This window comes from Nocardia alni (assembly GCF_019038435.1).
GTDB lineage: Bacteria > Actinomycetota > Actinomycetes > Mycobacteriales > Mycobacteriaceae > Nocardia > Nocardia alni.
The window spans coordinates 1-57,038 of record NZ_JAGPOX010000018.1 but is presented as its reverse complement, the minus strand read 5'-3'; the positions used below and the strand labels follow the sequence as shown (position 1 = coordinate 57,038).

The following is a 57,038-nucleotide window of genomic DNA, read 5'->3' as shown; positions in this document are numbered from 1 at the left end:
CGCGGCACCACCACCGACCTGCGCGCCGCTGCTGCGCGCGGAGTCCGGATCGCCGCGCACGGCTGGTCCCATATCCGGCTGGCCGCTTACGACCGCACCGGCATCTTGCTGGCCACCCCGCTCGGGGGCCACTATCGCGACCGCCTCGGCGGCGGCGCGCACGAACCGCTGTCCGACAACGAGGTCTTGTTCCAGCTGGTCGAGGCCAAACACCTCGAAACCCTCACCGGCGCGTGCAGGGAGTTCGTGCTCCCGCACGGCTGCTACAACGCCACCACCCTGGCATTGAACCAACGTTTCGGCCTCTACACCCACCTGGCCACCACCGATCCCGGCATCGACACCGGCCAACTGCTGCGGCCCCGGTTTCCCGTCGGCGCCGAGGACACCACCGTCACCCTTGCCCAGCGCATCACCGATGAAGTGAGGACCCCATGGCCGGACAGCGAGTGATCGCGTTCGAAGGACTACCGTTCGCCGGGAAGTCCACCGCCGCAACCGCCGTCGCACACCAGCATTCGGGCGTCATGGTCGTGCCCGACTACCACGAGATGCTCACCCCCGCCGAGCGCCTGCGGGTCGCGCAGCTCTCCGACTCAGCCGACGACCAGCACCACCGCGTCGCGGTCTACCGCGACCTCGATGACCGGCGATGGAAACTCACCGATGAATCCGACAGCCCGACAGCTATTTTCGATCGCTGCTACCTCTCGATCGCCGCCTACCGGCTCGCCCTGCACACCGCATTCGGACTGCCCGGCGACCCGGACACCGCCACCACCGCACCAATGCCGGTGTGCGAGCGCCCGATCCCACCACTGATCGTGTACTTCTCGGTCTCAGCGCCGACCGCGGTCGACCGGCATCACCGCCTGGCCCGCACGATCGACACCCGCCTGCGCACCCAGGATTTCCTGTCCATCCTCATCGATGCCTACCAGCAGGTCTTGGCGGCCAGCGGCAGCCGGGTCATCACCATCGACAGCGACCAGCCCCTCGCCGATGTCGTCACCCGGGCGTGTGAGAGCGTCCGTGAAACGTTCTGACCACGCAAGCTGGATAGTGGCCGCGCTCATGGTGGCCAACGGCCTCTGGAGCACCTGGTGCGTGCACGCCAGCCTCACCGGGCTAAGCGCTCTGGCCGCCACGCGGACCACGCACACCAACCTCGGGCGGGTCGCGGCGGCCCGCGATATCGTGGTCGTCGTGCCGATGCTTCACGAGGCGGACCGCGCGAGCGACTGCGTGGACCACTGGTGCAAACTGCTCGGTGACCAGCCCGACCTGCGACTGTGTATGGTCACCACCGAACGCGAACGCCACGAAAGACCAACCGGCCCACACAGCTGGGACACCGTCACCGCGACCGCCAGCTTCCGCCGCGCCGCCGCTGACCAGCGCGCGCAGATCCTGCACTACCCGCGCGTGAACCGCACCTACGGGGAACAACTCGGCTGGGCCCTCGACCAGCTCACCACCCGTGACCCGGCGCCGGAATATCTGTACGTCGCGAACATCGACTCGAGGCTCTCGCCGCACGGCTGCGCGGAGATCATCGAACTCGCCGGCACCAGTGTCGAGGTCGCCCAGCAGTCCAGTGTGTTCTTCGGCAACCTGTCCGAGCTGTCCCCGGCCGCGACCGCCGAGGCGTTCTACCAATCGCGCTGGACCTTCGAACACGAAGTATTCCGCTACCTCGCTGGCAGCGGCCACGTCCGATGGCTCCCAGACTGGCTGCGGTCGATCTGGTATCAGCACGCCGTCGGCCACGGACTGCTGATCGCCACCACCGCCTACCAGCAACTCGGCGGTCTACCGCACCCGCGCTACGGCCTGGAAGACGCCGCCCTGGGCGTCGCGGTGCGGGCGTGCGGGCTGCGGATCCATCCGTTCGCCACCCTCGAATGCGCAGACGCGCCCCGCTCGGTGCGTGAGTTGCAGCGCCAGCGCTGCACCTGGATCCGGGGACCACTGTGCAGCATCGAGTACGCCCGCACCCGCCGAGGCCGGATCATCGCCGCCCAGGGCACCTACGGCGGCATCAAATGGGCATTCGGGATACCCGCCCAAGCCCTGGCACTGGCTGTCCTCGGACCCCGTCAACGCGCCGTCGCAGCCGCCGGGTGGGCGATCGCGCTCTACGGGCCACTGATCAGGATGCTCACCGGCCTGCCCGCCCTGGAGTTCCCCAGCGACTACCGGCCTCGCCGCCGACAGATCGCCACCGCAGCGGCCCTGTATCCGCTCGCGGCGCTCAGCTGCTGGGCCGGTGGGATCCGAGGACTCGTATCCCTGGTCCGCGACCTGCTCACCGGTCGCGCACCGATCCAACACCGGACCCGGGAGACCGAATGACCCACCGCGCCAACGAACAATGCGTCCTGCCGATTTTCGACGTGTTCATATTCTTCGACTGGTACAACACCTTGTCCACGGCGCAGTTCTGGGACTCGATCCTCGGCAACCAGCGACACCCACTCGCAGGCCCCCTCAACGGTGCCCTCGAAGACCTGTTCCGGGGCCGCAAAGAATACGTCGGAGCCTGGATGCGGGGCCTGGTCACCGACGAACAAGTCATCGACACACTCAACCTGACCCTGCCACCCCGCTACAACGACGGCTACCTCCTGCGAGAGTTGCTGCGCGACTGCCGCAACGCGCAAATCGACCCCGCCATGGCCAACATCGTGCGCGCCCTGCGCCCCCGCGCGTTCCTCGCCGTCGCCAGCGACAACATGGAATGCTTCGTCCACGCCGCCCCACGCGTGCTGACCGGCGAACTACGCATCGACGAACTGATCGTCTCCTCGACGGTGGGATCGTTGAAAAAGGAGAACCCACAACGGTTCTTCGGCCCCACCCTCGAACGCTATGGCCTCGCACCCACCGACGCGATCCTCATCGATGACTGCGCCGACACCTGCGAAATATTCCGCCAATGGGGCGGCTCGGCCATTCACTTCACCGAACCAGCCAAACTTCGCGAAGATATCGGTCACCTGCTTCCCGACCTCGCCGACGTCTAAGACCCGCCAGTCCACTCCATATCGCACCAGCGAAGCTACCTACGCTCGGACAGACCAGAGCCACAAACCCACTGTGCCGGTGCGATTATCGGCTGCAGAGCCACCACAAAGTTGTCAGTGTTACCGCGTGATGCGTGGAATCGGGTCACTGACACCATAGGGACATGAACGATCAGGGAAGCCCTGTCCTCTATGCCATCGTCACCTGGATCGAGCGGACCTACCACCGCCGCCGACGCCAGGCCAGCCTGGGCCGCTTGACCCCGATCGAATACGCGACAATCATGACCGCGTCGGCCAGTCAGGCCGCGTGACCGAAACCCAATCGGTGGGCCAGGTCAAACTGTCACCTGATCCTGCAGCAGTCCCTCAGGACCAAACGATGCGCTGTCATGGCCATATCCAATCGGCCTGCTATGCTCCGGTGGCTGGCGGAGGGCGAGCAGCGGACGGCGCAGATCGACACCGGCAACGCCGAATCCAACCAGCACATGATTGCGATCAACGAGGCACTCGGGTGACCCGGGCTGGGTAGGCTATGTCAAGACCTTTTCCTCCCGACGGATCACCCCGACTGCCCAGCACCCCGCGCCCTCTGCCTTGGGAGCCAGCCGATACCCTCACCGCCTCTGCCCTGTACGAGGTGTTTCGCGCGGCGCACCTGGTGGACGAGCCGATCGAGCCGCCGGACTCCCCTGGCACCCATCGCCTCCTGCTGACCGGCGACTGGGAGGGCGCTCCCGGCGAGGTTTGGTATCTGCCCAATGAGTTCGGTGGTGCGGTGGCGTATTACCGGCTGGATCTGCCGGACCTGGAAAACCTGGACCGCGCGTTCGTCTACCTGTTCACCCATCCGGCTCTGCGGCGTCAGGGAGCTGGCCGGGCCCTGCTGCGGCACGCGGCGGAGCGGGCCGCGGCGCACGGCCGGATGGTCCTGGACGGGGTCACGCCGGCGGACTCCGCAGGGGACGCGTTCGCTCGGAGCACCGGCGCTACGCTGGCGTTCGAGAGGGCCAGGCGCGTCCAGGAACTGCGCGAGATCCCGCCCGAACGGGTCGCGGAGATGCGCGCCGAGGCGGAGCGGAAGGCCACCGGGTACTCGCTGGTGACCTGGACCGGGCCCGTCCCCGACGAGCACGCGGCCGGGTACGCGGGGGCGCTCAACGCGTACTACGCCGACGCACCGCACGCCGAGGGCGTCCAGCCCGAGGTGTGGGACGCGGACCGCGTCAGGCAGCGGACGGGAATGCTGCTGCGCGCGGGCCACCTGCGTGGCTACTCGGTCGCGGCGGTGCGGGAGGCGACCGGGGAGATGGCCGCGATCACCGAGCTCACGATCGACCCGGACGAGCCGGAATGGGCATACCAGCATCTCACAGCGGTGACCAGGCCGCACCGCGGACATCGGCTCGGCATACTGGTCAAGACCGCGATGATGCAGTTGCTCGCGGAAACCGAGCCGCGCCTGAAGCGGATCAGAACTCGCAACGGAGCCGACAACGAGCACATGATCGCGGTCAACGAGACGCTGGGCCACCGGCTCACCCGCTCGGGTCCCCGGTTCTACGAGATCCCCGTGACCGACGTGAAGTGAGCGCTGCCCCGACCCGCACTGTGCGCTTGGCCCCCAGGCCGGTGGCTGGCGAGTCATTCGGTATCCGCGAGGGCCGCATGTACGCCGAACTCCTGCTGGCCGATACCAACTCGGACTTCCATGCCCCCGCGGATCACCCGGCACCGCCGCTACGCCGGTCGACACCGAACGAGTCTCCGCGTTGCTGGAAGAACAGGACCGCAGTAGTGCGTCAACGCTGAGGCCGGTCCGCTCTAGGCGTGCCGGCCGTCGTTGCCGGGATGCTCAGGGCGAGCAGGGCGGTGTCGTCTTCGACTCCGTCACCGAATCCGGTGAGTAGTTCGGTCAGCGTCAGAATCAGTTTCGCGGCATCGGTCGGCCCGTCGGCGGCGAGAATGTCGAAGAGCTGGAACTCGTCGAATCGTTGTGAACCACGGATGCGGGCTTCGGTGAGACCGTCGGTATAGAGCAGGACGGTGTCTCCGGCATTCAAATGTATTTCGGCGCTGGTGAATACGGCCTCGGGGAACGGCCCGACGAGCATTCCGCCGGGCGTCGCCACGAATTGTGTTGTCCCGTCGGCCCTGATCACCACCGCTGACGGGTGACCACCACTGGCCAGGGTGAGCGTGGCGCCGGTGGCATCGGGGATCAGCGAGCCGTAGATGACGGTGCAGAATCGTGAGTCGTTGCTGTGGTATTCGTGGTTGAGCACGGTGTTCAGGTTGCCCAGTACTTCGACCGGATCTGGATCGTAGACCGCGGCCGCGCGCAGGGTGTAGCGGGTCAGGGAGGTCACCGCGGCGGCTTCGGGTCCCTTGCCGGAGACGTCGCCGAGGAAGAATCCCCAGGTGTCGCCGGTGAGTGGGAACACGTCGTAGAAGTCGCCGCCGACCTCGTCGCGGGAGGCGGGGTGGTAGTAGGCGGCGATTTCCATCCCGGGAACGGTGGGCAGTGTGGGAGGCAGCAGGGTGCGCTGCAAGGTGGAGGCGAGTTTTTGCACCTGCTCACGTTCACTCTCCGCGACACGGCGGGCGCGCAGTAGTTCCTGTTCGTAGGCACGGCGGTCGCTGGCGTCGAAGACGGTGGTGCGAATGAGCTGTGCGGTGCCATCGGAGCCGGTCTTCACGATCGAGGTCACCAGGATCGGAAGGCGCGACCGGTCGGCGCGCAGCAGTTCCAGGGCGAGCCCGCCCACGTGACCGTGCATGGCCAGCATGGGCGCGATGTGGGTTTCGTGGTACATCCGCCCGCCGACGGTGAGCAGGTCGGCGAACCGCCGACGGCCGACCACATCCTCGCGACGGTAGCCGAGCCAGCCCAGCAGGGTCGCGTTGATCTTGGCGATCGTGCCGTCCATCAGCGTCGACAGGTATCCGCACGGCGCGTTCTCGTACAGGTCCTCGGCGCTGTCCTCCAGCAGAGCCGAGAAGGCCGGGTTCGCCTCGCTACCGTGCGCGGGCTCGTGGCTGGGGCCTCCGATCTCGTCGCCGATGGGAGCCATCAGCGGCCGGCGAACTCGATGATCGCCGCGGCGGTGAGTTCGGGGGCGCTCAGCTGCGGACAGTGCCCGACCGCGTCCAGTGTGACCAGCTCGCTGGCGGGAATCCGATCATGGACGAAGGCACCGACCTCTGTGGGCGCGATGACGTCGTGGGAGGTCTGGATGATCAGTGTCGGGACGGTGACCTGGGAAAGGTCGTCGCGGTTGTCGGACAGGAATGTCGCCCGGGCGAATACCCGCGCGATCTGCGGATCGGTGCGGCAGAAACTGTCTGTCAGTTCCCCTCCGAGTTCGGGACGCTCGGGGTTGCCCATGATCACCGGGGCCATCGTCGCCGACCAGCCCAGATAGTTGGATTCGAGGGATTCGAGTAGTTCGTCGATGTCGGCGCGGCTGAATCCGCCTCGATAGTCACCGTCGTCGATATAGCAGGGCGACGGGGTGAGCAGAACCAGTTTCGCGAACCACTCGGGTTCACGGTTCGCGGCCAGCACCGCGATCATCGCCGAGACCGAATGACCGACGAGTATCACCTCACGCAGATCCAGCTCGGCGCACAAGTCGAGAATGTCCTGCGCGTACGACCCCAGATCGGAGTATCGCTGCGCCGTCCATGCCGAGGTATCCGAGCCCCCCGCGCCGACGTGATCGAACAGCACCACCCGGAACCGCTGCGCCAGCGTGGGCGCCACCAGACGCCACAGATTCTGGTCACACCCGAAACCATGCGCGAGCAGCATCGGCGGCGCCCCGGGAACCCCGGTGACCACGACGTTGTTCTTCTCACGCACGCCCACGTTTCACATACTGCCAGTCCGGTCGTCAGCAGGCTGCGCTTACCCTCGGGCCGCGAGGGTTGCGGTTGGTTGAGCCGGGCTCGTCCGAGGGCCTCGAAGCGCTGTCCGAGCATGTCGGCCATTGAGCTGGCATGACGAAGTCCCGGCCCTATTCGCCGTGCGGCAGCCCCGAGAAAAGCGGTGGTCGTGTCGTGGTCCCGATGCTTGGAATGCTCAACCAGCAAGAAGAGAACGTCACTCTCCAATATCGTATAGTCTGCTCTTGTACAGTTGAGCAATAAGAAGGACCTGCGATGCCCCTGCACCTTCATCCCATGGATCCGTTCGGCGCCGAGATCACCGGAGTGGCCGGTGGGGAACTGACGGCCCCCGCCGCCGCCGAGCACTGCCGGACAGCATTGGACGAGTACGGCGTTCTGATCTACCGCGATCTGCACATCGCCGATGAGGATCTGGTGACGTTCACCCGGTTGCTCGGTGATCCGGTGATGTCCCGGACCCGCGAGCATCGGCTCGGTGAGATCGAAACGATCACCCTCGATCCGTCGAAGACCGACGCTGTGCTGGCCTCCTACCGGAAGGGCAACTTCCACTGGCACATCGACGGCGCCACTCTCGAAGTCCCGCAGAAGGCAACGCTGTTGAGTGCCCAGGAGGTGGATACGTCCGGCGGCGACACCGCGTTCGCCGACACGTTCCTGGCTTATGCGGCACTGCCGGAGCAGGAGAAGCGCCAGTTGGAGGGCTTGCAGGTGCAGCACACCTTCGCCGCGGCGCAACTGCTGGCGAACCCCGAACCCACCGATGCCGAGCGCGCGGCATGGGCGCGGGTTCCGAGCCGGGTCCATCCGCTGGTGTGGACACGTCGTAACGGCCGCAAGTCGCTGCTGATCGGAGCGACCGCCGACCATATCGTGGGCCGGGCCGTCGAGGAGGGCCGGGCCCTGTTGACCCATCTGCTGGACTGGGCGACACAACCGCAGTTCACCTACCAGCACCGATGGCACCGAGGCGATCTGGTGATCTGGGACAACACCGGCATGCTGCACCGCGCCATCCCGTTCGAGTTGACCTCACGGCGGCTGATGCACCGCACCACGCTCAACGGTGTCGAGGCGGTCGCCTGAAATGAGCACCGGCACCAACGATTCGGCCGACCTGCACCACCGCCTGCGCTATCTGGAGGACCGGGCCGAAATCCTCGACTGCATCGCCCGGCACGCTCGCGGGTGCGATCGCCACGATGCCGAATTGATCAGCAGCGCATACCATCCCGACGCCATCGACCATCACGGCAACGCCACCAACAGTGGCGCCGACTACGCGGACTGGGCCAATACTGCCCATGCGGCCACCTCGCAGGTGCACACGCACAACATCACCACCCATACCTGCGAGATCGACGGCGACAGCGCGCACGCCGAAAGCTACTCGATCGTGGTGCTGCTCGGCAGCGATGGCCGCACCGCGCAGTTCATCAGTGGCCGCTACATCGACCGGCTCGAACGCCGGGACGGCCACTGGCGTATCGCGTTGCGGCGCTCCACCGTCGAGGTCATGTTCACCGCCGACGCCCGGGTTGTGCAGTCTCGGTTCTTCACCGAACAGGGCTATCCCAAGGGCACCCGGGACACCACCGATCTGTCCTATCAACGTCCACTGCAGGCGGACTCGCCCGCCCCGGCACGATGGAGCGCCCCACCCGCGCCATCAGGGGAATCCTCAACCTGACCAACTCGCGCGCGGCCGTAGGCGACAGGGCCGACTGCCCGCACCCGTCCGCCACGGACGGTGCGCGAAAGCACAAGGCCGCCAGGGGCTGTGGCACCCAACCACCGAACGATCAGGCGGATAACCACGATCAGCTCGAACCGCGAACCAGTGAGCAAAGGATGAACCGTGAAAGTCGTCAGTCAGAAGGACCTGGGCGGCCCGGACGTTCTGGAGACCATCGAAGTGCCCCTCACCGCACCGCGGCGGGGACAGGTACTGATCCGGCTGGCAGCCACGTCGGTGAACCCTGTCGACTGCAAACTCCGTGCCGGGCAGGTCGGGTTCCTGGGTGAGCCGCCGTTCACGCTGGGATTCGACGTGTGCGGCACCGTCGCCGAGGTCGGCGATGAAGTGACCGAATTCGGTTCGGGTGACCAGGTTTTCGGCATGGTGCACAGCCGCACCGGAACCTACTGTGAATACGTCATCGCCCGCGCCGACCACCTCACCGCGCGTCCCGCGGATCTGGATATCCTCACAGCCGCCGCGCTGCCCACTGCCGCGCTGACCGCATGGCAGGCACTCGAGCTGGCGGGCCTGGGTTCGGGCGAGCGGATTCTGATCCACGCGGCTGCGGGCGGGGTCGGCCACCTGGCCGTGCAGTTCGCCAAGCTACGCGGCGCACGGGTGATCGGCACCGCCCGCGCGGTCAACCACACGTTCCTGCGTAATCTCGGCATCGACGAAGCGATCGACTACACGACAACGGATTTCGCTACAGCAGTCGATGATGTCGACGTCGTGCTCGACCTCGTCGGCGGCGACTACGGGTCCCGGTCGTTGCGGGTGTTGAACGCGGGCGGGCGCTATATCACAGCACAACAGTCCGACGTCGGCGATGACTGCCGTGCGGCGCAGGTCACCGGCAGACCGTCCCGGTCCGACCTGTCCGAGATCGGAACGCTGGTACGAGCCGGACAGGCCCGTGTGCACATCGATCGGGCGATATCGCTGGCCGACGTCGCCGAAGCCCACCGCCTCAGCGAAACAGGCCGCGTGCGAGGCAAACTCGTGCTCACACCATGGTGAGCAACTCTCGTACAGCGGCCACCGGGCAGGCCCGCGACAGTACCGCGGCGGCAACGCCCCAGACGGAAGGAGCGGCATGCGTATCGGATTGACCGGGATGGGTGCGTCGGTGGACAAGATCGTCGGCCAGGCGGCGCGCGCGGAAGAAGAAGGGTTCACCTCGCTGTGGTACGCGAGCACGGTGGCCGGTGATCCGCTCACCGCGATCGCGATCGCGGGGCGCAGCACGAATCGCATCGAACTCGGCACTGCGGTGCTGCAGACGTACCCGTGTCACCCTGTGCTGCAAGCCAATCGGGTCGCGGCCGTCGTCAGCGCCATGAACCGCCCGGGTTTCACGCTCGACATCGGCCCCTCGCACCGGGCACTGGTGGAAGGCGTCTACGGGCAGTCCTACGACCATCCAGCCCGCAACACCCAGGAGTACATGCACATTCTGACCGCTGCGCTGCACGGCCGGGACGTGGATTTCCAGGGGCGGGATTGGTCCGCACACTGCGCAGGTGTGGTCGCCCCGTTGGCCTATCCCGTGCCCACGCTGCTGGCGGCATTGTCACCACGGCTGTTGCAGATCGCCGGTGAGCTCGCCGACGGCGCCATCTGCTGGATGGCAACAGCGAAGGCCCTGGAGAGCCGGATCGTGCCAGGCGTGTCCGGGGCGGCCGCGGCGGCTGACCGGCCGGCGCCACGGATCGTGGCTGGACTGCCGGTCGCAGTGCACGAGGACCGGGACGCCGCACGCGAAGCCGTCGCCGCCAGCTCCGCTGTCTACTCCGGCATGCCCAACTATCAGCGCATCCTCGACGCCGGGGGCGCTGCGACCGCCGCCGACGCCGCGATCGTCGGCACCGAGCACGCCGTGACCCAGCAGTTGCAAGCGCTGCTCGATGCGGGTGCTACCGATATCTGGGCCAATATCGTGCCCGTCGGCACCGACCGGGCCGCCTCCGCCCGCCGGACCCGTGAGCTGCTGCGCAGCTTGCTCACCGGCCCGTGATGCCGACCGAGAAACAGGCAGCGGCGATGACACAGAGCCACGACAGCGGCCACCGCAGACACGTCTTTCGCGAGCTCGGCTTCGCCACCACCATGGTCGGCGACGAACTACACGGGGCAGCGACGATCACACCGCACATGCACGTCCCCGGCACCACCCGATTGCGAACCTCCATCCTGGCCGCATGGACCGATTCGGTCACCGGTCTGCTGGCATCGCTCGCGCTGCGACCGCGCGTCCCGGTCACCCTCGACCTCGACATTCAGCTCACCTGTCCGGCACCATCCGCCGGACAGGTGCGGGTCCTGGGCCGAACAGTGAAGACCGGCCGCACAGTCTTCGTCGCCGCCGTCGAATTCCAGTGTGACGGAAAGTTCTTCGGATTCGGCACGGCCTCGTTCATGGCATCGCCGAACCGGACACTTCAAGTACCCGAGCGCCTCAGCATCGGCCTGCCGCCATCCCCTGCACGACTGCAAGTCCCGCTGGCACAGCGCGTCGGCTGCCGACATCGTGAGCCGGGAACAGTGCTACTTCCCCGATCCGAGGACGGACTGAACTTCTCCCACACCATCAGCGGCGGACTGATCGCGCTGGCAGCCGAGGAAGCCGCCCTGTCGCTGGCACCGGGCCGCACACTCTGCGCGCTCGCGCTGCGCTACCTGCAGCCCGCCCGCACCGGGCCGATCATCGCCACCGCCACCCTTGCCCACGACCTCGGCCGGATCTCGCTCCATGACGCAGGCAACGCGAATCGGCTGACGACTCGCGCGACCGTCCGCTTGTTCGGCGAATAGCTCACCGAAATCTCGACGCCGATCACTCCGCACGAAATCTCATGTGTCCTGCGGTTCGACCTCGTCGAGGTATTTCTCGACCAGCTCGATCATCTCGGCATGGCCGGTGACAGTGCCGAAAGCCTCCTCGAGACGGATCATACGTGGCACAGCCGACATCAGGAATACCACGGCTGCGGGAGGAATCTCGTTGTCCGCCAACCCATATCGCTCCAGCGTCGGCTCCAGCGCGTCCACCAGGGCCCGGCGCAGGCGCTCCCCGCCGCGGCCGATGACCGGTCCGATCGACTTTCGGTGATTGGCCAATGCCATGAACTCCAACAGCAGCGCGGCACCGGCCTTGTCGTTGGCATAAGCCCACACCGCACGCAGCGGTCGGGCGCTGGCCGCGGCCCGTTCCAGTCGCCGTACCGAACCGTCTGTGCCCGCTTCGAGGATCGCGATATACAGATCGTCCAGAACAGGGAAGTAGTACTGCACCAGCCCCGGCGTCACCCCGGCGCGGGTAGCGACGCTGCGGTAGGTAACGGCCGCGTACCCCTGATCGAGCATCAACTCACCAGCGGCTCGGATGATATCCGCGCGGGTCTGCGAACTCCGCGACCCGACCCCGCGCTGCCCACTCATCGCAGCAGCCACGCAGTCCGCCGACCCACCCCATGGGCCGCATACGCCACCGCCACCGGCACCAGCCCGCTGACACTGGCTATCACTGCGACCTCCTCGACCCGAAAGCAAGACTTCCAGCATCGAATATATCCATCTTGTACCGGGCGCCAACAACTGAACGCAGACCGAATCGTCACCGGCGTCAGCCGATGCGTGCCGCGCCAGGGGACGGAGGCCGGTAGGCGAAGCGGTCGGAACTCACTTCTTCCGCGGTTGACCGCGCCGCGCTGCCGGACTCGCTTCTCCCGCGGAGTTCAGGTAGTGCTCGAACGCATCCACCAGTTCCTGATGGGCGGTTCGCACGCCGATGCCTTCTTCGAGATTGAGGAATTTCGGGATTCCGACGATCAGCAACAGCAGCGCGCCGGGTGTGAGCTTGCCGACGAGGAATTCCGATTCCTGGAAACTCTGTGCCAGAACATCGAGTTGGATCTTGCGGACCCGCTCGGTGACCTCGGCGATCTCGGAACGCACACTCGGACGATGGTTGCCCAAAGCCATGAATTCCATCGTGAGCTCGCTCGTGGCTTCCTCCCAGCTGTACTCCCAAAGCGCCCGCAACACCCGGTCGGCCGGCACCTGCAGCGCCCGCTCCAAATGCTCGACATTGCGGTCCGAATAACGTCGGATCGCAGCAAGGAAGATCCCGTCAAGAGTTCTGAAATAGTACTGAACCAGGCTCGAGGTGACATTGGCGCGCGCCGCCACCGCCCGGAAGGTCACCGCCGCGTATCCCTCCTCGAGCATCAACTGCTCGACGCAATCCAGCAGGACGCCACGTGTCTTCGACGTCTCGGCGCCCATGCGCCGGGGCGATGCCGCCACACTCACCTCCCTCACGATCCGGGTCGACCTGTACCGTTACACCTCCCGTTGCTATACGATCGTATAGTAACGCGTGTAGCATCCCTGCCGGTCCGATCCCGATCTCCGGCATATCACCTACATACAACCAGGAGACCATGTGATCACCGGCATCGGCCCGATCACATCGCAGCGGGACCTACGTGCCGGCTCGCGGCTTCACACCACCTCGGATCGGTTGCGCACCAGCACTGGTCATACACCCGGCACCGGCAAAGGAATGGATCAGATGCGGTTACCCCCGTTACCGGCCGACGAATGGAACGACCGGACCCGCGAGGCGTTCAAGGCTCTGCTACCACGCAGTGCCCGCAATCCCGAAGGCGCCGGGACAGCCATGTCGACTCTCGCCCGCCACCCCGACCTCGCCGAGGCATATGTAACATTCGGCGTCCACCTGAACTTCCGCTCTACTCTCCCCGCGCGCCTCAAAGAACTCGTCATCCTGCGCGTCGCTGTCCGTCGCAAGTCCGCCTACATCTGGACTCACCACCTCGCCGGCGCCGCGGCTGTGGGGCTCTCCGGCGCCGATATCGATTCCCTCCGCGCCGGCTCCCTACCGGATGTCCATGACCAGACCATCATCGAGGCCGTCGACGAACTCGACGAACTGTCCGCCGTCAGCGACCGCACCTGGAGCGCACTGTGCGGCTACCTCACCGAGCAGCAGTGCATGGACCTCGTTTTCACCGCGGGCGGCTACATGCTGTTGGCCATGGCGTACAACACCTTCGGCGTCCAGCCGGAGTGACCGGCAGGTCGCACGGCTCATCTTCTTGTATAAGTCACCAATAACTAGAACTGCCCGCATGACACCCGCAAGACCATCGAGGCTGTTCGGAATCACCGGTTTACCACGAAGGCGGGCGGCCCATCGACCTCCGCTGGACGCCGAGTACGCGCAGCGCGGCGGACGGAGTGCCCCGCGGGGCATCCCGACGCGCGGCTGGAGTGAGTGCGTTGTTCGCCCCGTGCGTCACCGCATCGGCGGATACGACGCAGTGCACCGCGAAGACAGCGAACGGGCCGCTGTGGGTTACCGCGGACTGTGTCCCGCGCGGACAGGGAAAGTGTCGTAGTCCACTGATCTGCGGGCCCGAGTACGTGGGGGCGAAGAAGCCACCCAGCCGCGCGGCAGGCGGCCACACGCCGTTGATGCGACATCGTCTCGACAGTGCCAAGTGGAACCTGGCGGTCCGCATATCACCGGATCTTCGGCCGAGCCCAGAGCGCGTCGGGCCGCATCGGCCCGACCCCGCCCATAGGCCCCTCCGGCCGCGCGTCCGGGTTCGGCGTTCTCCATCGCAATCGCCGGCACCCCTCTATGCTATACAGTCGTACAAAGCGGGTGAAAACCTCTGCACGCCACAGGCCGCCCTACGCGGACTCGGCATATCGCGCAAGCGCACGGGCATTGCGGCGCTCCCGATACGCGCTCGCGTGGTGGCTCGATGGAACTCGCCCGCGCGCGGGAAGAAGGACAGCGAAATGACCAACTATGACTACATCGTCGCGGGCGCAGGCTCGGCCGGGTGCGTTCTTGCGAACCGGTTGTCATCGGACCCGGAGATCAGCGTTCTGCTGATCGAAGCCGGTGGCGGCGACCGCAATCCGCTGTTCCATGTTCCCAAGGGTGCGGGAATGCTGTTCGAGAGCGAAAAACACGTGTGGCACTACGAAACCACGCCGTTCGGGCCGAACCCGCACAGCGAACAGTGGCTGCGCGGAAAGGCATTGGGCGGGTCCAGTTCGATCAACGGCATGATCTACAACCGCGGCCAGCGCGCGGACTACGACGGTCTGGAACGGCTCGGTAACAAGGGCTGGGGCTGGGACGAGATCTTGCCTATTTTCAGAGAACTCGAGGACAACGAGTTCGGGCCGTCACCGACCCGTGGCACCGGCGGACCGCTGCACATTTCCGTGCCGCGCGACCCGGATCCGCTCTGTGACGAGATGATCGACGCCGCAACGCGAGTCGGCCTGAAGCGGGTTATCGATATCAACGAGTGCGACGACGAACGGGTCGGCTATGCCACGTCGACGATCCGCAACGGCCGCCGGGTCAGCGCCGCCACCGCATTCCTCAGGCCCGTACTGCGCAGACCCAATCTCACGGTGCTCACGCGCACGACGGTGCAACGGCTCCTGCTGGAAGGCGGCAAGGCCGTCGGCGTGGTGGCCGCGGGCAAGAGCGGCACTGTGCAGTTCCGCGCCTACCGCGAGGTGATCGTCTCGCTCGGCAGCCTCAACACCCCGAAACTGTTGCAGCTGTCCGGAATCGGCCCCCGGGAGGTACTGTCCGCAGCCGGTGTTCCGGTCTATCTCGAGCGCGACAATGTCGGGCGCCGGTTGCGCGAACACCGCTGCGCCACCTTGAGATTGCGGCTCAACGAGGACCTCGGCTACAACAAGCAGCTGTCCAGTACTGTCGGCCAGGCATTGTCGGGCGCCCGGTATCTCGCGACGCGCAAGGGACCGCTGGCCACCCCCTCGTTCGATATCGTCGGGTTCGTCAAGACCAAGCCCGAACTCGACCGGCCCGATGGGCAGATCATGATGGGGCCGTGGACCATTCCGCCGTACAACACCGGTGAACCGGTCGCAATCGAACGCACCGCCGGAGTGTCGTGCCTGGGGATGGTCCTGCGGCCCACCGCCCAGGGCTGGGTCGAGATCACCTCCGGCGACCCGGACGCCGGCCTCCGGATCAATCCGAATTACCTGGGTACACAGGAGGATCGGGAGGCGACGGCCGATCTGCTGCGCACGATGCGCACCGTATTCGAGCAATCGCCGATGGCCGAGCACATCAGCAACGAGACCTATCCCGGGCCCGATGTGCGGAGCGACGACGAACTGGCCGACGCCGCGCTCGGCGGCGGCTACGCCGGTTACCACGCGATCGGCACCTGCGCGATGGGCCCGAGCGCCGACGACGTCGTCGACCCCCAGCTACGTCTTCGCGGCGTGGAGGGGCTTCGCATCGTCGACTGCTCGGTGTTGCCGACGATGGTGGCCGGCAACCTCAACGGGCCCATGATGGCAATGGCCTGGCGTGCGGCAGATTTCATCCTGCACGACCGGTAGGCCGATACCGCGACGCTACATCACGGCGAAACCGGCATCGACGGGCAGCGTCGTTCCCGTGATGTAGTACCGTCTCGATGCGTCCGCCCGCTTCACGCACGAGCCGGGCCGTCTCGTCGAGATCCGCCTCCGTCGCCAATGGGTAAGGGATAGAGTCGATATCGGCGCACCGGTCGACAGCGACAATGTCGATGCCCGCCTCCGCCAGAGCAACGGCGTGACTTCTCCCCTGGCCGCGGGCCGCGCCGGTGATGACTGCGACGCGGTTGGTCGTCTCACTCATGCGATGACCGCGGGCATGCTGTCCCAACCGCGCACTGTCGAGGTCCGCGACCGCCGGGCCCCGGACATGTCGATCTCCCATTCGGGCCACCGCTTCAACACCTCCTGGAGCGCCACTCGCCCCTCCAAGCGGGCCAACGGCGAACCGACACAGAAGTGTGGTCCCCGGCCGAAAGTGAGGTGACCGCCTGGCTTTCGGTGAATGTCGAACCGATCGGGATCGTCGAATTGACGCTCGTCGCGGTTGGCTGAGGCGAGCATCAGCAACAGGGCGCTGCCCGCAGGCACGACCTGCCCCTGGAACGTCACATCATCCGTCGCGACATAACGCGCGACATGCGGCCCCGGTGGTTCGTAACGCAGCAGTTCTTCGATCGCGTTCGGGATCAACGAGTGGTCCGCGTTCAATTCCGCGCGCTGGTCGGGATGTTCGGCGAGGACCTTGCCCATCCAGCCGAAGAGGCGACCCGTCGTTTCGACTCCCGCGCCGGCGACGACGGCGAGGAAAACAATGAGTTCCTGTTTCGTCAACTTCCGCGTCGTTCCGGTCTCGTCTTCGAACTCCACCTCGAGCAGTTCGGTGATGAGGTCGTCGGATGGGTGCTTTTCCCGCCATTCCACGTACTCGCCGAACATCTCGCCGGTGAAGTAGTGGTCCTTGTCGATTGTCATCGGCTGGCCAGGCTTGTTGCGGAGCACTTGATTCGCGTGCGCACGCACCGCCGGCTGTTCGGCGTCGGGGATGCCCGCGAGCATTCCGATTGTGCGCATGGGCAGTTCGGCGCCGAGGTCTTCGACGAAGTCGAAGCGCTCACCACCGACCAGCGGATCCAGACACGCGACACAGAAGGCCCGAACCTTGTCTTCGACCATCCGCATCTTCCTCGGCGTGAACGCTCTGGCCACGATCGCGCGGTGGATGGTGTGCAGCGGCGGATCCTCGTTGATGAAGATCCCCAGGGGCATCACCGGATCCGTCATGACAACCTCGAGAATGTCGCCTTTGGCAGAACTGAGCCGCGAGGTGTCCTTCAGCGCCGCGTCGACATCGGCGTACCGGCTCATACCCCAGAAATCGTGGCGCTCGTTGTAGTACAGCGGTAGCTCATCACGCAGTCGCCGATACGTGGGATAGGGATCGAGGTCGATATCGAAATCCCAAGGGTCGTAATACAGATCACTCATTGCTCGCTCCTCGACGTGCTACTGCGGAGCGTCCCGCAGTGCACTATACAACCGTACAGTAGTATGCTTTACATTCGTATAGCAAAGCGCCGACGGGCGCCCCCCGTAACACCGAGTCCGTGAACACGAGAGCCATATTCGGTGGCCCAAGGTGTGGAGAGGTGGATATGACGCAGTCGCCACGGCGCATGGGCGCCGAGACGTCGAAGACGCGAGATCTTCTTGTGGGAGTACAGCTGGGACGAATCGGGCGCGCTGACGACCGAGTTCATGGCGCTGCGCAATCATCGCAAATCCGTGCGCGCGGAGATCGCCGAGGTCACCGAGCAGGTCCGCCGACTACAGCTCGATGCGATGGCCTCGCCGGCGGTGGCCGACGGGGAGGAGGGTATCGGCGTGCGCACCGCGCACCAGGAGTTGGTGGACGCCTTCGAGCACTACCTGAACACCATCGATTCCGCCGGTCCGACCGAACCCCGGCGCGGCCGGTCGCGACGATCGAAGTGACCTGCCCATCGTGGCGCACGGACGCGACAGCCAGGAACGTGGTGTCAGACGCCGGCCGGCCCCGGTCCGCCGTGCACCGACAGCGTCTGACCGGAGCAGAAGCTGGACGCGTCGGAGGCGAAGAACAAAACCCCGTAACCGATCTCCTCGGGTTCACCGAGGCGGCCGACAGCGTTGGTGGCGCCGAGAGAGTCCGGATCGATGTCGTAGCGGGCGAGATCGTCGAGCAGAGTGGCCGCACGCACTGCCCCGACGGCGATGGCGTTGACCCGGACACCCTTGCGCGTCCACGCGGCGGCCATCGATCCGGTCAGGTTGTTCACTGCCGCCTTCGCGGCGCCGTAGGGGGCTGCCTGTGGCATCGCCAGCAAGCTGGCCCGCGACGAGATGTTGACAATCGCCCCCTTACCCCGGGCCAGCATAGGCACCGACGCCGCACGTGAAAGATGCCACACCGCACCGAAATTCAGGGCGATGACCTGATCGAATTCGTCATCCGCCCACGCCTTCACCGGCTTCGTCTCGGCACCACCGGCACAGTTGACCAGAATGTCCAGAGTGCCGAACTCCTCGAGCACGCGGTCGACCAGGCCCCGGCACGCCTCGGGATCGGTGACATCCGCCGACACCGCCAACGACCGGCGGCCCAGTGCCGCAACCTCTTTCGCGGTCGAATGCAAAGGATCAGGGCGGCGGCCGACGAGGACGACGTCGGCGCCGTGCTCGGCGAGCACCAGCGCGCTGCCGCGGCCGATGCCGGTACCGCCGCCGGTGATCAGGGCGACCCGCCCGTCGAGTGAGAAACGATCATCCACCGTGCCTGCTCCTTCATTGGATGCTGCTCCCCGGCCGGCCGAGGACTGTTGCTATACGAACGTACAGCCCGTGCTATATATTTGTATATGAGTTCCGCCAGGGGCGTGGCCGGATCATGGAGACCCAGGTCCAATCCGCTGAGGCTCGAGAAGTAGGCGGTCTGCGCGTCCTGATCGCGCCACTGCTCGAGGTCTCGCCATTTACGGTGCGCCTCTTCGTCGGTGGCGCCGACGATGAACATCAACCCCTGCAGGAATCGCACGTCCTCGTCGCGACGACCGCGTTCGCGCGCCAGCTTGCGGACCGAGCCCACCTGCTCGGCGATCGCCTCCGGCGTGTAGGCGGACAAGAACATCAACTCCGCGTGCGAGGCAGCGAAAGCGAGCCCGGCGGGAGATCCGCCCGCCTGAGCGAGCACCGGCGTCCGCTGCGGTGAGGGGTTCCATCAGATTGAACCCCTCCACCCGATAGCGCGGCCCGACGTGGTTGATGTCGTGCACCTTCGACGGGTCCGCGTACAAGCCCTTCACCGGATCGTTCACCACCGCACCGGAATCCCACGACGCCTCCCGCAACCACCCATGCTATACAACTGTATAATTCATACAGTAGTATAGCATTGCGGGCGGTCCGGCGCGGTCCGCTAGCGAGATTCCGATTCCGTTGGGACAGAAGGTATTTGCCGCACCATCCGGTGCGCGGCAGAGGTCCCGGTGGGTTTCACTGAGTATGGGAGTGCACGGACACAATGGATGAATCCAATCGCGTAGCGGTCGTCACCGGCGGCGCATCGGGCCTGGGACGCTCGATTTGTGAGCACCTGGCTCGTGACCATCGCGTCGGCGTACTCGATGTGAACGGTGCGGTCGCCGAGCAGGTGGCCGACGAATTGCGCGCCGGTGGGGCGCAAGCGACGGCCGCGGCGGTGGACGTCTCCGATCAGGACGCGGTCGCCGATGCGTTCGCAAAGGTCCGTGCCGAACTCGGCCCCATCGAGGTCCTCGTAACCAGCGCCGGCATCGGCGGATTCACCCCGTTCGAGCAGATCACCCTCGCCGAATGGAACCGGTATCTCGCGGTGAATCTGACGGGTTCGTTCCTGTGCCTGCAGGCCGCACTGCCCGATATGGTCGAAAAGCGATGGGGACGCATCGTCACCATCTCCTCCGCGGCAGGGCAGGTCGGCGCGCTACGACAGGGCCATTATTCGGCGTCGAAGGGCGGAGTCATCGCGATGACGAAAACCGTCGCGATGGAATACGCTCGCCTCGGCATCACCGCCAACTCCCTTCCACCCTTCACCGCCGACACCCCGATGCTGCGGGCCGCGCAGGAAGCGAAAGCTGTTCCAGGAGTGGAGATGATGTCGCGGATCATTCCCGTCGGGCGGGTCGGCACCGGCGACGAGATCGCCGCAGTGTGCGCGTTCCTGTGCTCGGAAGCCGCGAGCTACATCACCGGTCAAGTCGTCGCCGTCAACGGCGGCGCCGTCGTCTGAACCCGAATTCACCGCTGCCGTCGCCGAGATCGATGCCGTTCCGGACCCCGGCGACGCCCTCTCAATCCCGGACCCCGGAGACGGCCTTGGCGCTGGCAGTGAATTCGGCGAAGGTGGTGCCGCTCTTCTCGCGCCGACTGAGGGCTTGGATGGATACGTCGTGGCCCTCGGCCGCCTCGCGCAGTGCGCCGACGGTGGCCTGGTCGCGCGGAACATGCTGAAACGGGTCGAACGAGTACCAGCGCATGGCGTTTTCGTGGGTGATCTTGTTGATCTCGTCGTCGGTCACGCCGTTGGCGCCGAAGACGCGCTCCAGTTCTTCCGGAGCGTTCGGCCACATCGAATCACTGTGCGGATAGTCCATTTCCCAGCAGATGTTGTCGATTCCGATGTCATGGCGGTTCTTCACTCCGTTCGGGTCGGAGATGAAACAGGTCATGAAGTGTTCCCGGAATACCTCCGAAGGACGCTTTCCACCGAAGTCCTGCCCGGTCCAGGTGGCGTGCATCTCGAAGGTGCGGTCGACACGGTCCAGGAAGTACGGGATCCAGCCCGTACCACCTTCGGACAGCGCGATCTTGAGATCCGGGTAGTCCTTGACCGGTTGGGACCACAGCAGATCGGCCGCCGCCTGCACGATATTCATCGGCTGCAGGGTGATCATCACGTCCATCGGAGAGTCCGGCGCGGGGATGGACAGTCGCCCGGAAGAGCCGATATGGACGTTCATCACGGTGTCGGTATCCACCAGGGCCCGCCACAGGGGCGCCCAGTAGTCGCTGTGGAACGACGGGTAGCCGAGCGCGGCCGGGTTCTCGGTGAAGGTCAGGGAGTGCACGCCTTTCGCCGATACGCGCCGCACCTCCTGCGCGCACAGCTCGGCGTCCCAGATCACCGGCAGTGCCATCGGAATGAACCGGCCCGGGTTCGACGCGCACCACTGGTCGATGTGCCAGTCGTTGTACGCGCGGACCAGCGCCAGCGAGAAATCGGGGTCGTCGGTGGCGAACAACCGCGCCGCGAAGCCGGGGAACGACGGGAAGTTCATGGTGGCCAGCACACCACCGGCGTTCATATCCTTGACGCGCTCGTCGGGATCGAAACAGCCCGGGCGTATCTCGTCGAGCCCCTGCGGTTCCAGGCCGTACTCCTCCTTGGGCCGCCCGGCCACCGCGTTGAGCGCCACGTTGGGGATCACCGTCTCGCGGAACCGCCAGGTATCGGAGCCATCGGGGTTGTGCACCAGGCGTGGTGCGTCCTTCGCGTATTTCTTCGGTAAGTGGTTGTCGAACATGTCGGGCGGCTCGACGATGTGGTCGTCGACGCTGATGAGGATCATGTCGTTCTTGTTCACAGCGGCTCCTTTCAGGTCACTGGCGCGCGCTGTACAGACGTAAAGCTTAGCGTGGAAGTAGAAGGTGGAAGGGCGTTTTCGCTACCGCTCCGATACCCGGGCGACGAGCAGTTCACTCGTGATGCGCCCACGGGGATTCACCCGCATACTCGGCCCCGATCATGCGATTCGTCCAACATCGGGATGTTCGGTAACGGGTCGGGCGAGTTGCTGCTCGTCACACACCCGCTGCAGCTTGTCCAGAGTCTCGTCGAGCCCGGCTCCGAGCCGAGGGCCGGGGGTGAACGTGGCCGGTAGATGACGCATTCCTTGGATGACGCCGATACTGTCGTAATGCACCCGGCCGACCGGATCGCAGCGGAAGTCCGGCACCCGGTCCAGCACCGCGATGAGCATGCGTTTGAACACGGTGCGCGCGAAGTTGGACCCGATGCAGCGGTGGTTACCGAGCCCGAAACTGAAGTGACGGTTGCCTCTTCGGTCCAGCTCGATCCGGTTCGGGTCCTCGAAGATCGCCTGATCGCGATTGGCCATGGCCCACGACAGCCACAGCCGCTCCCCTTCGGCGAACCGGGTACCGACAAGTTCGCAGTCCGCGGAGATCGTGCGACCGTCCCCCGGCGCCGGTGTGAAGTAGCGCAGGAATTCTTCGGTCGCCGAATCGAGCAGGTCGTCACGCTCCCGGCTGAGGCGGTCGCGTTCGTCCGGATTGTCCGACAGCCACTCCAGTGAACGCGCCGTCAGCGCTGTGGTGGTATCGAAACCGCCGCCTACGAGCAGGTTGAGCATGCCGAGCAACTCCATGTCCGGTGCGGGTTGCCCGTCCACCGTGATCCGGGTCAACGCGTCGATGATGCCCGGCCGGGGGTGCTCGCGAATCTCGTTGAGGTTCTGGAGCATGTCCAGACCCATCTGCATATACAACTGAGCCACCCGCGGCGCGTCCGGCGAGCCCGGCGGGGTGTAGACGCCGGCATGGGCGGGCTCATTGTAGAGGGCCCAATTCTGCAACGGCACCCCCATCATCGCCAGGGTCAGCACGGCGGGCACGACGTTTGCCAGGTCGTCGACGAAATCGATGGTGCCGGTCTCGATATGCTCGTCCAGGCAGGCCCGGACCACTTCGTCGATGACCGGCACCCACCGCTTGATCGCGGCCGGCGACAGGTAAGGGTTCAGGGTGCTGCGGTAGATGCGGTGCTCCGGATCGTCCATCTCGAGCATGCCGCCGCGGGCGGGTGAGGACTCGATCATGGTGGGGATGGAGATTCCCTTGTAACCACGGCGCTCGTTGTGGAGGTCGTGATCGTTGGACACGTAGGGGCAGCGCGCCAGTGCGAATACCGACTCGGCGTCCGCGGCGACCCAGTGCCCGCCATAGGTGGGCGTCCAGGCGACCGGGCATTGCTGGTGCATCTGCTCGGTGATCTGGTCGAATCGGCCGCGGTAGTCGTGCGCGTGCCGGTCGAAATCGAAGTGCGCGGCCTTGCGGCCGTCGTCTTTCCCCATGGTCCACACCACTCTCAGATGCTCATTGACAGCGGAACGGGTGCACATCCGAAACCTCGAGTGCGCCGCCACCGCGTGCTTTACAAATGTATAGCGCAGTTACGGGGAGACACAAGGCTTTTCGGATATCAGCGAGGCCGATCGCATGAGCGTGCGACAACACCGGAAGGCTTCGGTGGGCCCGGCAGCGCAGGCACCGAGACCCATCTCGACGCCCATCTCGACGCTATAGAGCCCGAACTACCCCTCCGGTTTCCCATGTTTTGCGTGCCCTGCCGACGACACGAACCTGCGAGAGCAGGTTCGTGTCGTGTGGGCGTGCAGTGGCCGGCCCTCGACGAGGGAGCATCTCGGGAGACCGCCGTGCTATGAGATCGCGGTAGTCGGTACGTCGGCTTCCAGCGGCGCCCGCTCGGGTTCACGGGTGCAGAACAGCATCAGCCCCGCGCCGATCAGCGCCAGCACCACCATGACCACGAATCCGCTGGCGAATGTGCCGGTGCTCTGGACGATGAAGCCCATTACCAGGGGTGCCACCACGCCCGAGAGGGCGAAGCAGGCGTCGGCGAAGCCGGCGGCGCTGCCGGGTTGGCTGGGTTCGGCGTCTATTGCTGCTACCCACCAGATTCCGCCGGTGACGAAGCCGCAGCCTACGCCGATCGAGATGAATACGATGGCGGTGATCAGGGAGGGGGCGGCGATGATCGGGATCAGGGCGGCGCCGGCCAGGAGTAGGGCTATGCCCATGATGGTGAAGCGGCTGCGGATGCGGCCGGTGCGGGCGTAGACGCGGTCGACCAGGATGCCGCCGATGATCGCGCCGACTACGCCTGCGGCCCAAGGGGCTACGGTGAACGCGCCGACCTTCGTGATGCTCAGGTGGTACGAGGTGGACAGGTATTGCGGGAGCCAATACATGAACGCCCAGAAGATGTAGCCCCAAGCGAAGTATCCTGCGCCGACGATCCACAGGTTGCGGTTGGTGAAGATGCTGTGCCAGTTCACCTTTTCCTGGCGCTCGGTGGTCTCCTCGGCCAATTGCCCGGACGCGATGTGCGCGCGCTCGGCGTCGGAGACACGCGGGGATCCGGCGGGGGTGTTGTACAGCAGACCGACCGCGACCAGCGCCCACACCACGCCGAGCACGGCCAGCACCCAGAACATGCCGCGCCAGCCGATGCCGGCGATCAGCTGGGTGACCAGGGGGCCGCCGATCAACAGGCTGCCCGAGACCGCCACGCCGCCCACCAGAGCCAGTGCGAAACCTCGTTCCGAGCGTGGGAGCCAGCGGCTGAACACGCGGGTAGCCGCGGGAAAGCCGGGAGCCTCGCCCGCGCCGAGCACGACGCGGATCAGCAACAGGCCGGTGAAGCCACCGGAGATCGGGGTGATCGCGGTGGCGATCGACCAGATCACCATGCCTATCAACAGGATTCGGCGCGGACCGTACTTGTCGACAAGCGGACCCGCGAGAAACGCGAACACCATGTACCCGATGGAGAAGGCGGAACTGATGACGCCGTAATCAGCGGAGTCGATGCCGAATTCGGCCTCGAGGGGCTTCACCGCATACGAAATCGCGCTGCGGTCTATGTAATTGATCACGACGAGGACGACGATCATAGCGACCGTGGCCCAGCGGAAATGTTGGCGCATGGTGGGATACCTCAAATGTCCACCGTTCCGCTTAGCGGAACATTATGAATAAAAGATGCTGAAATCATGCAACTGCATTCTTCCGAGCACAATGTTTTTGCGTGATTTCCCGTGTAAATTCCGGGAGAAGCTCACACGCTATGTTCCGCTGACAGGAACAATGCTCAGAACGTCCTTGACCGACCCACCTTCGGGCAGTTGCCAGACAGCCGCAGCGAGCCGCTCGGCCGTCTCTTCCGGAACCGACCGCGCCGCATTCGATGTGAACTTCAATGTCAGCTCGGCAGCCGACAGCGGGTTGGCCGGACCACCGCGATTCTCCGAAACCCGTTCACTGCGTGTGGTTCCGTCGTCGAGGCGAACCGTGAGCACGGCGGGGAACTGCCGGGGGAAGATCCGGGTGCACTCCGCGTCGGCGACGACGTTCACCTTGTCCGCGATAGCCAGACGCGCCGGATCCCGCACGGCGTCGTCGGTGAAGTCCTCATGGAAAACGCCGAGACCGCCGCCGCCGAGCAGTGCCGCGGCCACGGTGTATGGGCCGCTGAACGCCCCGTGGTAGCCCGACCGCGGCCGGCGCTTTTCCTCGATCGGCTCGCCGATGGTGCGCAGCACCGGTTCCGGCACACCGAGCGTCAACTCCGTGATCCGGGCCGGATCGATTCCCGACGCGCGTAGCCGGAGTGCGGCGTCCACGCCCGCGTGCGTGAAGTGGTTGCAGGGGTAGGGCTTGAAGAAGATGCCCGGGGTCTCCCAGTGCTCGCCGAGCCCGCGGGTGACCTGATCGATGTCGAACCGGTCCCCGCAGAACGCCTGGAGGAATCCGAACCGCCCCTCCAGCACGGTGGGCGGTCCGGTGAGCCCGTGCTGGGCCATCTCCGCCGCGACCACCCCGGCGTGCGCGGCCCACCCACAGTGCACACGTTTGACGGTGCCGCCGGTTCGATTCGCCTCGATCACACCGGAACCCATACTGCATGCGATGCCGATCGCCGACGTCAGACCTTCGGCGTCGAGGCCGAGCAGCATGCCCGCGGCGACCGCGGCCCCGACCGCTCCGCAGATCGCGGTGGCGTGCTGGCCGCGGTCGAAGAACACCGAGTTCGCGTTCTCCTCGTCGTATCCGGCCATGCCGAGCCTGCACGTCACCTCGATGCCGACGGTCGCGGCGTCCAGGAACGAAGGCCCACTCGCGCCGGTCTTTTCGGCCACCGCGAGCGCAGCCGGGATCACCGCCGAGGAGGGATGCAGCACCGAGGGCAGGTGGGTGTCGTCGAAATCGAGGCTGTGCGCGAGGGTTCCGTTGACCAGCGCGGCCGACGGGGCGGGCAGCCTGCCCTCGATACCGAGCGCGGTGGCCGCCGGGTTACCGCCCCAGTCGCGCACCACGTTTCGGATCACCTCGGCCGGTTTCTCGCCGAGCGCGGCGAGACTGTTGCCGAGCAGGTCCAGTACGCGACCGGCCAGATCGGTCCGCAGATCGGCGGACAGGCCGTCGACGCGGACGCCGGCGGCGAGCGCGCCGAGTTGCTGTGCCGGAGTGGCGGTCATGCGCCCACCACCGCGACCGGGCGGATCGGGGAGCCCGTGCCGCCCACGATGCGCAGCGGCGCAACCACGAACAGGAATTCGACAATCCCCTCGGCGGCGATATCTTCCAGATTCAGGTGTTCCATGATGTAGATCCCGTTCTCCACCAGCAACACTCGGTGCACCGGCAGCTCCCGGTGTCCGGCGCCGGCGGGAATCTGCTCGTAGGCAGTGGTATCCGCGCCGGTGGCGACCACGCCGCGTGCGGCGAGCCACTCGGCGGCCTCCACCGTCATGCCCGGCACGCCGGCGTCCTGGCCCAGATACGTTGTCGCGTCGGAGAAGTTGCGTGCCCAGCCGGTACGAACCAGGGCGACATCCCCGGCCTCCGGCCGCACCCCGGCCCGCTCGGCCGCCGCAATCAGATCCGCCTCGGTCACCCCGTAACCGGGCTCGAGGATGTCAACGCCCTTGACCCCGGCCACATCCAACAGCACGCCACGGGTGACCAGCGGCGGAATCTTCTCGGTGCCATGCTCGCTGAACTTCCCGCCGCGCTGCGCCTCGTCGGCATCGATACCGCCGTGCAGCTTCCCGTTGTGACTCACGTGCGAGAGCGAGTCGATGTGGGTGCCGACGTGCCCACCGGTGATGATCACCTCGTTGCTCGCCGAACCACCATCGGGGCGCATCATGTCGCCGTGCCGACGAGCCAGCGTCATCCGGAATCCGGGATGATTGGGCGAGCACGGCATTCCGGTGAACAGCGGCTGGCCCAGCTCGATCGTGCGCAGTCCCTTCGCGACGGTTTCGAGCAGGGCGCCGGTTACGGCGTCGGTCATGGTGTGGTCCCTTCTGTTTCGAATTGCTCGGCCAGGTCGAGCACCCATCTGCTGCGGGCGACGACGGCCGGGTCGACGAACCGGCCGTCGTCGTCCAACCAGGCCGCGGAATCCTTGCCGTTCAAGGACTTCAGCAGCCGGCGGGCGACGTCGACCTCGGTATGGCTCGGGGTGAACACGGCGTTCACCGGTTCGATCTGCTTCGGGTGCACCACCGATCGGCCGAAGAACCCGCGGTCGCGGGCGGTCTGGCTGTCGATGGTGAGTCCGTGCAGGTCGGCGACGTCGGTCCACACCGCGTGCGGCGGGCTGGGCAGCCCGGCCGCGCGGTTGGCGTTGACGGTGCGCTGGCGCGCCCACTCCAGCGCCGCCTGGTCGCGCACCCGCAGATCGGCGAGCAGATCGGCCTCGCCGAGAGAAACCGATGCGACCAGCGGGTGGGAGGCGGCGAGCAGGAAGGCGTTCTCCACGCCCAGTGCGGATTCGACGAGCACGTGCACGGGCGCCGCGAGCCTCTCGGCGATCCGAGCGACGGCATCGGGGTCGGCGCATTTGGGTACTCGCACCCCGGCGATTCCGCGCCCGGCGAGTTCCTCGATATCCCTTTCACCCCATGGGCTTTGCGGTGAGTTGATGCGGACCCACAACGGCTTGGGCCAGGGCCGGGCCGTCGCGGCGACGGCGTTCGCGCGGGCAATATCCTTGTCCTGCGCGCCGATCGCGTCCTCCAGGTCATACACCACCGCGTCCGCCGGACCGGCCATCGCCTTGTCCAGCAGTTCCGGGCGGTGCGCCGGGACGTACAACCAGCTGCGCGCCTTGCCGATCACGCCACACCCTGCTCACGCAGGCCGGCCAAGCCCTGCTCATCGATGCCGAAGCGGGCCAGGATCTCCGCGGTATGTTCGCCGAGTTTCGGTCCGGTGGTGCGGATTTCGCCTGGGGTGTCGCTGAGCCGGAACGGAACGTTGGGCATCTTCAGCGGACCCAGTTCCGGATCGTCGATCTGCAACACGCTGCCCAGCGCGGCGTACTGCGGGTCGGCCATGATGTCGGCGGCGGTGTAGATCGGGGCGACCGCGGCCTGCGCCTTCTCGAACGCGGTGACCACCTCGTCCCGCCCCCGCGCGGCGATCCACGAGCCCACCGCCTCATCCAGCTCGTCCGCGTGCTCGGCGCGGGTCCGGCCGGCGGCGAACCACGGCTCCTCGATCAGTTCCGCGCGGCCTACGAGGCGCATCACGCGTTCGGCGATGGACTGCGCGCTGGTGGACACGGCCACCCAGCTGCCGTCGGCACACTGGTAGGTGTTGCGCGGCGCGTTGTTGGTGGAGCGGTTGCCGGTGCGCGGTTGCAGCAGCCCCAGCTGGTCGTATGCGGTGATCTGCGGGCCCAGCACGGTCAGCAGCGGCTCGATGATCGCCATGTCCAACACCTGGCCGCGGCCGGTGACGTCCCTGGCGCGCAGGGCGGTCATGATGCCGAACGCGGTGGTCAGCGCCGCTACACCGTCGGCCAAGCCGAATGGCGGCAGGGTGGGCGGACCGTCCGGCTCACCGGTCAGCGCCGCGAAGCCGCTCATCGCCTCGGCGAGCGTGCCGAAGCCGGGACGCGCGGAGTACGGGCCGAACTGGCCGAAACCGGTGACCCGCGCGAGCACCAGCCCCGGATTGTCCTGTGCCAGCACGTCGTAACCCAGTCCCCAGCGCTCCAGCGTGCCGGGACGGAAGTTCTCGATGATCACGTCGGCGTCGGCGGCCAGCTCGCGGAACAGGCGCTGCCCCTCGGGTGAGCCGAGGTAGAGGGTGAGTGATTTCTTGTTGCGCCCCAGCATCTTCCACCACAGGCCGACGCCGTCCTTGCTGGCGCCGTGTGTCCGGGACGGGTCACCCCTGGGATGCTCGACCTTGATCACCTCGGCGCCGTGGTCACCCAGCAGCGTGGCCGCCATCGGCCCGGCGAACAGGGTGGCCACATCGAGCACCTTGATCCCGGCCAGCGCTTGCACAGTCAATGTAAATCCCTTCGTACAGCGGTATTTCAGCCGCGGTGGCCCATGCGGCGGGAGATGTGCTCGGCCGTGTCCACCAGCTGCGGCGCGATCTTCTCCACGAATTCCTCGGTGACCCGGTAGCGCGGCCCGCACACCGAGATCGAGCCGATCACCTCGCCGGTCATGCCGAACACCGGCGCGGCCACCGAGCCCGCGTCGGCCTGGCGTTCGCCGCCGGAGCGTGCGAAACCGAGTTCGCGCACCAGCGTCAGCTCCGCCTCGAGGTCATCGGGATCGGTCACCGTGTTGGAGGTCAGCGCGGTCAATGGACCGGCGAGTGTGCGGCGCCGGGTCTCCTCCGGCAGGAACGCGAGCATGCACTTGCCGGAACTCCCGGCATGCAACGGAAATCGGCGGCCCAGCTCCACGGTCATCTTGATCTCGTGGGTGCCCTCGACCTGATCGAGATAGATCCGGCCGTCGGGGACCAGCGCGGTCAGTGTCGCCGTCTCGCCGGTTTCGTCGCGCAGTGCCCGCAGCAGGTCCAGCGCGGAGGCGCGCAGATCCGACTCGCGGAACGCGCGGGCGCCGAGCGCGGTGGCGGCCGGGCCCAGCCGGTACTGCCTGCTCTCCGGGTCCAGCACGACCATGCCGCGGGTGGCCAGGGACTGCAGGATGCGGTGCACCACGGCCTTGCTCAGGCCCAGATCGCGGGCGATCCCGCTGACGCCGAGCCTGGACGGGCCGTCGGTGAACAGCAGCAGAACGTCGGCGACCCGCGCGGCGGCCTCGGTGCCAGGCGTGGGTTCGGTCATGGCGACTCTCCGATGAGTTCGTTCCGTTCAGCGGAACGGATTGGCGTTGTCTCTCTCTAGGTAACCACCAGGGGTGGCAGTCCTGTCAAGTGCGAATTTATAGAAAGTCGAGTTCACGGTTGACGGCTGGCCCGGCCAAGTGTCAGGATCGAAGACATGTTAGTCGGTCCGCTCAGCGGTACGACTGAATTCTGGAAGGCGGTGAGGTCGAGAATGACCTTTTCGGTCACCGAATCCGTATCGGCACTGGGCACCTGGGTGTCCGGACTGCGCTGGGACGCCGTGCCCGCGCCGGTCGCCGAGCGACTGGGCACGGTGCTGTTCGATGTTCTGGCTGCGAATGCCGTGGGTGCGCGCACCGAGGGCCAGCGTGCGTTCCGCGCCGCATGGCCCGCGCCGCCGGGGCACAGCCCGGTCGTCGGGGGTGGTTCGCTGACCGACCCGGTCACCGCGGCCTGGCTGAACGGGCCGGCAACGGTGTGCCTGGAGATGGATGAGGGCAACAAGTACGCCAAGGGGCATCCGGCGGCGCACGTGTTTCCGGCCGTGCTCGCGCTGGCCGCCGAGCTCGATGTGCGCGGCCCGGATCTGGCCGCTGCGCTGCTGGCCGGATATGAGGTGGCCGCGCGGTTCGGTCGGGCGACATCGCTGCGGCGCGGTACGCATCCGCACGGCAACTGGGGCGTGGCAGGAGCCGCCGCGGGCTGCGCCAGGCTGCTCGGCCTGGACGCCGAACGAATGGCTGCCGCGATCGATGCGGGTTCCGGGCTTCCCGTGGCCGGGCATTTCGACTCGGCCCTGGACGGCAATCCGGTGCGTGACGCCTGGATGGGCGCGGCGAACGCGTCCGGGATCGCCGCGGCCCGCCTGGCTGTGGCCGGTTCGGCACGCAATACCGGCACCGCGGCCCGCTCGCTGGGCGAGTTGCTCGGTACCTTCGCGCCGCAGGAGCTGAGCGAGGGGCTGGGCACCCGGTTCGACATCACCGGTAACTACTTCAAGCGGCATTCGTCGTGTTCGTACACCCATCCCGTCGCGGATCTGCTGATCGATGCCCGCGCCGCACTATTCGGCACAGCGGCCAACGCACCTGAAATCGCTACCACGACAATGGAAATCGACGTACAGACCCACGCACTGGCTGCCGGGCTCGATCGCACGACCTGGCACAACCAGCTGTCCGCGATGTTCTCCGTCCCGTTCGTCGCCGCCACCGCTCTGCTGCACGGCGAGGTGACTCCCCGCTACACCGCACTGCTCCCGGCGGACGCACCCGAAATCGCGCAGGTCGCCGAACGGGTGCGGATCAGCGAAGACCCAGACCTCACCGGAAAACTGCCCGACAATCGCGCCGCGCGAATCACCGTGCGACTGGCCGACGGGCGCACGCATACCGCCGAGGCCGGAAACCCGGTCGGCGACACCGACTTCCAGCCCTTCGACCGCGACAGACTCGCCGCGATCTTCGCCGGGCTGCTCGAGCCGGCCGAACTGCGCACGATCGGCGCCGTGGTGGACGCAATGACCGTCTCCCCCGGCGCCCGCGCGCTCCTCGCCCCACTGGCCGGATAACCGCCCCACCGCACGAAGGAGGCCCTGATGCCCCGCATCTTTTCCGTGACGCCGATCCACGTCGACCCGGACGAACTCGACCGCCGCCGTCACCGCTACAACGAACTGGCCCCCGCCGGCGTCACCGTCGAACTGGTGGACGCCGGACCGTCCGCACCCCTGCAACTGGCCTCCGACGCCGATCTCCAGGCATCGGAAAAGGCCGTCGCGGCCGCCTTCGCCGACGCCGAGGGCTACGACTTCCTGATGCCGGACTGCGTCCTGGACCCCGGCGTACCCGAGGGCGAGCGTGGCATGCTCCAGATAGTCGTCGAGCAGCTCGTAGCCGACGGCCACCGGGTCGCCGCGGTCACCCGCAACCAGGTGATCGCCGACGAGCTGACCCGCAAGGTCAGCGAATACGGCCACGACGATACGTTCCTCGGCGTCGCCGTACTGGACCTGGATCTCGCAGCGGTCGCCGACGGTGCACGCTGGAACACCGCAATGCGCTCCGCCCTCGACGATCTCGGAGCCCGCGGCGCCACGGCGGTGATCAACGGCTGTTCCGCGGTCGACGTCGACCAGACGGAGGGTGGTCCGCTCGTCGTCGATCCGGTTGCGGACGCCCTGCGACTGCTGGCGGAGAAGGCATGAACCGACCTGGATCCGATCGCGGCCTGCTCGCTGCGGGCAGTGGCGCCGAGCGTGCAACTGCGACGGTTGGCCGGCCCGGTCGGACCGCCGTGGATCTGGTCGTTGTCCGAGAGCTGGGGACCGCACGGGTGGGCGGGTGCACGACATCGACTCCGTCTCCGACACGTTGTGACCGCTGGTGGAGGTCCAATGACTGATGTAGATCTGGTCGTTGCCGGGGCCGGTGGTGGGCTTGCTGGGGCGCTGCGGGCTGCGCAGTTGGGTGCGCGGGTGCTGGTTGTCGAGGCGAATGAGAACTATCTGCGCGGTAACAACACCTCGATGTCCACCGCGATGATTCCTGGTGCTGGTTCACGGTGGCAGCGGGCGGCCGGGATCGATGACTCGCCCGAGAAGTTCCTCGGCGATATCGCGGCGAAGACTCATGGGGACTTCGCGAAGCCCGTCGCCGAGGCGCTGGCCGGGGTGAGCGCGGAACTTGTGGAGTGGCTGGACGATCACGCCGGGCTGCCGATCGAGTTGCCTACCGATTTCCACTACCCCGGGCATTGCGTGCAGCGGGTGCATTCCATTCCGGGGCGGCATGGTTCGGGGCTGCTGCGCTACCTCGCCGATGCGGTGACGCAGCAGTCGGGGATCGATATGTTGGTGCCCGGCCGGGTTACTGCGACGCGACGCGACGGGAACGGTCTGTTGGTCACGGTGTCCTATCCGGACGGTGGCACGGAAGAGATCTCCACCGGCTCGGTGCTGTTGGCTACCAATGGTTATGGCGCGAACCGGGAACTGGTCGCCGAGCACCTGCCCGAGATCGCGGAGGCCGACTACCACGGTAGCGAGTACTCGACCGGAGACGCGCTGCGCATCGGGGCGGACTTCGGTGCGGCGATCTCCTATCTGGATGCCTATCAGGGGCATGCCGCTCTGTCCGCCGAGGCGCGCACGCTGGTCACCTGGACCGTGGTGATGCACGGGGGATTCGTCATCGGGATGGACGGGCGCAGGTTCGGGGACGAGACCACGGGCTACTCGGAGTACGCCGCGGTGCTCGCCGCGCAGCCCGGCGCGTCCGGATGGCTCGTCTACGACGAGCGGATCCATCAGGCCAGCAAGGCTTTCGGCGACTACGTCGATGTCATGGAAAGCGGCGCCCTCCGCCGCGGTGAGTCGGCGGAAGAGCTCGCCGCCACCATCGGCGTTCCCGCGGACGCGCTGGCTGCGGAACTCGCCGAGGCGTCCGCCGTCGCGGGCGACGAGCGACAACGGGACCGATTCGGCCGCAACCGATTCGAGCAACCACTGACCACACCCCTCTATGCGGTCCGGATCGTGCCCGCACTGTTCCACACCCAGGGCGGCCTCACCGTGGACGGCCACGCCCGCGTGCTGGACACCGAAACCCGTCCTATCCCAGGCCTTTACGCTTCCGGCGGCTCGGCCGTCGGCATCTCCGGCCACGGCGCGGCCGGATACCTGGCCGGCAACGGCCTCCTGCCCGCACTCGGCCTCGCCTACCTCGCGGCCACACACTGCGCGGCTCATCTCCAGAAAGGTGACCAATGACCAACCACGACCTGATCATCCGCAACGTGCGTGTAGTCCGCCCGGGGGTCGACGAGACCCCGCTCGCGGACATCGCGGTGAGCGACGGCAAGATCACCGAGGTCGGGCCGGAGCTCGACGCCTCCTCGGCCCGCGAGGTCGTGGACGGCGGCGGCAAGCTGGCCTTCCCCGGCGTCGTCGACGCCCATCAGCACTGGGGCATCTACAACCCGCTCGACGAGGACACCCGCACCGAGAGCCGCGCCTGCGCGCAGGGCGGCGTGACCACCTCGCTTACCTACATGCGGACCGGGCAGTACTACCTCAACCGGGGCGGCGACTATTCGGAGGTCTTCCCCGAGGTGCTCGCGGCGTCCGACGGAAAGTCCTACGTGGACTACGCCTTCCACCTGGCGCCCATGCAGTCCTCACATATCGCCGAGATCCCCGAGCTGATCACCGAACACGGCGTCACCTCGTTCAAGATCTTCATGTTCTACGGCAGCCACGGGCTGCACGGGGCGTCCAACGACCAGAACTCGTTCCTCATGATCCCCGAGGGCGAGCGCTACGACATCGCGCACTTCGAGTTCGTGATGCGCGGCATTCAGGCTGCGCGAGAACGCTTCCCGGAGCACGCCGACTCGATTTCGCTGTCACTGCACTGCGAAACGGCCGAGATCATGACCGCGTACACGAAAATCGTTCAGCGGGAAGGAAAACTGTCCGGGCTGGAGGCCTACAGCGCCTCCCGGCCGCCGCACTCCGAGGGTCTCGCGGTCACCATCGCCTCGTACCTGGCGCACGAGACCCAGCTGCCGAACATCAACCTGCTGCACCTGTCCTCGGCCAAGGCGCTCGAGGCCGCCATGTTGATGGCGAAAACCTTTCCGCACGTTGATTTCCGGCGCGAGGTCACCATCGGGCACCTGCTCGCCGACATCACCACCGCGGACGGCATCGGCGGCAAGGTCAACCCGCCGCTGCGCCCGCGCGAGGACGTCGAGGCGCTGTGGCGGCACCTGCTCGCCGGTGACGTCAGCTGGGTGGTGTCCGACCACGCGTGCTGCAAGGAGGCCACCAAGTTCGGCGACGACCCCACGGACATCTTCGCCGCCAAGTCCGGATTCGGCGGCACCGAATACCTGCTGCCCGGCCTGGTCGGCGAGGGACGCAAGCGCGGGCTGTCGATGCGCAAGGTCGCGGAACTCACCGCCTGGAATCCCGCCCAGCGCTACGGCCTGCACACCAAGGGCGATATCGCCCCCGGCTTCGACGCGGACATCGCGCTCGTCGACCCGGACCGCTCGTGGGTGGTGAAGCCCGAAGACTCCGAGTCCACCCAGGAGTACAGCCCGTTCCGCGGCCTCGAGGTCGGCTCCACGGTCACCAGCACCTTCCTGCGCGGCGCCGAGATCTACGCCGACGGCAAGGTCACCGGTCAGCCCACCGGCCGCTACGTCCGGCGCCCCGCCACCCGCTGACGCCGGACCGCGTGCCCGACCGCATCAGCGCTCATCGGCCGGTCGGGACAGTGGCAGCGCGAGCGGCGGACCGGGACCCGGCGTCATGAGGGGACGCCCGGGCCCGGTCCACCGCCATCGAATTGCCACAGGCGAACCCTGCCGGACCAACCCCCTCAGCGGTCAGGAGCATCTTCTTCCACAAGCCCCATCGCAGATGAGTACGCCACCAAGAACTCTCGGCACGCGGGATCGGTTTCGTCGGCAGCCAACGCGGCCAACTCGCCTACCAACCGTGACTTGTCGGCTTCCGAGAGCTGACCGAGCAGGTAAGCGGCTTGCTCCTGCTGCTTGATCGCTGTGTCGCCATCAACTACGTCCTCATCGCACGACTCGAAGAACCACGTATAGGCCACGACGACCCTGAGCAACTGCTGAACCAGACCGGGAAATTCGTTCACCTCCGGCAGTCTGCCAGCCCGAAAGCAGCCACACGTCGGCCAACGCCCCCGGAACCACCTGCCAACTTCCGTCCCTCGCACTGCACGCCCATGCTCGACCGGCCCTGCGCCGCCGTCGAAATGCCATGAGTAAGCCCCGGCGGCTAGCGGGCGAAAGCCTGGTGGATGGCGGGGAGGAAGCCTGCCAGGTGGTGCATCTCCTGCCCGCAGTGCATCAGTAGGTTGCGGGCCACGTCCAAGCCGAGGACGAGGTCGGCCGGGTCTACCGAGGCGCCGCGTTCGATCGCGTCCGCCGCCGCGCGGGGGTTCGGGGTGTGCAGGCCGTAGATGTCGAGGTAGAAGCGGCTGCGCATTTCGCAGCCGCCGGGTATCGGGCGGACTTGGTGGGCCAGCCAGCCCAGGTCGGTCGGCGCCACGCTGCTGCCGACCCGGCCGAATACGATGGTGTGCCCGGGCGGCACGGTGAAGCCGTGCGCGACCGGGTCCTCGAACGCGATGGCCAACTGTTGTAGCTTCGGGCCGATGTACCCGTCGACGTAGGAGATGTTGCCGACGTACTTCTGCCGGTCCGGGATCGGGGCATTGGTCCGGTCCTCGGCAAGCTCTGCGAACATGTGCGCATCCGGATGCCACAACTTGTACCGCGCGGCCTCGATCGAATGCCAGCCGAACCACCAGTCCCACATCGCCGCCGTGACGCCCGGCATCAGCGTGTGCACCGCCACCCACGACGCCCCGGAGGTGGTCTTCCCGTAGCCGGTCTCTATCGGAAAGTAGCCGGTAGGTGCGAGACCCTTGGTGAGCGAAGCGAATTCCGGGATCCGGTCGGCGGGAGTCGGAGGCCCGGCGTACGCGACCAGCACCGGATCTGGCGCGGGTCGAGTACGTGCGGCCATGAACCGCGCGTAGGGCTTCGCCCAGTCCGCCGCAGCGTAGCCGTGGTATCTGACCTGGGGCTGGGTATCGGCGCGGGCCGCCGCGGCGCCACCGACACCCAGCGCGAGCGCGCCCGCGGGGAACAACGACAACGCAGCTCTGCGCGACAGCCTCGACATGTCCCGAGACTACGGCGGGAGACATGCCTCGCGACATCGTCCACTTCGGATTCTGTGATGTGGCACAACCAGCGGACTCGGCAATCGCCGAGTCTCATCACCTCACCTTTACATCACACGAGGCCGAGTGCCTGAAGATCGTTCGCGTACTTGCGAATCAGAGGCTCGGACAGGTGGGGGATGTCGTTGTCCGGGCCGATCTTGGCCGCGCGCACGGCCGTTCGGAACCGGTCGGTGGGCAGGCCCGCGCCGGGGATCGCCTCGCCCGGGTCGCGGAAGGCGTCGAGCAGGGGCAGCATCGAGTTCTGCTTCTGGCGGTCCGGCAGTGCGCGGAGCTTGATCTCGAAGCGGGACAACCATTCCCGGTAGCCGTCCATGCGGGAGATGGGGTGGCCCGCGGCGCCGAGCCAGTCCACGAACGTGTCCAGGGAGATGCCGTCGTCGTGCGGGTTCAGCATGTTGAAGGTGCGGTATCCGGTGGTCGTCTGTTCGCCCAGGGTGGCGACGGCCGTGCGGTGAAGTCGGCGGGCAGGCCGTCGTAGTGCGCCCGGGCGGCGTCGGCGCGGTAGAACGAGCGGGGCGCGATGCCGGTGAGCAGCAGGCTCAGCAGCAGCCGGGTGAACATGTCGGGGACGTTGAGCTGCCCGGCGTAGCGGCTGTGCGCGAGGATCAGGTCGGAGCGGAACACCGCGACCGGCAGGCCGTAGGCGTCATGTGCGTTGCGCAGCAACACCTCCCCCGCCCACTTGCTGTTCGCGTAGCCGTTGGCGTAGCTGCCGTCCACCGCGCGTTGCGGGCTGCTCACGCGGATGTCGGCGTCTTCGTCGGCCGTCGTGGTGTGCGCGGTCAGCACGGCCACCGTGGACAGATAGGTGACCGGCTTGATCCGGCTGGTCAGCGCGAGGCGGATCAGTTCGGCGGTCCCTGCGACGTTCGGGCCGAACAACTGTGAGTACGGCAGGACATGATTGACCAGAGCGGCCGGATGCACGATCACATCGACCGTATCGGCCAACCGTTGCCAGGTCGGCTCGTCCAGGCCCAGACGGGCTTCGTCGATATCGCCGGCCAGAACCTCGAGATGGTCGGCGGCAAGCTCCTCGAACCGGCGCAGGAGTTCCGGATCGCCGCTGTCGAACACCGCGGCGAGGCGTGCGCGTGCGCTCGCGGCATCACGACCGCGTACCACGCAGATGAGCTTTCCATGCACACTGCACTGTCGGCGCCATGCACGGAAGCGGCGGTCGGCCGGGTGGCGCCGGAGTGCTGCGCCGCCTCGATGTGCCCGGCCAGCCGGTGCAGGGTGCTCGCGGGCCCGATCACCACGCTGACCGGGACCTCGACGCCGAAGATCTCCCGCAGCAGATTCGAGAAGGACAGCGCCGACAGCGAATCTCCGCCCAGCTCAACGAAATGCGCGTCCGCGGGCACGCCGTCGGTCGTATTCAGCACCGCCTGCGCGGCGCGGCGCACGGTATCGATCACCGGCAGTTCACCGCCGCCGGTGAGCAGCGCCTGCAACTCGTCGGTCTCCCGTTGCGCCAGTTCGCCATACAACTGTTCGAGACGCTCGCCGTAGTGGTCCCGCAGGCGCGGCCGCAGCAACTTGCGGACCTCGGACAGCAGGCCGTTTGCCGTGCTGAACGGCTCGGTCTCCACGAGGAAGTCACGCGGCACCTCGTAGGACTGCAATCCAGCCTCATCGGCGATCTCACGCAACGCCCCGCGCAACGCCGCCGAAAGATCCTCGCCGAGCGCGAGTGCCTGTGCGGTGGGCACGATCACGGCGAGCAGGTACGCGCGCTCGCTGTTGCCGTAGACGTAGATCTGCCGGATCAGCGAGCTGGTGACGAACAACGCCTCCAGCTGGGATACGGCCACGAATTCGCCCTGTGACAGCTTGAGCACATTGGAACGGCGGTCGACGTACACCAGTTCGTCCGGCCCGATCTCGGCCATGACGTCGCCGGTGCGGTAGTAACCATCGGCATCGAAGATCGCCGCGGTGGCCTCGGCCCGTTTGTAGTAACCGGGGACCACCACCGACGACCTGATCAGCAGCTCACCGCGCGGATGCGGGGAATCGGTGGTAAAGTACCCCAGTTCGGGCACGTCGTCGAGCTTGTAGTCGAGCACCGGCGGGCGCTGGATCTTGTGATCCACAAGGACCATCGCGGCCTCGGTGGAGCCGTAACCGTCCAGCACCGGAACCTCGAGGAACGACTCGACGAATTCGGACATCTCCGCGGACAGCGGCGCAGATCCGCACCCCGCCCACACCACGCGACCGCCCAGCACGTCGTCGCGCAGTTCGGCCTTCACCCGCGCCTCGCGCGCGGTCCGGTCGCCGGATTCGTCCGTACGCCTGGCCAATTCACTGGTGTACCGCTGAAACAGCATGTCGCACACGCGCGGTACCAGCAGCAGCTCGGTGGGACGGACCAGCGCGAAATCCTCGAACAGCGTCGACAGGTCACTGGCCGCGGCGAAATAGCTTGTGCCACCGGCGGCGAGCGTGCGGTACAGCATCGCACGCCCCATCACGTGGCTCAGCGGCAGATAGTGCAGCCCGATCGCGGGCAGGTCGTCGTCCCGGGGGATGAAACCCAACCAGATATTGACCATCAACCGGTCGGTGTACATCGCCCCCTTGGGCGTTCCGGTGCTGCCGGAGGTGTAGATCAACGACGCCAGCCTGTCCTCGGCGAGGTCGGCCTCGAAGTCCGGAGCGGGCTCCACGCCCGTGCCGCGGTCGATCACCTCGGCCAGCGAGTCCAGCACGATCGCACTGTCCGCCAGGCGCGTTCGGGCCGCCTCGAACTTCTCCCGCTCGTCGTCCACCTCCGGGTGATAGTCGAACGCGATGACCCGCCGCACCGACTCGCTGCCCAGCGCGCACTCGACGGCGGTATCCAGCTGTTCCACACTGGCCGCCAGAATGCGCTGCCCGGTTTCGGCGATGATCGGCGCGAGCCGGTCGGGCGAGGCGCTGGACTGCATCGGCACCGACACCGCGCCCAGCCGCAGGCATGCCATGTCGACCAGCGCGCAGTCAAGGCTCGCGAAGCCCAGGATGCCGACGAACTCGTTGGCGCGCAGCGGATATCGTTCGTGGCCGTACCACTCGGCGGTGACGGCGCCGACCCGTGACCACAGGTCGCGGTAGCTGATGGTGTCGAATCCGGGCTGCAGCGCGAGTGTGGTGCGTCCGGTCTCCGGGTCGGTGACGGGCGTCGTCGCGCGCTCCCCCAGGGCGGGCCGGTCCGCGTACCCGGTCATGGCCGTGACCATGACCTCCCGCGGCGACAGGCCGGGCCGGCGCATCGCGGCTTGCAGCTCGGGCAGCCGCTTGGCCTCCCGGACCTGCCGGTCGGAGACGTACAGCTCGGCGAGGTGGCGCTCCCAGCGGTTGTCGGCAGTGGTTGACGAATCGGTTGTCATGCTCATGGTCCTTCCGGATCCAACAGGACGTACATCGATCGACTGCATGCGGATCGCGCAGGCAGGAGCCCGCGCGAGAACTCCGTCCCCCTATGGGGCCGGGTTCTCACATGTGCGCATGCGCGGCCGAGATGCGCACCCGTTCTAGCTACACTTCAATATAGTTAGGCGAACCAACTTCGGCTGTCAAGCGAGGACAGCCCGGCAATCGATGGGCGCCCTAGCCAACGGTAGGCCGAGTGACTACTATGATGCAAGTTACTGGTTCTGTGTGTGACGCAGACCATGCTGGAAGGGAATGCCGATGAGACGCACCAGTTTTCAATCGATGGGCTGTCCCATCGCCGGTGCGCTGGAGCTGGTCGGCGACTGGTGGACGTTGGTGATCATGCGCGACGTACTGGACGGGTTCACCCGCTTCGACGAGTTGCACCGCAATCTGGGCATAGCCCCGACGATGCTCACCCGGCGGCTGCGCGAGCTGGTCGAGGCGGGCCTGCTGGAACGCTCCCGATACGACACGGCCCCACCACGATTCGAATACCTGCCGACCCAGCAGGGCAAAGACCTGGCCGTGGTGATCGTCGCCCTGTACGCCTGGGGCGTGAAGCACTCGGCCGCCGGAAGCGACCAGGTGGTCCTGACCGACCAGGACACCGGAGACACGATCATCCCGGTGTGGATGGACAAGTCCACCGGCAGGCGAATCTCCGCGATGAACGCCGCCTTCCTGCCCGGACCACATGCCGAGGACTTCATCCAGGAGCGACTCGACCCGCAGCTGCGCACCATCCGGCGACAGCGAGCACAGAGTCCCCGCCCCGCCGATCAGGGAGCCATCGAATGACCACATCGCAGATCCCCCGCAGCCGGCTGGTCGAATGGTCCGACCCCACCGCGATCGCCGACCAAGCCATGCGGGCGCCCGGCCTCGAATTCCTCCAGGCGATCGTGGACGGCACACTGCCGCAACCGCCGATGGCCACGCTGTTGCGCTCGCGGCTGGTCGCCGTCACCCGGGGCTCCGCGACGTTCACCTGCGATGTGGACGAATCCATGTGCAACCCCATCGGATCCATCCACGGCGGGGTGGTCTGCACGCTGCTGGACTCGGTGCTCGGCTGCGCGGTACACACCACTCTGCCCGTCGGCCACGGTTACACCTCGATCGATACCAACGTCCAGTTCCAGCGCGGACTGCAGCCGACATCGGGACCACTGACCGCGATCGGCCGTGTCACCAAACCCGGCCGCCGCGTCGCCTTCGCCGAGGGTGAAGTCGCCGACGCGCGCGGCGTCGTCGTCGCCCGCGGGTACGGCACGCTACTGGTCATCGCGCCGGAAAGTGAACCGGGACAAGGGCAACCGCAAATCCCTGGCGACTGAACAGCCACGGAGCGCTGGCCGCCGTTCGCCGATCCCGTGGATGTGAGACTTCACAGCGCTCAGATCGATCGAATAGTGTTCCACTACAGTAGATATCAAGTTTCTTCCGCTCATCGGAACAGCCGCTGCCGCCCACCTCGCGAACAACCATGCCCATTCCGGTCACGCGCGCGAATCCGCCATCCCACTCAGCGGAAGACACTCCGCGACAACGGCATTAGACCGGCACACTGCCAACTGCTTCGGCGACCCGTGACACAGGACGCCGACGAAGCCCGCACCAACCCGACCCGCGGCGGAACGCACCGGTCCGCCGCACACACACCCCCGTCGACGACCCCTCGTACGCACCCAACCCCATCGTCGACGGGTTCAGGCCTCCCGCGGATACCTACCAACCCCATCAGTTCGCGGGAGGCCTTCCACAACCCGGCGCCCGTGGGTCGGTGGTGTTCGTCATCGAGATTCGTGGGATTCGACTCCCGCGGTACGGAGGTCATATGCCCACGATCACCCGGCGATCCCTGCTCGGCGGAATGGCCGGCGCCGGAATCGCCCTGGCGAGTGCCGGTTCGGCCACCGCACGCGCCGGAATCGCGACACAGGTAGGCCGCATCCGCGTTGTCCGCGAGGACCATCGCGTCGTGGTGATCGGGTCCGGATTCGGCGGCGGCGTCACCGCCCTGCGGCTGGCCCGGGCCGGTGTGCCCGTGTTGCTGCTGGAACGCGGATTACGCTGGCCCACAGGGCCGAACATGGAGACGTTCCCGCACGCGTCCGCACCCGACAAGCGGATGCTCTGGTACCAATCCGATCCCCAGCTGTTCGGAAAGCCCGTGGCCCTCGAGCCCTACGCGGGACTGCTCGAGACGGTGTCCGGCGACAATATGACGGCACTGTGCGCGGCGGGCGTCGGCGGCGGATCACTGGTCTACCAGGGAATGACGCTGCAACCCACCGAGGCCGCCTTCTACACCCAATTCCCGAGCGAGCTTGATTGGGCCACGCTGAATCGCGTCCACTACCCTCGCGTGGCGCAGATGCTGCAAATCGCCGTCGCACCCGACGAACTGATCAACACACCGAACTACAAGGTCGTCCGGGATTTCAAACAGCATGCCGAACGCGCCGGACTTCCGGTCTCGAAGATCCCGATGCCGATCGACTGGAGATACGCGCTGGCGGAAATCCGCGGGCTGATGAAGCCCTCGTACACCAACGGCGACGGAGCGCTGGGGGTGAACAACGGAGGTAAGCACTCCGTCGACGTCACCTACATCGCCGCCGCGGAGGCCACCGGCCGCGTTCAGGTCGCCACGCTGCACCACGTCACCGATGTGGAACGCGCCGCCGACGGTCGCTGGACGGTCTACGTGGACCGGACCGACGCCTCGGGCAAGGTCCTGGAACACAAGATCCTCACCACCAAGACTCTGGTCATGGCCGCCGGAAGCCTCAACACCACAAGGCTTCTGGTGCGCGCGGCCGCGAAGGGAAAGATCCCGGACATGCCCGAGGGCCTCGGCGGGAACTGGGGCACCAACGCCGACCGGATCTACACCTGGACCAGTCTGGACACCGATTTCGGCTATCCGCAGGGCGGCCCGGTCGTCTACGGCAGCCTCAACTGGGACGACCCGACGAGGGCCGCCACGGTCATCCAGGCATCCATCCCGCCCGCGGGCATGGACATACGTACCACCATGATGGTCGGCTACGGGGTGAGCGACGCACGAGGCCGATTCGACTACGACGCCGCCACCGACAACGCGGTGCTGCGCTGGCCCAAGGAGGGCGACGCCGTCATCCAGAACGGCACGATCGGTCCCCTCGCCCACCGGATCGCCGGTCCCGCGGGCATTCTCACCGACACCAACGCCGTCGCGCCCTCGACCTGGCACGCACTGGGCGGCGCGAGCATGGGACCGGTGTGCGATGTGAACGGCCGGGTCCACGGCCAACGCGGCCTGTACGTCCTGGACGGCGCGCTGCTCCCGGGCAACTGCGCGGCCTGCAATCCGTCGATGAGTATCGCGGCCATCGCCGAACACGCCCTGGACACCCTGGTGACACAGGATGTCGGCGCCATCATCTGAGCACCGGTCGATCGTAATCGTCACGCGGGCAGTACCTCCCGGTGGTCCAGACAGCTGCGGACGAAGTCCTGGACGACCGGGTTGGCATCTTCGGTGCGCCGCCAGGCGACGCCGACCCGCGTGGGACTCACACCGCTGACAGGCCGGTAGACGACGCCGGGACGGGCGTTGAAGCGAGCCGAGGATTCGGGGGCCAGAGCGACGCCATAACCGTTGGCGATGGCGATCAGCCATTCGTCGGTACGATCGGTGACCGCGCCGATCCGTATCGGGTGGCCCTCGCGCTCCTCTGCTGCCAGCCAGAATTCGCGCCACACACCGGTTTCCGCCGGGGCGGCGACGAACGGCTCGTCCCATAGATCACGAAAGTCGATGTGGTCGCGCTCGGCCAAAGGGTGCGTGGCGGGCAACAGGACCCCGCGCGGCTCGGTCAGCAACGACTCCACCCGAAGTCCCTCCTGACCGGGAAACGGTAGCCGCAACAGCGCGACATCGACTTCCCCGTCGATCAGCCCCGCAGTCGGGTTCGACCACGCTCCCTGCCGCATCTCGACTCGCCAACCCGGCCTGCGCCGGGTGAAATCCGCGATGATGAGCTGAGTGAGCTCGTTGGCCGCGCTGGCGACGAAACCGATCCGCAGCACGCGCGCCGCTCTGCTCGCGGCGCCCCTCGTCTCCGTCTGCGCCCGATCCCAGCTGTTCAGCACGTCCGGCGCCAGCTGGGCGAGCGCCCGGCCCGGTTCGGTCAGTGCCATGCCCGATCGGGACCGGGTGAACAACCGCACCCCGAGCTGGTCCTCCAACTGCTTGATCTGCTTGGTCAGCGCGGGCTGCGATACGAACAACTCCTCCGCGGCGCGGGTCAGGCTCCCTGCCTTCGCCACGGCGGCGAAGTATCGCAACAACCGCGTGTCCACATCCATGCGATCAGGTTATAGGTGCAGGTATTGGACGCGAAAGCCGCGATCGAGGACGCTCGAATCACCAGGCGGCAACAGCCAGCCCGATTCGCCACCGAACCCGACCGGAGTCACGCGTGTTCCTCGCCTATCTGACCGTCACGATCGTCACCATCGCCCTCAACGGCGCGATAGCCGTCGCCGACTTCGCCCGAGCCGAGTTCGTCCTCGCCAACTCGGCAGAGGTGGGAGTCGCGCCGTCCTGGGTCCCCATCACCGGCGTTCTGAAGGCGGCGGGAGCCGTCGGGCTGGTACTCGGACTCCTGGGAGGGCGCCCGCTCGGCATCGCCGCCTCGATCGGGCTGGTCCTGTTCTTCATCGGCGCTCTGATCGTCCACGTCCGCGCCCGTGTTTTCCACAACATCGCGTTCCCGGCAACCTATTTCGCGTTCGCCGTAGGTTCCCTGGTCCTGGCCCTCGCGCAGTAGAAGGCCCACGGTTCGGCCGACTCCGCATACCTCTCTGCGACCATTTGCGAGAATGCCACTCTCCTCAATTGAGAATTACAATCTAGAATGCGTATGTGCCCGATCCAGAACCCCGCCCGACCATCCCGGAACTGCTCCGGCGCAGCGCTCGGGAATTCGGCCTCGAAGAATACGTCGTGACGCCCGGCGAACGGCTCACCTACACTGCGGCCGAGCAACATTCGAGCCGCATCGCACGCCGGTTGCTGCATGCCGGCGTAGGCAAGGGCACGCGCGTCGGGCTGTTCTTCACCAGCGGCGCCGAGTGGGTGATCTGGTGGCTGGCGGTCTGTCGCATCGGCGCGATAGCGGTTCCGCTCAGCACCCTGTATGCCCCGGCCGAGATCCGGAAGGTGCTGCGCCTGGCCGATATCGATGTACTCGTGGCCCCGGACCGAGTGCTCGCCGTCGATACCGCCGAGGTGTTCGAGGCCGCGCTCGAGGGCCTGAGCACCCAGCGGTCCGGGCGATTGCAGTGCCCGGACGCACCGTACCTGCGCGAGATCATCGTGACGGCGGACTCCGTACCGGCGTGGGCGACCCCGTGGACCGACGATCTGCCCGAGGTCTCGCCGCAGATTCTGGCCGCGGTCGAGGGCGAGGTATTCCCGGCCGATCCGGCGATCATGATCCACACCTCGGGGTCGACCGCCGATCCGAAGGGCGTCCTGCACACCCACGGCACTCTGGTCCGGCAGACCGGCACGTGGACGGCCGCGATCCGGCAGGTCACCACCGTCGCCACCGCCCCGAGAGTACTGACGGCGATGCCGTTGTTCTGGGTCGGCGGCCTGCTCGCCGTCACCGGAGCGCTGCACGAACCCGCCACCCTCCTGCTGCTGCCCCGCCTGGATCCCGGGGCCGCGCTGGATCTGATCGAACGAGAACGTGCCACCGGCGTCATCGGCTGGCCGGCCTTCACCCAGCGCCTGCGCGAGCATCCCGGCTTCGCCGATCGTGACCTTTCGAGCGCCCCCTCATTGCGTGACGGCCCGCTCGACATCGCGATGGCCGGGGTGCCGGACCGATTTCCCGTGCACCGCACCATGACCGAGACCGCGGGGAGCTTCGCGCACACCGACATCCGGATCGTGGACCAGGACGGTTTCGAAACCCCGGAGGGAACGGTCGGCGAACTGCTGATCCGGGGCATCGGGATGATGGCCGGCTACAACAAGCGCGAACGCTGGGAGACCTTCGACGCCGACGGCTGGTTCCACACCGGCGACCGGGTCTACCGCATCGCCGACGACCCACGCCTGTTCTATGTCGGCCGCACCGACGACATGATCAAGGCCGCCGGCGCCAACGTCTCACCGCGCGAGGTCGAGGCGGTCGTCGAGGGATTCGACGAGGTCGCGCAGTGCCTGGTCGTCGGGATCGAGCACGCGACGCGGGGCCAGGAGGTATGCGCCGTGGTTGTCGCCGATCCGGACATCGACCTCGACGCGCTCGCCGCCCGCACCCGCACCCAACTGTCGGTGTACAAGGTCCCGACCCGCTGGATCACCGCGACGAGCGACCAGATCCCCATTCTGCCCTCCGGCAAGCTGGACCGCCGACGCTTACGTACCATGATCGCGGACGGCACCCTGAAATAGCCCCAGAGTCTCAGCACGACAATCGATTTCGAAAGGCCAGACCCACACATGGACGATTTCGCACACCGGTACGGGCCGGTGGCTTTGGTGACCGGCGCATCCTCGGGCATCGGCCGCTCCTTCGCCACCCAATTGGCTTCGCGCGGGCTCGATCTCGTACTCGTCGCCCGCAGGCTCGACCGATTGCACGAACTCGCCGATGAACTGCGCGCGACCCACGGCGTCGCCGTGACCGTGCAGCAGGCCGACCTGTCCGATCCCGCGGCGCCGCAACAGGTGGTGCAGGCCGCCGCCACACTCGACGTGGGCCTGCTGATCAGCAACGCCGGTTTCGGAGTGAAAGGACCGTTCGAGGAGGGCGACGCCGACACGCTGTCCGCGATGCTGACGGTCAACTGCCACGCCCCCACCCAGCTGGCGCACGGTTTCATCCCGCACCTGAAGCAGCGCGGCCGCGGCGGAATCGTTTTCACCAGCTCGGTCGAGGGACTCATCGGCTGCCCCTTCTCCGCCGGATACTCGGCGACGAAGGCCTACATGAACGCCCTCGGCGAGGCCCTCTGGGCCGAACTGACCCCAGCGGGCATCGAAGTCCTCACCCTGTGCCCCGGCGCAACCGATACCGAGGCCCCCCGCCTCCAAGGCATCGATCCCACAACTCTCCAGGATCTGATGTCACCGGACGACGTAGCCCGCTCCACCCTGGAAAACCTGCACCACGGACCCACTTACATCCCGAGCGAACACTACCGAGCACAATTCCGCCAACTCCTGTCGATGCCCCGCGACGCCGCCCTCACCGCCATGGCATCCGCCCTGCGAACGGCCGCCGGATAGGCCGTCTCCCGGCAACGGCCACCGCCGTCCACGCCCTACCGCCTGAGCGAATCATATTGCCGCAGCGGACATCCGGATTCCCGGCTGCCGATGGCGTTGACGGCGACGAGATGGGTCAGCTGCGGATCGCGGTGGTTTCGTTCCGCGTCATCGGCTTCCTCGGTGATGTGGCCGACCATGACCAGTCCCCGACGGCGTCGTCGGCCTGCGCGTGCTGCGCATCCATCCGGTCCATCAGCTCCGGGTCGAGGGCAGCTCGCTCGCGCAGCAGAGGATCGCGCGCGGTCATCGGCCGCGGAGCGGAACAGCCGGGGAAGCCTGCCGAACTCACGCCGGATGACGCGGTGAATCAGAACCATCTCGTGGGTATCGACGCGGGATCCGGAGGCGCTCATCACGACTGCTCGACGGTCACGGCGTGCTGGAAGGCTTCGTACGCGGTGGTTGCCGGTCGGCCGATAAGTTTCACCAAGTCCTCACTCGCGGTGAACAACTCGCCGCGCGCCAGACCCGCATCGGCATCGGCGACCGCGGCGGCCATCTGCGGGGGCAGTCCGGCAGCGGTCAGGGTGGCGGTGTAGTCGGCGACCGACATGTCCCGGTAGGCGATGGGAGTGCCCAGGACGTCGCTGATCGTGGCGGCGAGTTCGGTCAGGGTGAACGGCGTTCCACCCAGCTCGTAGGTCGCTCCGAGGTGCCCGTCCTGCGTCAGCACCGCTACCGCGGCGGCCGCCAAATCGCTTCGGCCGGCCGCGCTCACGAGACCGTCTTGCCCGCTACCCAGCAACGCGTGGTACTGAGTGATCATCGGGAGCTGGTCGGTGTAGTTCTCCAAATACCACCCGTTACGCAGGACGACGAACGCCGAACCGCTCTCACGCAGGTAGTCCTCGGTACGGCGATGTTCGTCCGCGAGCGTCATCCGCGCGGTCGATGCGTTGACGAGGCTGGTGTACACGATCCGGGATACTCCCGCTCGGACCGCCGCGTCGATGGCGTTACGGGCGTTCTCGAATCGCTCCCCGACCGTCGTCGTCGAGACCAGCAGCATCGCGTCGGCGCCCGCGAAAGCGTCCTCGAGGGTGGTCGGGTCGGCGAAGTCCGCCCGCCGCACCGTCACTCCCTGCTGTGCGAGGTCGGTGAGTGTGCCGACGTCCCGGCCGGTGGCCACGATCCGAGCCGACGGCGTTCCGGCCGCGAGGAGTTGATCGACAACGAGCCGGCCGAGATGACCAGATGCTCCGGTGATGACAGTGGACATGGTTGTTTCCCGTCGATAAAGGTGCGGTGTGAGTGAAGATCGGCGGCGCTCGGTCAGCCGATCCACCACAACTTTAGTCAGTATTCCTGACTAAAGTCAAGACTGATTCGAAGCCGGTAGACGTCGGCTCGAGGCGAACGGGATCGCGGGCGGCCGACTCGGCACGGCCGGGTTTACCCCTCGTAGGGGTCGGTGATCTCGCGGAGTTGATCCAGAATCTGATGCAACAACGCGAAGTTGCGGGTACCCAGGTAGGTCTTCCACTCCGAGAGGATCTCGTCGAGTGTCGCCGCGGCCACCTCGACCGCCCGCCGGCCACGTTCCTCGATCACGATCAGCCGGGCACGTCCATCCGCAGGATCGGGAACCCGGCGGACATAGCCCAGGCGTTCCAATTGATCCACCAGCACACCGGCGCTCTGTTTGGTCATTTGCGCCTGGTCAGCAAGATCCGTGAGCCGCGAACCGTCCGGGGCGACGCGTTGGAACACCCGGCACTGAACAAGGGTCCAATCGTCGAACCCGGCATCCTGCAACGCCCGGAAAATCCGATCCTCGGCATACCGATAAGGGATGAACAACAACACCCCAAGATCAACCCGCTGCTCGTCGTCCATACCGCTCTCGGCTCCGTCGCCCACCTGATCCACGAGGTTCACACCCTACGTCACCCCTGCCCAGCCGGATCGCCACCGACCCGACCGCGTCGACGCACGCGCCGCATCGCCCCATCGACCCCTCAACGACTTCGTGCCCGCTGGTTTGTCGCCAGCGCTACCGTACGCCTACATTAGTAAATACTACTGACTAATACGACTGTCGGCCCCGACAAGGAGCGGACGGCCGGGAAAGTAGGTAACGCCATGACATCGACCTTGAGCCTGGCGGGCAAGCGGGCCCTGGTCACCGGAGGCACATGACTGAGTGCGCCCCCCGGCCGGGCGTAGGGTCGGGCCGTGAAACGCACTCAGTGGAAGATCCACGGCGAGAAGGTTGTCGACGAGAACCGGCACATCCGGTTGTCCACCGTCGATGTCGAATTGCCCGACGGCGTGACATTCACACAGTACGTGGCGCGGATGCCCCGCTGCGCAATGACACTGGTACTCAACGAGAATCGCGAAGCTCTGTTGATGTACCGGCATCGGTTCATCATCGACAGATGGGTGTGGGAGTTGCCCGGTGGCTATGTCGATGACGCCGAAGACGTTGCGGCAGCCGCCGCCCGTGAGGTCCAGGAGGAGACCGGCTGGCGGCCGCGCTCGATGCAGCATTTGGTCACCTATCAGCCCTCGATCGGCAGCCTGGATCAGCCCCAGGAGATCTACCTCGCCCATGGCGCCGATCTCACCGACACCGAACCCGACATCAACGAGGCCGAGGACATTCGCTGGATACCACTGGAAGAAGCGGCGGCGATGATCGATCGCGGCGAGATCGTCGGCGCGGCCACCGTGGTCGCGATCTATCGCGCGCTCAGTCTCGACGTGTAGTCAGCTCACGGCCTGCTACCGGAAATCCTCCACTGGCAGTGATTCGAGCAGTCCGGGCCAGGTCGACCGCATCCCCTGCCTGCACCTGTTCACGTGGCCGGATCGCCGCGGCCCGGTACGGGCCGCGGCCGATCACGGACATCGGTCGTTCGCTTTCGGCCGGATGTGTCGTTCACGACGCCGGTTCGGTCTCCTGCATGCGACTCGCCGTTGAGTACTCCATCGTCGTTGATGGTGCACGGGTTCCGCTTCGGCGTGATCTGGCACATCCGTGTCGGCCTCGGATCGAATCCTACGAGGCCGACATGATCGGCATACCCGTCCGATTGCTCCCGAATCGCCTGTGCGTCATTCCTCGTGAAATCATGCGGATACGCGGGGCGTTCAGCGTTGGACGTCGCACGCGGAGACCTGATCGTCCAGATCCTGTCCGCGGCGGCCGGTTTTGTCACGTGAGGTTCTCGCGCGCAGTTCCAGCACGGCGAGTACCAGGGCGATGAGCATGAATCCCACCGCGCACAGCAGCGCAGCCGTCGCCGCGAGCGAATAGTGCTGGCCGGTAAGGCTCAGTGTCAGACGATAACCGGCGGCCAGTGCGGCCGTGCCGATGGCGGTGCCGATGCGCTGGCCGGTCTGTAGCGCGCCGCCCGCCGCGCCCGCCATTCGGGTGGGCACGCGTTCCAGGGTCAGCGTGATATTGGGTGACACGACGCATCCGCCGCCGACGCCCGCGATGAACAACGGTGCGGCAATGGCGAATTCGGTGTTCGCCGGATCTACCGCCGAGATCACCGCGGCCGCGGTACCGAGCCCGGCGATCAACATGACAAGCCCGGCGATGGTCAGCCGACGCCCCCAGCGTTCGACCAGCCTCCCGGCCACCACCGCCGTCACGGCGGAGCCGATCGCGAAGGGAGTCACCGTCAGGCCGGAACGCAGCGGGGAGTAACCGAGCCCGTTTTGCAGGAAGATCGCCAAGACCAGCCAGATGCCACTGAACCCGCAGAAGTACACCGTGCCCAGCGCGATCCCCGACGCGTAACCCGGGGCCTGGGTGAACAGGCGCAGGTCCAGCAACGGATTGCCGGAACGGCGCCGCACCCGGCCTTCCCAGAGCACGAACCACCACCCGCAGGCGACGGCCACCGGCAGCAGCGCCCACAGCAGCGGCGTACCACCGGTGGTGGACTGCACGAGCGGCAACAGCACGCACACCACCGCCAGTCCGAGCAGCGCGGCGCCGACGAAGTCGATCTGCGAGCGGAGTGCGAACTGCCGCGGTGGTGCGCCCGGCACCAGACGCGCGGCCAGTACGAGCGCCAGAATTCCGATCGGCACGTTCACGTAGAAGATCCAGCGCCAGCCGGTGTCCGGACCGAATCCGGTGAGGATCGCGCCGCCGATCACCGGCCCCGCGGCGGTGGACACGCCGATCGTGGAGCCGAAGATGCCGAACGCACGGCCGCGTTCGGCGCCCTGGAACAGGCTCTGGATCAATCCGGTGTTCTGCGGGGTCAGCATCCCGGCCGTCAGGCCCTGTAGCAGCCGCGCGCCGATCAGCAGCAGTTCGTTGGGCGCGGCGCCGGCCGCGGCGCTGGTCAGGACGAAGCCCGTGAGCGCGATCAGGAACATCCTGCGCCGGCCGACCAGATCACCGAGTCGTCCCCCGGCGACCAACGCCAAGCCGAAGGTCAGCGCATAGCCGGTCACCACCCATTGCGCACCGGCCGAGGACGCGTGCAGGCCGCGTTGAATGGATGGCAGGGCGACGTTGACGATGCTGACATCGAGCAGTGTCATGAATCCAGCGGCCAGTGTGACCGCGAGCGCCTTCCACCGGCGCGGATCCGGCTCGTCGCGAAGAGCCTCGTCTCGATCAATCGAATCCGGCTCGCTCATCGGCAACCTACCCCCGGAAAGACCGCCGAATTACCTCGAGCCCCAGTATGTATGCCGGGCTCAGCGCCGGATTCGCAAGGGCCGCAATCCACACCGGACGCAGCCGCTGAACGCCGTGGCATTGCGCGACTCCTACATCTCGAGCGTGTACACCAGCGCGACAGTGGTCAGCCTGCGCTGATCGTCGTCAATGTCATCGGGTGTCGCGGTCATCGAGACACTCCTCCTCGGATCACACGAACGGACAGGGCCAAGTGTGCGGGGCACCGGTGGATATGCCGCCTTCGCACCTCCCCAGTGCTACCCACACTTTCTGTTTCCATGCACGAACACACATATCGAGCACGCGGCCGGCTATCGCATGCACCACTGGAGAGCTGGCCCTGTGTGCGAGACCGGATTGCGGGTACTGCGCACCCTGAGCCCGTGTAGTCGGCAGTGTGAGGTGTGATGAATCAGCTAGTTGTCTCTCCAGGTCGGCCGGATCGCCTCGGCCAGGTCGACCGGCAATTCCATCACCCGCTGCGCCGCTTCGCCGTCAGCCTGGTCGGCGATCCAGGACGTGCCGAGGAGATCGTTCAGGACACCCTGCTACGACTGTGGCAACGCCAGACCGTATTGAACCAGCCCGCCTCGAACCTGCGCGCATGGCTGTTCACCGTGGCCCGCAACCTCGCCTACGACGAGCTGCGACGGGCCCGGCGACGCCGCGAATTCGCCACCGACACCCAACTCGACCGCCCAGTCGACGACCCGTGCGCGCAGATTGCCGACACCCTGGTCATCCGACGCGCCTTGGCGACACTCAGCCTTCGTCATCGCGAGGTCATCGTGCACGCCTACTACCGCCGCGCCACCACCGAGGCCATCGCCGCCGACCTCGCCATCGCGCCGGGCACGGTCAAATCACGACTGCACTACGCGCTGCGAGAACTCCGCCAGGCCTGTATCGCCCAGGGCGTCACCCGTGACAGCTGACCGCAACGATCATTCGACCTGGAAATCGCGTTCTATCTCCGTGAGCAGGACGGCCCTGCGGTCGCCACCGTCGACGGGCTCGACCTCCGCGTACGGAATCGGCCCATAACGGACGGCCCGCACAAGCATCGGCGAACGATCGCCCTTGCCGTCGGTGCGGGCGACCACCGAGCCTCGAGTGAGCTGCATGCGAGATTCCTTCCTTGCCGATCACGAATCTTCCAGCGTGGCGCCGTCGGCGCCCGGTGGCGCTCTACCCCGCTGACCGGAAGTCAATCCGCCTGCGGCGAGTGGGAATCGAGGCCCGCTCGTTACATACCTACGCAAGGTGACCTTGTCCAGACGTGCGCGCACGTGCTACGAAAGACAAACGGGTCAGTTTCGAAACCACGGGACCGGCCCGGCGCCAGGGCGCCGACGCGCCCCCTCCGGTAGGAGTGCACGATGCGCATCTCTCCGCGTACCCCGCGTGTGACCATCCCCTGTACGACGGCCGCCGACAGCGCCGCCGACAGGCTGTCCGCGACCACCGATCGTCGGGGCACCGCAGTGGTACTGCGTCCACGGGGAGAAATCGACGCGTACACCCTGCAAATCTGGCAACGGCTGATTCGTCAGGCGTCCGCCGCGGCCGAACCGCCGGGACCGATCGTCCTGGACACCACCGGGATCGAATTCATGAGTTGCACGGCACTCGGCGTGCTGGCCGACGAGGCGGACCGATGCCGACGTCACGGCATTGCCCTGCATCTGGCAGGCGATCAGCCCGCTATCGTGCGGCTGATCACGGTGGCCGGTCTGAGTGAGAAATTGCCGAGCTACTCGGGTGTGGACTCGGCGCTGATCGCCGCGGAGTCGCGCCTCGCGCCGCCGGTGAGTTCCGGCTCCGCACAACCTCCCCAAGTTTGCCACTGATCTCGGCGAGCGGGGTCGCCGAGCGCAAGTGTCAGCGCGCCGTACTTGCACGTTCCAGACGGTCTTCCAGGATGCTCGGTTCCGGGGTTTGCTGCTGGTCACCTCGACGTGCTGCGGAGGGCGGCTGTGGTCTTGCCCGTGCGTTGGCGGATGAGTACACGCAGCGTGTTCGGGTGTTCGTAGCCGACCTTGCGGGCGATGGATTCCAGGGACTGATCGGTGGTTCGGAGCAGGTGTGCGGCGCGCTCGACGCGGAGGTTCTGCACGAAGCGAATGGGCGAGATGCCCAGGATGCTCCCGACCGCGCGCTGGAGGGTTCGTTCACTGATGCCCAGGTGGCGTGAGGCGTCGGGGATGCTGATCGGGTCCGCGAGGTGTTCGCGGACCCAGCGCTCGAACGCCGCGACTGTCGGATCGTGTTGCGCCAGCGCGCTGGTGATGGTGTACGCGGACTGCGACGGGCGTTCGTCCACGACCAGGTAGTGGGCGACCAGATCGGCCAGTGCGGGGCTGGTGTCCCGCACGATCGACAGCGCCAGATCTACATGCCCGAAAGCCGCGGCCGCGGTGGTGATCCGGCCCGAGGCGATCACCATGCTGCTCTGGTCGACGTCGACCGACGGGTACCTGTTGCGGAAGATCGGGGCGAGCCACCAACTCGTCGTAGCCCGATGCCCGTCCAGCACGCGCGCCTCTGCGAGCAGAAAGGTTCCGGTGCACGCCGAGGCGATCGAGGTGCCCCGTGCACAGGTAGCGGCGATCAGATCCCGGATCGGCGCCGACTCGATACCACTGATGAAATCCAGGAGCTGCGGAGGTCTGCGCTCGGCCACGGCGGGGACGATCAGCAGATCCGCACTCTCGACGCGGGAACAGGATTCGGCCGTGACCATGAGACCCGCACCGGTCCTGACCTCGGGCCGGAGCCCGACTGTGACGACGTTCCATGTCGGCGGATCCGCGACCTCGGCAGCCAGGCCGTTCGCGCCGTCGAGGACGTCGAGCATCGCCGCGAGTCCGGAGTCGAACACGCCGTCATAGACCAGGACCGCGACCTCCATGTCGGAAATGGTATCAAACTTGGCGTTTCCGCCGCTGTCGTACGGATTCTTCGGTCCGTAACGTCGTCGACGTGCGGCAACCGGCGGCACAACCAACGCACCTCGAGGAGCTATCACGATGAAGCTCGGTCTTCTGGCGACAATCCAAGCCAAGGCGGAATACGCGGATCAGGTCGAGGCCCTCCTGCGCGACGCGGCCAAGCTGGCCGAACAGGAACAGCAGACCGTCACGTGGTATTCGTTCCGCACCGACGCGACCACCTTCGGGGTGTTCGACACCTTCGAGGACGAGCAGGGCCGCAACGCCCACCTCTCCGGCCAGATCGCGGCGGCGCTGACGGAAATCGCGGGCACCATGCTCAGTTCCGCCCCGGTGATCGCGCCGGTCGATCTGCTCGGCGTGAAGGGTTCCTAGCCCCTCAGGCGGCGCGGTCGAGTTATCTCACCAGGGCACGATTCCGGCGTCGTCGAAGAACTCGCCGTTCGGGCCGTCGTCCGGGATGGTGGCGAGGTGGATCGCGATCGCCGCGCCCTGCTGCGGGGTGCGGATGCCACGGAAACCGTTGAGGTCGGTGGCGGTGAAGCCGGGGCAGCCGGAGTTGATCAGGATCTTGGTGTCGCCCAGTTCCTTCAGTTCCTTGACGTATTGGGCGGTGATGGCGTTGAGGAAGGTTTTCGAAGGGGCGTAGGCGGCGGAGATCGGGCCCGTTTCGCCGCCGGGAGTGGTCTGCAGGGTCAGCGATCCCACGCTGCTGGACATGTTCACGATCCGCGGCGAGGCCGAGCGGCGCAGTAGCGGCAGCATCGCGTTGGTGACGCGGATGACACCGATCACGTTGGTTTCCACGACATCTCGGATGATCGCCGGGTCGACCGTGGTGGGCGTCTGCGGCATGCTGCCGGTAATCGCGGCGTTGTTGACCAGGACGTCCAGTCCGCCGGCCTGCTCGGTGATCAGGTCGGCGGCGGCGCTCACGCTGGCGTCGTCGGTGACGTCCAGCGGCACGCCGAACGCGTCGACCCCGGCGGCCCGCAGCTTCTCCACCGCCGTGTCGCGACGCTGTTGGTCGCGGGCCCCCACGCCGACCTTCCAGCCGAGGGCGCCCAAACCCGCCGCGATCTCGTATCCGATACCTTTGTTCGCGCCCGTAACCAGCGCGATCGTCTGTTCGCTCATGTTGTCGATCCTCGTCCCGGCCCCGAGGAGGAGTCCAACACCGACCGGGTGCGCAACGATATCGCGCGGGTATTGATCGCGGTCAGCGCTGGATACGATGGCATGGTGGAGATGCGAGAGTTGCGATACTTCGTCGCCGTCGCCGAGGAACTGCATTTCGGGCGCGCGGCACAGCGGCTGGGCATGGCGCAGCCGCCGCTGTCCCGGTCGATCGGGCAGCTCGAACGGCGGCTCGGGGTGACGCTGCTGCACCGAACCAGCCGCGCGGTGTCCCTGACCGAGGCCGGATCGGTGCTGCTCCAGGAGGCCCGGGCGGTCCTGGACGCGGCCGAGGCCGCCGAACGCCGCACCCGCCGCGCCGCGACCCCTCGATCCGAGATAGTCCTCGCGACGAAGGCCGGCGCATCCAGCGAACTATTGGCGAAGCTCCTCGCCGCATACGCCGCCGAACCGGACGCCGCCGCCATCGAGGTACTCCTGTGTGGCCCAGCCGAACAGGAGCAAATGTTGCGCGACGGCCGCGCCGACGTCGCCCTGCTACACCGTCCCTTCGACTCGACAGCCGGATTCGACACCGAGGAACTCAGGCACGACCAGCAGGTCGTTGTCCTCCCCGCCGGCCACCCCCTGGG

Annotated in this window: 55 protein-coding genes and 3 pseudogenes (1 of these 58 running past the window's edge); 31 read left to right on the top strand and 27 right to left on the bottom strand. The window is 66.7% G+C overall.

The genetic code is table 11. From position 1 onward, the window contains the following. From JZ791_RS09945 to JZ791_RS09920, 7 genes and pseudogenes are all read left to right on the top strand, one after another. Positions 1-453 carry the 3' portion of a polysaccharide deacetylase family protein gene (locus tag JZ791_RS09945; protein WP_216893924.1) on the top strand. 306 nt of this gene lie to the left of the window's left edge, so the window shows 453 of its 759 coding nt (coding positions 307-759); the start codon falls outside the window, past its left edge; its stop codon occupies positions 451-453. Then, positions 435-1,046 carry an AAA family ATPase gene (locus JZ791_RS09940; protein WP_216893923.1) on the top strand — a complete coding sequence of 204 codons (612 nt, stop codon included), beginning with the start codon at positions 435-437 and terminating at the stop codon, positions 1,044-1,046. The genes JZ791_RS09945 and JZ791_RS09940 overlap by 19 nt, the downstream gene beginning before the upstream one ends. Continuing rightward, a complete protein-coding gene (locus JZ791_RS09935; protein ID WP_216893922.1) occupies positions 1,033-2,355 on the top strand; it encodes a glycosyltransferase family 2 protein in 1,323 nt (440 codons plus the stop codon). Before JZ791_RS09940 ends, JZ791_RS09935 begins: the two co-directional genes overlap by 14 nt. Further along, positions 2,352-3,026: an HAD family hydrolase gene (locus JZ791_RS09930; RefSeq protein ID WP_216893921.1), complete on the top strand. Its 675-nt coding sequence runs from the start codon at positions 2,352-2,354 to the stop codon at positions 3,024-3,026. Before JZ791_RS09935 ends, JZ791_RS09930 begins: the two co-directional genes overlap by 4 nt. Positions 3,027-3,220: 194 nt before the next feature. Further along, positions 3,221-3,340, top strand: a pseudogene (locus JZ791_RS09925) (IS3-like element ISAar45 family transposase); the annotation flags it as partial. A gap of 78 nt (positions 3,341-3,418) precedes the next feature. After that, positions 3,419-3,547, top strand: coding sequence for a hypothetical protein (locus tag JZ791_RS46000; RefSeq protein WP_256461845.1), 129 nt, complete (start codon positions 3,419-3,421; stop codon positions 3,545-3,547). A 143-nt stretch (positions 3,548-3,690) separates the two neighbouring features. After that, positions 3,691-4,620 (top strand): GNAT family N-acetyltransferase, encoded by a 930-nt coding sequence (locus JZ791_RS09920; protein ID WP_216893920.1) that lies wholly within the window; start codon positions 3,691-3,693, stop codon positions 4,618-4,620. Positions 4,621-4,831: 211 nt separating this feature from the next. On the opposite strand, the gene JZ791_RS09915 is transcribed toward JZ791_RS09920, so the two are convergent. Together JZ791_RS09915 and JZ791_RS09910 are read right to left on the bottom strand one after the other, a co-directional pair. Continuing rightward, entirely contained in the window at positions 4,832-6,103 is a 1,272-nt protein-coding gene (locus JZ791_RS09915) for a PP2C family protein-serine/threonine phosphatase (protein WP_216893919.1), read from the bottom strand. Next, positions 6,103-6,900, bottom strand: coding sequence for an alpha/beta fold hydrolase (locus tag JZ791_RS09910; protein ID WP_216893918.1), 798 nt, complete (start codon positions 6,898-6,900; stop codon positions 6,103-6,105). The genes JZ791_RS09915 and JZ791_RS09910 overlap by 1 nt, the downstream gene beginning before the upstream one ends. Before the next feature lie 293 nt (positions 6,901-7,193). Between JZ791_RS09910 and JZ791_RS09905 the strand changes: the two genes are divergently transcribed. From JZ791_RS09905 to JZ791_RS09885, 5 genes are all read left to right on the top strand, one after another. Then, a complete protein-coding gene (locus tag JZ791_RS09905) occupies positions 7,194-8,027 on the top strand; it encodes a TauD/TfdA dioxygenase family protein (RefSeq protein ID WP_216893917.1) in 834 nt (277 codons plus the stop codon). A 1-nt stretch (position 8,028) separates the two neighbouring features. Next, positions 8,029-8,631 carry a nuclear transport factor 2 family protein gene (locus JZ791_RS09900; protein ID WP_216893916.1) on the top strand — a complete coding sequence of 201 codons (603 nt, stop codon included), beginning with the start codon at positions 8,029-8,031 and terminating at the stop codon, positions 8,629-8,631. A 168-nt stretch (positions 8,632-8,799) separates the two neighbouring features. Next, a complete protein-coding gene (locus tag JZ791_RS09895; RefSeq protein ID WP_216893915.1) occupies positions 8,800-9,702 on the top strand; it encodes an NADP-dependent oxidoreductase in 903 nt (300 codons plus the stop codon). 76 nt (positions 9,703-9,778) lie between these two features. After that, positions 9,779-10,699, top strand: a complete 921-nt coding sequence (locus JZ791_RS09890; protein ID WP_216893914.1) for a TIGR03564 family F420-dependent LLM class oxidoreductase — start codon at positions 9,779-9,781, stop codon at positions 10,697-10,699. Positions 10,700-10,725: 26 nt separating this feature from the next. Beyond that, positions 10,726-11,496 (top strand): hotdog domain-containing protein, encoded by a 771-nt coding sequence (locus JZ791_RS09885; protein WP_216893913.1) that lies wholly within the window; start codon positions 10,726-10,728, stop codon positions 11,494-11,496. A gap of 39 nt (positions 11,497-11,535) precedes the next feature. Here JZ791_RS09885 and JZ791_RS09880 read toward each other — a convergent pair whose 3' ends face one another. Together JZ791_RS09880 and JZ791_RS09875 are read right to left on the bottom strand one after the other, a co-directional pair. After that, entirely contained in the window at positions 11,536-12,123 is a 588-nt protein-coding gene (locus tag JZ791_RS09880) for a TetR/AcrR family transcriptional regulator (protein WP_216893912.1), read from the bottom strand. A gap of 240 nt (positions 12,124-12,363) precedes the next feature. Beyond that, positions 12,364-12,990 carry a TetR/AcrR family transcriptional regulator gene (locus JZ791_RS09875; protein ID WP_216893954.1) on the bottom strand — a complete coding sequence of 209 codons (627 nt, stop codon included), beginning with the start codon at positions 12,988-12,990 and terminating at the stop codon, positions 12,364-12,366. 268 nt (positions 12,991-13,258) lie between these two features. Between JZ791_RS09875 and JZ791_RS09870 the strand changes: the two genes are divergently transcribed. Continuing rightward, positions 13,259-13,780: a carboxymuconolactone decarboxylase family protein gene (locus JZ791_RS09870; protein WP_216893911.1), complete on the top strand. Its 522-nt coding sequence runs from the start codon at positions 13,259-13,261 to the stop codon at positions 13,778-13,780. Positions 13,781-14,517: 737 nt separating this feature from the next. Further along, the gene (locus tag JZ791_RS09865; RefSeq protein ID WP_216893910.1) at positions 14,518-16,119 is read left to right on the top strand and encodes a GMC family oxidoreductase; all 1,602 of its coding nucleotides are present in this window, start codon (positions 14,518-14,520) and stop codon (positions 16,117-16,119) included. A 70-nt stretch (positions 16,120-16,189) separates the two neighbouring features. Here JZ791_RS09865 and JZ791_RS44880 read toward each other — a convergent pair. Further along, positions 16,190-16,402 (bottom strand): annotated as a pseudogene (locus JZ791_RS44880) (SDR family mycofactocin-dependent oxidoreductase); the annotation flags it as partial. After that, complete coding sequence (locus JZ791_RS09860; protein WP_216893909.1) at positions 16,399-17,586, bottom strand: cytochrome P450; 1,188 nt, start codon at positions 17,584-17,586, stop codon at positions 16,399-16,401. The pseudogene JZ791_RS44880 and the gene JZ791_RS09860, both read right to left, overlap by 4 nt. A gap of 222 nt (positions 17,587-17,808) precedes the next feature. On the opposite strand from JZ791_RS09860, the gene JZ791_RS09855 reads away from it, so the two are divergent. Continuing rightward, positions 17,809-18,093: a hypothetical protein gene (locus JZ791_RS09855; protein ID WP_216893908.1), complete on the top strand. Its 285-nt coding sequence runs from the start codon at positions 17,809-17,811 to the stop codon at positions 18,091-18,093. Between the two features lie 44 nt (positions 18,094-18,137). Here JZ791_RS09855 and JZ791_RS09850 read toward each other — a convergent pair whose 3' ends face one another. After that, positions 18,138-18,908: an SDR family NAD(P)-dependent oxidoreductase gene (locus JZ791_RS09850; protein ID WP_216893907.1), complete on the bottom strand. Its 771-nt coding sequence runs from the start codon at positions 18,906-18,908 to the stop codon at positions 18,138-18,140. Continuing rightward, positions 18,869-19,327, bottom strand: coding sequence for an LLM class flavin-dependent oxidoreductase (locus tag JZ791_RS09845; RefSeq protein WP_308162869.1), 459 nt, complete (start codon positions 19,325-19,327; stop codon positions 18,869-18,871). The genes JZ791_RS09850 and JZ791_RS09845 overlap by 40 nt, the downstream gene beginning before the upstream one ends. A gap of 330 nt (positions 19,328-19,657) precedes the next feature. Between JZ791_RS09845 and JZ791_RS09840 the strand changes: the two genes are divergently transcribed. Continuing rightward, the gene (locus JZ791_RS09840; protein ID WP_216893906.1) at positions 19,658-20,407 is read left to right on the top strand and encodes an SDR family NAD(P)-dependent oxidoreductase; all 750 of its coding nucleotides are present in this window, start codon (positions 19,658-19,660) and stop codon (positions 20,405-20,407) included. A gap of 61 nt (positions 20,408-20,468) precedes the next feature. Here JZ791_RS09840 and JZ791_RS09835 read toward each other — a convergent pair whose 3' ends face one another. The 8 genes from JZ791_RS09835 to JZ791_RS09800 all read right to left on the bottom strand — a co-directional run bounded on the left by JZ791_RS09835 (position 20,469) and on the right by JZ791_RS09800 (position 30,106). Beyond that, a complete protein-coding gene (locus tag JZ791_RS09835; RefSeq protein ID WP_216893905.1) occupies positions 20,469-21,761 on the bottom strand; it encodes an amidohydrolase family protein in 1,293 nt (430 codons plus the stop codon). Between the two features lie 159 nt (positions 21,762-21,920). Continuing rightward, complete coding sequence (locus tag JZ791_RS09830; RefSeq protein ID WP_216893904.1) at positions 21,921-23,270, bottom strand: cytochrome P450; 1,350 nt, start codon at positions 23,268-23,270, stop codon at positions 21,921-21,923. A 366-nt stretch (positions 23,271-23,636) separates the two neighbouring features. Continuing rightward, positions 23,637-24,926 carry an MFS transporter gene (locus tag JZ791_RS09825; protein WP_216893903.1) on the bottom strand — a complete coding sequence of 430 codons (1,290 nt, stop codon included), beginning with the start codon at positions 24,924-24,926 and terminating at the stop codon, positions 23,637-23,639. 138 nt (positions 24,927-25,064) lie between these two features. Next, complete coding sequence (locus JZ791_RS09820) at positions 25,065-26,477, bottom strand: MmgE/PrpD family protein (protein WP_216893902.1); 1,413 nt, start codon at positions 26,475-26,477, stop codon at positions 25,065-25,067. Next, the gene (locus tag JZ791_RS09815; protein ID WP_216893901.1) at positions 26,474-27,298 is read right to left on the bottom strand and encodes a cyclase family protein; all 825 of its coding nucleotides are present in this window, start codon (positions 27,296-27,298) and stop codon (positions 26,474-26,476) included. The genes JZ791_RS09820 and JZ791_RS09815 overlap by 4 nt, the downstream gene beginning before the upstream one ends. Continuing rightward, complete coding sequence (locus tag JZ791_RS09810) at positions 27,295-28,128, bottom strand: HpcH/HpaI aldolase/citrate lyase family protein (RefSeq protein ID WP_308162868.1); 834 nt, start codon at positions 28,126-28,128, stop codon at positions 27,295-27,297. Before JZ791_RS09810 ends, JZ791_RS09815 begins: the two co-directional genes overlap by 4 nt. Continuing rightward, positions 28,125-29,306, bottom strand: a complete 1,182-nt coding sequence (locus JZ791_RS09805; protein ID WP_438804496.1) for a CaiB/BaiF CoA transferase family protein — start codon at positions 29,304-29,306, stop codon at positions 28,125-28,127. Before JZ791_RS09805 ends, JZ791_RS09810 begins: the two co-directional genes overlap by 4 nt. Positions 29,307-29,338: 32 nt before the next feature. Continuing rightward, positions 29,339-30,106, bottom strand: coding sequence for an IclR family transcriptional regulator (locus JZ791_RS09800; RefSeq protein WP_216893900.1), 768 nt, complete (start codon positions 30,104-30,106; stop codon positions 29,339-29,341). Between the two features lie 213 nt (positions 30,107-30,319). Between JZ791_RS09800 and JZ791_RS09795 the strand changes: the two genes are divergently transcribed. The 4 genes from JZ791_RS09795 (at position 30,320) to JZ791_RS09780 (ending at position 35,340) form a co-directional block, all read left to right on the top strand. Continuing rightward, on the top strand, positions 30,320-31,678 hold the full coding sequence (locus JZ791_RS09795) for an MmgE/PrpD family protein (RefSeq protein ID WP_254205464.1): 1,359 nt from the start codon (positions 30,320-30,322) through the stop codon (positions 31,676-31,678). Positions 31,679-31,705: 27 nt separating this feature from the next. Next, a complete protein-coding gene (locus JZ791_RS09790) occupies positions 31,706-32,314 on the top strand; it encodes an aspartate/glutamate racemase family protein (protein ID WP_216893899.1) in 609 nt (202 codons plus the stop codon). Positions 32,315-32,503: 189 nt separating this feature from the next. Next, on the top strand, positions 32,504-33,877 hold the full coding sequence (locus JZ791_RS09785) for an FAD-dependent oxidoreductase (RefSeq protein WP_216893898.1): 1,374 nt from the start codon (positions 32,504-32,506) through the stop codon (positions 33,875-33,877). Further along, entirely contained in the window at positions 33,874-35,340 is a 1,467-nt protein-coding gene (locus JZ791_RS09780; RefSeq protein WP_216893897.1) for a dihydroorotase, read from the top strand. The genes JZ791_RS09785 and JZ791_RS09780 overlap by 4 nt, the downstream gene beginning before the upstream one ends. Before the next feature lie 155 nt (positions 35,341-35,495). On the opposite strand, the gene JZ791_RS09775 is transcribed toward JZ791_RS09780, so the two are convergent. From JZ791_RS09775 to JZ791_RS09760, 3 genes and pseudogenes are all read right to left on the bottom strand, one after another. Continuing rightward, positions 35,496-35,780, bottom strand: a complete 285-nt coding sequence (locus tag JZ791_RS09775) for a hypothetical protein (protein WP_216893896.1) — start codon at positions 35,778-35,780, stop codon at positions 35,496-35,498. 143 nt (positions 35,781-35,923) lie between these two features. Then, on the bottom strand, positions 35,924-36,835 hold the full coding sequence (locus JZ791_RS09770; RefSeq protein ID WP_216893895.1) for a DAPG hydrolase family protein: 912 nt from the start codon (positions 36,833-36,835) through the stop codon (positions 35,924-35,926). A 113-nt stretch (positions 36,836-36,948) separates the two neighbouring features. Then, positions 36,949-40,276: pseudogene (locus JZ791_RS09760) on the bottom strand (thioester reductase domain-containing protein). A 304-nt stretch (positions 40,277-40,580) separates the two neighbouring features. Here JZ791_RS09760 and JZ791_RS09755 point away from each other — a divergent pair. The 3 genes from JZ791_RS09755 to JZ791_RS09745 all read left to right on the top strand — a co-directional run bounded on the left by JZ791_RS09755 (position 40,581) and on the right by JZ791_RS09745 (position 43,758). Next, positions 40,581-41,123, top strand: a complete 543-nt coding sequence (locus JZ791_RS09755) for a winged helix-turn-helix transcriptional regulator (protein WP_216893893.1) — start codon at positions 40,581-40,583, stop codon at positions 41,121-41,123. After that, a complete protein-coding gene (locus JZ791_RS09750) occupies positions 41,120-41,662 on the top strand; it encodes a PaaI family thioesterase (RefSeq protein ID WP_216893892.1) in 543 nt (180 codons plus the stop codon). Before JZ791_RS09755 ends, JZ791_RS09750 begins: the two co-directional genes overlap by 4 nt. 500 nt (positions 41,663-42,162) lie before the next feature. Next, positions 42,163-43,758 carry a GMC oxidoreductase gene (locus JZ791_RS09745; protein ID WP_216893891.1) on the top strand — a complete coding sequence of 532 codons (1,596 nt, stop codon included), beginning with the start codon at positions 42,163-42,165 and terminating at the stop codon, positions 43,756-43,758. Positions 43,759-43,778: 20 nt separating this feature from the next. Here JZ791_RS09745 and JZ791_RS09740 read toward each other — a convergent pair whose 3' ends face one another. After that, positions 43,779-44,681: a LysR family transcriptional regulator gene (locus tag JZ791_RS09740; RefSeq protein WP_216893890.1), complete on the bottom strand. Its 903-nt coding sequence runs from the start codon at positions 44,679-44,681 to the stop codon at positions 43,779-43,781. Positions 44,682-44,794: 113 nt separating this feature from the next. Between JZ791_RS09740 and JZ791_RS09735 the strand changes: the two genes are divergently transcribed. The 3 genes from JZ791_RS09735 (at position 44,795) to JZ791_RS09725 (ending at position 47,622) form a co-directional block, all read left to right on the top strand. Next, the gene (locus JZ791_RS09735; protein WP_216893889.1) at positions 44,795-45,145 is read left to right on the top strand and encodes a DoxX family protein; all 351 of its coding nucleotides are present in this window, start codon (positions 44,795-44,797) and stop codon (positions 45,143-45,145) included. 95 nt (positions 45,146-45,240) lie between these two features. Further along, a complete protein-coding gene (locus tag JZ791_RS09730) occupies positions 45,241-46,785 on the top strand; it encodes a class I adenylate-forming enzyme family protein (RefSeq protein WP_216893888.1) in 1,545 nt (514 codons plus the stop codon). A gap of 48 nt (positions 46,786-46,833) precedes the next feature. Continuing rightward, on the top strand, positions 46,834-47,622 hold the full coding sequence (locus tag JZ791_RS09725) for an SDR family NAD(P)-dependent oxidoreductase (RefSeq protein WP_216893887.1): 789 nt from the start codon (positions 46,834-46,836) through the stop codon (positions 47,620-47,622). Between the two features lie 115 nt (positions 47,623-47,737). Here JZ791_RS09725 and JZ791_RS09720 read toward each other — a convergent pair whose 3' ends face one another. From JZ791_RS09720 to JZ791_RS09710, 3 genes are all read right to left on the bottom strand, one after another. Next, complete coding sequence (locus JZ791_RS09720) at positions 47,738-47,911, bottom strand: hypothetical protein (protein ID WP_216893886.1); 174 nt, start codon at positions 47,909-47,911, stop codon at positions 47,738-47,740. A 105-nt stretch (positions 47,912-48,016) separates the two neighbouring features. Continuing rightward, positions 48,017-48,883, bottom strand: a complete 867-nt coding sequence (locus tag JZ791_RS09715; protein WP_216893885.1) for an SDR family oxidoreductase — start codon at positions 48,881-48,883, stop codon at positions 48,017-48,019. 173 nt (positions 48,884-49,056) lie between these two features. Next, complete coding sequence (locus JZ791_RS09710) at positions 49,057-49,500, bottom strand: MarR family winged helix-turn-helix transcriptional regulator (RefSeq protein WP_216893950.1); 444 nt, start codon at positions 49,498-49,500, stop codon at positions 49,057-49,059. A gap of 339 nt (positions 49,501-49,839) precedes the next feature. On the opposite strand from JZ791_RS09710, the gene JZ791_RS09705 reads away from it, so the two are divergent. Beyond that, a complete protein-coding gene (locus JZ791_RS09705; RefSeq protein WP_216893884.1) occupies positions 49,840-50,376 on the top strand; it encodes an NUDIX domain-containing protein in 537 nt (178 codons plus the stop codon). A gap of 384 nt (positions 50,377-50,760) precedes the next feature. Here JZ791_RS09705 and JZ791_RS09700 read toward each other — a convergent pair whose 3' ends face one another. Continuing rightward, the gene (locus JZ791_RS09700; RefSeq protein ID WP_216893883.1) at positions 50,761-52,275 is read right to left on the bottom strand and encodes an MFS transporter; all 1,515 of its coding nucleotides are present in this window, start codon (positions 52,273-52,275) and stop codon (positions 50,761-50,763) included. A gap of 450 nt (positions 52,276-52,725) precedes the next feature. Between JZ791_RS09700 and JZ791_RS09695 the strand changes: the two genes are divergently transcribed. Then, positions 52,726-53,253, top strand: a complete 528-nt coding sequence (locus tag JZ791_RS09695) for a sigma-70 family RNA polymerase sigma factor (protein WP_216893882.1) — start codon at positions 52,726-52,728, stop codon at positions 53,251-53,253. 9 nt (positions 53,254-53,262) lie between these two features. Here the strand turns inward: JZ791_RS09695 and JZ791_RS09690 are convergent, their stop codons facing one another. Beyond that, positions 53,263-53,442 (bottom strand): hypothetical protein, encoded by a 180-nt coding sequence (locus tag JZ791_RS09690; RefSeq protein WP_216893881.1) that lies wholly within the window; start codon positions 53,440-53,442, stop codon positions 53,263-53,265. A gap of 255 nt (positions 53,443-53,697) precedes the next feature. Between JZ791_RS09690 and JZ791_RS09685 the strand changes: the two genes are divergently transcribed. Then, positions 53,698-54,168, top strand: coding sequence for an anti-sigma factor antagonist (locus JZ791_RS09685; protein ID WP_216893880.1), 471 nt, complete (start codon positions 53,698-53,700; stop codon positions 54,166-54,168). A 98-nt stretch (positions 54,169-54,266) separates the two neighbouring features. On the opposite strand, the gene JZ791_RS09680 is transcribed toward JZ791_RS09685, so the two are convergent. Beyond that, positions 54,267-55,229, bottom strand: coding sequence for a GlxA family transcriptional regulator (locus JZ791_RS09680; protein ID WP_216893879.1), 963 nt, complete (start codon positions 55,227-55,229; stop codon positions 54,267-54,269). Between the two features lie 118 nt (positions 55,230-55,347). Here JZ791_RS09680 and JZ791_RS09675 point away from each other — a divergent pair, with 118 nt between their 5' ends. Further along, on the top strand, positions 55,348-55,644 hold the full coding sequence (locus tag JZ791_RS09675; protein WP_254205463.1) for a putative quinol monooxygenase: 297 nt from the start codon (positions 55,348-55,350) through the stop codon (positions 55,642-55,644). Positions 55,645-55,671: 27 nt separating this feature from the next. On the opposite strand, the gene JZ791_RS09670 is transcribed toward JZ791_RS09675, so the two are convergent. After that, a complete protein-coding gene (locus tag JZ791_RS09670; protein ID WP_216893878.1) occupies positions 55,672-56,406 on the bottom strand; it encodes an SDR family oxidoreductase in 735 nt (244 codons plus the stop codon). A gap of 48 nt (positions 56,407-56,454) precedes the next feature. On the opposite strand from JZ791_RS09670, the gene JZ791_RS09665 reads away from it, so the two are divergent. Then, positions 56,455-57,038 (top strand): LysR family transcriptional regulator (locus tag JZ791_RS09665; RefSeq protein ID WP_308162867.1); only part of this gene is annotated, 584 nt, incomplete at its 3' end.

Excerpts from the sequence above, each read along its gene's own strand:
- JZ791_RS09940 (WP_216893923.1), top strand. The coding sequence starts at position 435 with ATGGCCGGACAGCGAGTGATCGCGTTCGAAGGACTACCGTTCGCCGGG.
- JZ791_RS09930 (WP_216893921.1), top strand. The coding sequence starts at position 2,352 with ATGACCCACCGCGCCAACGAACAATGCGTCCTGCCGATTTTCGACGTG.
- JZ791_RS46000 (WP_256461845.1), top strand. The coding sequence starts at position 3,419 with ATGGCCATATCCAATCGGCCTGCTATGCTCCGGTGGCTGGCGGAGGGC.
- JZ791_RS09915 (WP_216893919.1), bottom strand. The coding sequence starts at position 6,103 with ATGGCTCCCATCGGCGACGAGATCGGAGGCCCCAGCCACGAGCCCGCG.
- JZ791_RS09905 (WP_216893917.1), top strand. The coding sequence starts at position 7,194 with ATGCCCCTGCACCTTCATCCCATGGATCCGTTCGGCGCCGAGATCACC.
- JZ791_RS09900 (WP_216893916.1), top strand. The coding sequence starts at position 8,029 with ATGAGCACCGGCACCAACGATTCGGCCGACCTGCACCACCGCCTGCGC.
- JZ791_RS09890 (WP_216893914.1), top strand. The coding sequence starts at position 9,779 with ATGCGTATCGGATTGACCGGGATGGGTGCGTCGGTGGACAAGATCGTC.
- JZ791_RS09885 (WP_216893913.1), top strand. The coding sequence starts at position 10,726 with ATGACACAGAGCCACGACAGCGGCCACCGCAGACACGTCTTTCGCGAG.
- JZ791_RS09880 (WP_216893912.1), bottom strand. The coding sequence starts at position 12,123 with ATGAGTGGGCAGCGCGGGGTCGGGTCGCGGAGTTCGCAGACCCGCGCG.
- JZ791_RS09870 (WP_216893911.1), top strand. The coding sequence starts at position 13,259 with ATGCGGTTACCCCCGTTACCGGCCGACGAATGGAACGACCGGACCCGC.
- JZ791_RS09865 (WP_216893910.1), top strand. The coding sequence starts at position 14,518 with ATGACCAACTATGACTACATCGTCGCGGGCGCAGGCTCGGCCGGGTGC.
- JZ791_RS09860 (WP_216893909.1), bottom strand. The coding sequence starts at position 17,586 with ATGAGTGATCTGTATTACGACCCTTGGGATTTCGATATCGACCTCGAT.
- JZ791_RS09840 (WP_216893906.1), top strand. The coding sequence starts at position 19,658 with ATGGATGAATCCAATCGCGTAGCGGTCGTCACCGGCGGCGCATCGGGC.
- JZ791_RS09830 (WP_216893904.1), bottom strand. The coding sequence starts at position 23,270 with ATGGGGAAAGACGACGGCCGCAAGGCCGCGCACTTCGATTTCGACCGG.
- JZ791_RS09825 (WP_216893903.1), bottom strand. The coding sequence starts at position 24,926 with ATGCGCCAACATTTCCGCTGGGCCACGGTCGCTATGATCGTCGTCCTC.
- JZ791_RS09820 (WP_216893902.1), bottom strand. The coding sequence starts at position 26,477 with ATGACCGCCACTCCGGCACAGCAACTCGGCGCGCTCGCCGCCGGCGTC.
- JZ791_RS09815 (WP_216893901.1), bottom strand. The coding sequence starts at position 27,298 with ATGACCGACGCCGTAACCGGCGCCCTGCTCGAAACCGTCGCGAAGGGA.
- JZ791_RS09800 (WP_216893900.1), bottom strand. The coding sequence starts at position 30,106 with ATGACCGAACCCACGCCTGGCACCGAGGCCGCCGCGCGGGTCGCCGAC.
- JZ791_RS09795 (WP_254205464.1), top strand. The coding sequence starts at position 30,320 with ATGACCTTTTCGGTCACCGAATCCGTATCGGCACTGGGCACCTGGGTG.
- JZ791_RS09790 (WP_216893899.1), top strand. The coding sequence starts at position 31,706 with ATGCCCCGCATCTTTTCCGTGACGCCGATCCACGTCGACCCGGACGAA.
- JZ791_RS09785 (WP_216893898.1), top strand. The coding sequence starts at position 32,504 with ATGACTGATGTAGATCTGGTCGTTGCCGGGGCCGGTGGTGGGCTTGCT.
- JZ791_RS09780 (WP_216893897.1), top strand. The coding sequence starts at position 33,874 with ATGACCAACCACGACCTGATCATCCGCAACGTGCGTGTAGTCCGCCCG.
- JZ791_RS09770 (WP_216893895.1), bottom strand. The coding sequence starts at position 36,835 with ATGTCGAGGCTGTCGCGCAGAGCTGCGTTGTCGTTGTTCCCCGCGGGC.
- JZ791_RS09755 (WP_216893893.1), top strand. The coding sequence starts at position 40,581 with ATGAGACGCACCAGTTTTCAATCGATGGGCTGTCCCATCGCCGGTGCG.
- JZ791_RS09750 (WP_216893892.1), top strand. The coding sequence starts at position 41,120 with ATGACCACATCGCAGATCCCCCGCAGCCGGCTGGTCGAATGGTCCGAC.
- JZ791_RS09745 (WP_216893891.1), top strand. The coding sequence starts at position 42,163 with ATGCCCACGATCACCCGGCGATCCCTGCTCGGCGGAATGGCCGGCGCC.
- JZ791_RS09740 (WP_216893890.1), bottom strand. The coding sequence starts at position 44,681 with ATGGATGTGGACACGCGGTTGTTGCGATACTTCGCCGCCGTGGCGAAG.
- JZ791_RS09725 (WP_216893887.1), top strand. The coding sequence starts at position 46,834 with ATGGACGATTTCGCACACCGGTACGGGCCGGTGGCTTTGGTGACCGGC.
- JZ791_RS09720 (WP_216893886.1), bottom strand. The coding sequence starts at position 47,911 with ATGACCGCGCGCGATCCTCTGCTGCGCGAGCGAGCTGCCCTCGACCCG.
- JZ791_RS09715 (WP_216893885.1), bottom strand. The coding sequence starts at position 48,883 with ATGTCCACTGTCATCACCGGAGCATCTGGTCATCTCGGCCGGCTCGTT.
- JZ791_RS09710 (WP_216893950.1), bottom strand. The coding sequence starts at position 49,500 with ATGGACGACGAGCAGCGGGTTGATCTTGGGGTGTTGTTGTTCATCCCT.
- JZ791_RS09700 (WP_216893883.1), bottom strand. The coding sequence starts at position 52,275 with ATGAGCGAGCCGGATTCGATTGATCGAGACGAGGCTCTTCGCGACGAG.
- JZ791_RS09695 (WP_216893882.1), top strand. The coding sequence starts at position 52,726 with ATGAATCAGCTAGTTGTCTCTCCAGGTCGGCCGGATCGCCTCGGCCAG.
- JZ791_RS09690 (WP_216893881.1), bottom strand. The coding sequence starts at position 53,442 with ATGCAGCTCACTCGAGGCTCGGTGGTCGCCCGCACCGACGGCAAGGGC.
- JZ791_RS09685 (WP_216893880.1), top strand. The coding sequence starts at position 53,698 with ATGCGCATCTCTCCGCGTACCCCGCGTGTGACCATCCCCTGTACGACG.
- JZ791_RS09680 (WP_216893879.1), bottom strand. The coding sequence starts at position 55,229 with ATGGAGGTCGCGGTCCTGGTCTATGACGGCGTGTTCGACTCCGGACTC.
- JZ791_RS09675 (WP_254205463.1), top strand. The coding sequence starts at position 55,348 with ATGAAGCTCGGTCTTCTGGCGACAATCCAAGCCAAGGCGGAATACGCG.
- JZ791_RS09670 (WP_216893878.1), bottom strand. The coding sequence starts at position 56,406 with ATGAGCGAACAGACGATCGCGCTGGTTACGGGCGCGAACAAAGGTATC.